This is a genomic window from Mycobacterium sp. ACS4331 (assembly GCF_001667265.1).
Classification (GTDB): domain Bacteria; phylum Actinomycetota; class Actinomycetes; order Mycobacteriales; family Mycobacteriaceae; genus Mycobacterium.
The window spans coordinates 57,672-115,342 of the sequence record NZ_LZHW01000087.1 but is presented as its reverse complement, the minus strand read 5'-3'; the positions used below and the strand labels follow the sequence as shown (position 1 = coordinate 115,342).

Genomic DNA, 57,671 nt, shown 5'->3' with positions numbered 1-57,671 from the left:
CGCAGATGTCGAGCGAGGGCATGGTCATGAAGCCGTGCACTCCGCCTTCGAAGAAGCGCTGTGCGACGGGCACACCGGCTCTCTGCAGCGCCTCGGCGTAGGCGAACCCCTCGTCGCGCAGTGGGTCGTGTCCGGCGACCACCACGACGGCGGGGGGCAACCCGGTCAGGTCCTTCGCCTGCAGCGGCGACGCGTACGGGTCGGTCCGGTCGGCGTGCGCCGGCACGTACTGGTCCCAGTACCACTGCAGCGCGGGACGCGGGTTGTAGTACCCCTGGCCGAACTGCCGGTAGGACTCGGTGTCGAAGTCGGCCGCCAGGACCGGATAGAGCAGCAGCTGGCCGGCGAGTTCGGGTCCGCGCCGATCACGCGCCATTAATGCGGTGACCGCCGCCAGGTTGCCCCCGGCGCTGTCGCCGCCCACCAGCAGTGCGCCGGCGTCGTCCCCGAGTTCGGTGATGTGCGACGCCGCCCAGCTGGTCGCGGCGTACAGATCCTCGGCCGCCGCGGGCCAGCGGCCCTCCTCGGGGGCGCGCCGATAGTGCACCGAAACCACCACGGCGGGAAGACGATTGGCGAAGTCCCGGCACAGCCCGTCATGGCTGTCCAGGTCGCAGAACACCCATCCGCCGCCATGGGCGTAGACCAGAGTCGGCACCGGCCCGGCGTCGGCGGCGGTCGGGCGGTAGATCCTGACATGGAGCGGTCCGTCCGGGCCGCCGATGGTGCGGTCCTGCACGTCCGCCACCGGCTCGGGGGACGGGGACGGCGTGAAACGCGACCTGATCGCGGCCCGAGCCTCTTCGCCGGTCATCGTCTGCACCGGCGGAAACCCGGCGTCGAGCGCCTCGATCATGCCGGCGATCTGGGGGTCGAGGCTCATGCGTACTTCCTGGCGGCGGGCGCCGCGACCGGGTGGCCGCGCAGTGGCCGCATCGGCTGCAGCGTCGGCGCGACGCGGACCGGGCCACCCTCCACGGCGCGCCAGATACCCATCGCGGCCATGCGCAGCGGCGCGACCATCCGCTGGTCGAACATCATCCGGTTCATCGGTCCACAGACCGACACCGCCGCAACCGCCTCGCCTGGGTCCCCGATGGGCGCGGCCACACATCCGAAGCCCGGCAGGGACTCCTCCCGGTCGAAGGCGATGCCATGCGAGCGGACCTTCGCCAGCTCGCTGCGCAGCTGGGCGTGCGTGGAGATCGAGTACTTGGTTCGGCGGGGCAGCACCTCGGCGTCCCACAGCGCGACATCGCTCTCGTCGGCGAAGGCCAGCATGGCCTTGCCGACGGCCGTACAGTGCGCCGCCTGACGTCCGCCCACCCGGGTCGGGATCGCCGCGGCCATCCGGTTGCCGACCTTCTCCATGTAGACCACATCGGAGCCTTCGAGGACGGCGAGGTGGACCACCAGCCCGGTGGCCGCATGCAGTTCGTGCAGCGTGGGGATGGCAGCGCGGTGCAGCCGGTCCTGGTGCACGGCCAGCGAGCCGAGTTCGACCAGGCGCATGCCCAGTTCGTAGTCCCGGCCGTTGCGGCGCAGCCAGCGCAGCTGCACGAGGCGCTCGAGCATCCGGTGTGCGGACGAACGGGGCAGCCCGGTCCGGCGCACGATCTGCGCCAACGTGAGTCGGCCCGGTCCGTCGAACGCGTCGAGGACGAGGGAGACGCGGTCGATGACGGCGCTCGGCGTTTCGGGCGTCGCCGGCTTGGTGCTGGGCGCGGGCGGGGCGATGGACGCGGTCATGGATCCTCCAGGGCTGCATACTCCTAATAGGCATATGCCTAATGCGCATATATCTATCACACATATGTGTCTGCTGTCACATAGATGCCGATGATGCGCGTCCGAGCACGCAGAAAAGCCGGGCAGCACGTATGTGCTGCCCGGCTCTCTCTCACCTACGGCGAGCGCGCTGGCATCCCCCCGCGAGCGCCCGTGTCTGTACGGCGCCACGCCGTGAAATGCGTACAAAAGGGGCCGCTCGCGGGACGGAAACCGGCCGCTCAGCGCCCGAACGTCATGGCCGCATGGCCGCCGGAAGGTCGTCGACCCACTGGTGGCCCCAGTAGCTGTCGGCGGTGATCTCTTCGGCGGTGTACTCGTTCTCTTCGACCAGCATGCCGTCGGTGCCGAACTCGATGTCCCAATCACCCGGTGCGCGGACGTAGAAGGACACCATCTTGTCGTTGGTGTGTCGCCCCAGGGTGGACGACAGCCGGAATCCGTCCCGGTTGACCCGGTCCAGCGCCTGCCCGACGGCGTCGAGGGTGTCGACCTCGACCATGAGGTGGATCAGGCCCGGATCGCGCAGTGTCGAGGCCGGGCACAGCGCCAGGCTGTGGTGACGCTGGTTGACGCCGAGGAACCGCACCCGGACGGGCCCGAACTCCGGCGGCACCGGAACCCGGAACGCGCCACGGGACAGGAAGCCGAGCACCTCGGTGTAGAACTCGAACAACCCGTTGACGTCCAGGGCGGGCATCACGACGTGACCCAGTCCCAGGCCGCCGGTCACGAACTTCGCGCCGAACGGGGTGACGACCGGACTGTGGTCGAGCACCGGACCATGGAACACCTCCAGCGCGTTGCCGGCCGGATCGTCGAAGGCGATGACCTGCTCGACGCGTCGAGCGTCGGCCTCGGCCAGCGAGAGTTCCTTGTAGGGGACGCCGGCCGAATCCAGTGCGCGGCAGACATCGTTCAGCGCTGCGCGGTCGCGTACCTCCCAGCCCACGGTGACAACCTTGTCGGTGTCACCGGGGGACACGATGATGCGGGCGGACCGCTCGTCCATCCGCAGGTACAGCGAGTCCGCGTCAGGGCCACTGCCCTGCGCAAATCCCAGGACGTCGAAGGCGAATTGGCGCCAGCGTTCGATGTCGGTGGCCTGAATACGCACGTAGCCGAGGCTTTTGACCAGGGGCGTGGTCGTCATCGAAGGTCGTCCTCTCAGATCATCGCCCGCAGCGGGCCCTGCGGATCGACGCCGAGGGAGCTGAGCGCCGATGCGTGATAGATCGTGCCGGGGGTGTGGATCGCGTGGACCTGGCCGACGTGGACGTCACGCCAGTACCGCTGCAGCGGCTTGTCCATCCGGGTTCCGTTGCCGCCACAGCGCGCAAAGATCTCGTCGACGGCGGACACCGCGCGCCAGACGGCACGGATCTGGGTGCGCCGCCCCGCCGCCCGGTCCTCGAACGACACCTCCTTGCCCGCGGCCACCATGTCGTAGATGCGGTCGGCGTTGGCGAGCAGTTCTTGGCGGGCGGCGTTGATGTCGGCGGCGGCCTCACCGATGGCGTACATGACGTAGGGGTCGTCCTTGATCGCAACGCCACTGGAATTGACCCGCTGGCGCTGATAGTCCAGCGCGGCGGCCAGGGCGCCCTCCGCGATGCCGATCGTGGCCGAGGAGATGCCCAACGGGAACATCGTGGACCAGGGCATCAGGTAGAGCGGTTCGGTCATGCCGGCCTCCCGCTGCGCGGTGCCGTCCATGACCTTCATGCCGTCCATGGTCCGGTACGCCGGGACGAAGGCGTCGCTGACGATGACGTCCTTGGAGCCGGTGCCTCGCAGGCCCACGACGTCCCAGGAGTCCTCGACGATCTCGTAGTCCTTGCGCGGCAGGATCATGTGGAGCATCTGCGGCGGCATCAGCGGCACGCCGTCGGCGTCGCCGACCATGGCGCCGAGGATGATCCAGTCGCAGTGGTCGGTACCGGAGCTGAACTGCCAGCGGCCGTTGAAGATGTAACCGCCGTCGACGGGCCGGGCGACGCCCTGGGGCGCGTAGGGCGAGGCCACCCACGTGTCGACGTCGTCGGCCCAGATCTCGGCGGCGACGCGCGGATCGGCGTACGCCAGTTGATAGGGATGCACACCGACCACGCCGTTGATCCATCCGGCGGAGGGATCCAGCGCGGCCGTGGCCATCACGGTCTCGGCGAACTCCCGGGGATGAACCTCCAGGCCGCCATGGCTTTTCGGTTGAAGCAGCCGGATGCTGCCGATCTCCTTCATGACCTTGACCGTGTCGTCGGTCAACCTGCCGATCTTCTCGGCTTCAGCGGCCTGCTCGCGGAGCTGATCAGCGAGTTCGGCGACGCTGTCGATCACCCGTTTTGTCATGCTCACAATGGTGGATCGGCGGGGTGCCTGTCCGCCAGGCCTCTCCCGATGAGCGGGCCGGATTCACCCGTGCTCAGAACTCGACCCGGACCGTCTCCGACTGCGGGCGGGCCTGGCAGGCCAGGAAAAGCCCGTCGGCGATGTCCTCCTCTTCGAGGATGGCTGCGTTACCGCGGTCGATCTCACCCTCGACCACTGTGGCCACACACGACCCACAGTTGCCCTCCCGGCAGGAGAAGGGCACCTCGATGCCCGCCGCCAGCATCACGTCCACCAGGTTGTGCCCCTTGGGCCAGCGCAGGGTGTGGAGCTGACCGTCGAGGGAGATCTCGGCCGCTGCGGCCTCGCCGGTGTCCGGGATGTCCTCGATGGGGACCTCGGCGAACGGGTCGCCGGTCAGGGACTGGAAGACCTCCAGGTGGATGTTCTCGCGAGGAGTGCCCGCTTCGGTGAGGGCATCCTTGACCACGGCCATGAACGGTTCTGGTCCGCAGATGAAGGACTGGTGGCCGTTGAACATGCGGGCGAAACCGCCCATCTGCGCACGAGTGGGCAGACCCTGGATGGACTCGAGCCAGTGCAGAACGGTGAGGCGTCCCGCGTAGCGGGCCGCCAACTCGCGCAGCTCGGCGGCGAAGATGACCGAGCGCTCGTCACGGTTGGCGTAGCACAGCACGACCCGACCGGTGCCCCCGGCGAGCACCGACTTGAGGATCGACATCACCGGAGTGACACCGCTGCCGGCCGCCCACAGCAGGAAGTCGGCGTTCAGATCCTGTGGCGTGAACACCCCGGCCGGGGGCAACACGTCGATGGTGTCGCCGACGGCGACGTTGTCGCACAACCAGTTTGATCCGTATCCGCCCACGGTGCGCTTGACGGTGACCTTCGGGGCGTCGTCGGTGTGCGGGGAACTGGCCAGTGAATAGCACCGGGCCACCGAACCGGTCTGATTGCTGGGTATGCGCAGGGTGAGGAACTGGCCGGGCCGGTATTCGAACCGCGACTGGTGCTCGTCCGGGACGGCGAACACCAGGGACTTGGTGTCGTGGCTTTCATCGATGACCGCGGTGACGGTCAGCGAAACGGCGCGCGAGGTGGCTCCTGTGGATTCGGCGTCGGACATGGCACGCATTCTGACCTCGGTGAGGCCGCCACAGGACCGGTGTCACCGGTGGCCGGGAGAAATATCCCAATGCCCGTTGACTGGGAAGCGTCGCCGGGCGCCTGTCCGCGGGCGGCTTACCGTACGCGACGTGAGTACCGCGACCAACAGCCATGTCGATGTCGTTGTGGTGGGCGCCGGATTCGGCGGCCTATACGCCCTGCACAAGTTCCGTGAGCAGGGCCTGTCCGTCCGGGTGTTCGAGGCCGCCCCGGAAGTGGGCGGCACGTGGTACTTCAACAGGTACCCGGGCGCGCGGTGCGACGTCGAGAGCCTCGACTACTGCTACTCGTTCTCCGACGAACTGCAGCAGGAGTGGACCTGGACTGAGAAGTACGCCACCCAGGCCGAGATCCTCGACTACATCAAATGGGTCGCCGACAAGTTGGACCTGCGCTCCGGCATCACCTTCAACACCAGAGTGGTCTCGACCGTTCTGAACGAGGACACCCTTCGGTGGACTGTCAGCACCGACACCGGTGAAGTGGTCACGGCGCGTTTCGTGGTGATGGCGACTGGGCCGCTCTCATCGCCGTTGACACCGAACATCCCGGGCCTGGACACCTTCGGGGGCGAGGTCCACCACACCGCGCACTGGCCGCATGAGGGTGTCGATTTCACGGGCAAGCGTGTCGCGGTCATCGGGACCGGTTCGTCCGGCATTCAGTCGATTCCGCACATCGCCGAGCAGGCGAGTCAGCTCTACGTCTTCCAGCGCACGCCGAATTACAGTGTCCCCGCGGGCAACCGGCCGCTGACGGCGGACGAGATCGCCCACGCCAAGGCGACCTACGCCGAACGGCGCCGGATGTCGTGGCGCAGCGGGGGCGGATCGCCGCATGTGGCTCATCCCAAGCTGACCATGGAGGCCACGCCGGAGGAGCGGCAGGAGGCCTTCGAGAAGCGTTGGGAACTGGGCGGTGTGCTGTTCTCGAAGACGTTCTCGGACCAGATGCTCAACCTCGAGGCCAATGAGGAGGCCCGCAGGTTCTACGAGGCCAAGATCCGGGCGGTCATCGACGACCCCGAGGTCGCCGAACTGCTGATCCCGAATGACCACCCCATCGGCACCAAGCGGATCTGCACCGACACCAACTACTTTCAGACCTTCAACCGCCCCAACGTCAAGCTCGTGAGTGTCCGTAAGACGCCGATCGAGGCGATCGATGAGACCGGCATTCAAACCTCCGACGCCCACTACGACGTCGACGCCGTGGTGCTGGCCACCGGGTTCGATGCGATGACGGGAACCCTGGCCAAGATCGACATCATCGGCCGGGGTGGCGAGCGTCTCGTCGACGACTGGGCCGATGGCCCCCGCACCTATCTGGGGCTCGGTGTCGACGGCTTCCCCAACCTTTTCCTGGTCTCCGGCCCGGGTGCGCCCGCGGTCCTGGCCAACATGGTGTTGCACGCCGAGGCCCACATCAACTGGATCTCGGAGGCGATCGGTCACCTCGACAAGCACGGATACGACGCGATCGAGGCCACGCCGGACGCGGTGGACAACTGGATCGCCGAGTGCAACCAGCGTGCCGATGCGACGCTGTTCCCGAAGGCGAACTCGTGGTACATGGGTGCCAACGTGCCCGGGAAGCCTCGGGTGTTCATGCTCTTCATCGGCGGCTTCGCCACCTATCTCGACATCTGCGCGGACGTGGCCAACGCCGGATACAAGGGATTCGCCCTCCTCAAGGCCCAGTGATGTGGGGCCTGGCAGGCAGGGTCGCGGTGGTGACGGGCGCCGGTCGCGGGACCGGGCGGGCGCACTGCGAACAACTCGCTGAGGCCGGCGCCGACATCATTGCGGTCGACAGCCCTGCCGCTGCCGACGATCTCGAGGCCACCGCGGCATCGGTCCGCGCCCGAGGCCGCCGTTGCGTGGTCGGTGTCGCCGATGTCCGGGACATCGATGCGCTGACGGCGGCGGTCGCGGCAGGTGTGGCGGAGGTGGGGCCACTGCACGTCGTGGTCGCCAACGCCGGCATCCACGCACCGGGCGCCCCGACCTGGGAGCTGACTTCTCAGGCCTGGCAGGACACCCTGGATATCAACCTCACCGGGGTCTGGCACACCGTGAAGGCGGCGGTCCCCCATATCGGTCCCGGTGGGGGATCTGTCGTGATCATCAGTTCCACCAACGGTATTCGCGGCACCGCCAACACCGCGCACTACACCGCAAGCAAGCACGCCGTGGTCGGATTGGCGCGCACGCTCGCCAACGAACTCGGACCGCGCAGCATCAGGGTGAACACGGTCCACCCCGGTGCGGTCGCGACGCCGACGGTGCGCAACCAGGCCACCTACCGCAGGCTGTGTCCCGACATCGAGAACCCGACCGAGGCGGATGCCGCCAAAGTCCTTGCGGCACGCAACCTTCTTCCTGTGCCCTGGGTCGAAACGGTCGACGTCGCCAACGCTGTGGTGTTCCTGGCGTCTGACGCCGCCCGTTACATCACGGGCACGCAGCTAGTGGTCGACGCCGGACTGACCCAGAAGGCGTGAGCCCTGGGTCGGGCCGCTGGGCGGCGACACCCCGAACTCCTCAACTTTCCCGTTCGAATGCCCGCCTATGAGCGATTTTCGGACCCCATGATCACCGGGGACGCGAAAATTCGCTCATAGGTGGGCATTTCACACACCTATCTCGTGGTGACGTGGGACGCTTCGTACGCCGGCGCCCCAGAAGCGGTCACGATTGTGCGGTGGCCGCTCGTCAGGCCTGCGCCAGGAACGACAGCACAGTCCGCTCGAAGGCGGCCTTGGCCTCGATCATCACCCAGTGCCCGCAGTTGGGGAACACATGGAACTCCGCGTTCGGGATGGTCCGCATCGGAATCAACGCCATATCCAGTGGGCTGACCCGGTCATCCCGGCCCCAGGTGAGCAGGGTTGGGGCGGTGAGTTTGTGCATCACGGCCCACGGCATCGGGAAGTCGGCCGTGCGCATCATCTCCATCATGGCGGCGTAGGCGGCCTTGCCGTACATGCGCCGCGCCGCGGCCAGCGTCTCGGGGTCGGTGGCCAGCGCCCATCGTTCCTCGATGAGTTCCTCGGTCACCAGGGCCGGGTCGTAGACCATGGAGTGAAGCCAGTCGATCAGACGTTGCCGGGTGGGGTCCTCGGTGAACTCCTGCAGCAGTCGGATGCCTTCACTGGGACCGGGGCTGAAGATGTTGGTGCCGATCCCGCCGATCGTCACCAGCCTGCCGACCCGCTCGGGATTGTTGATCCCGAAGTTGATTCCGACCCCACCCCCCATGGAGTTGCCGATGATGTCCACGCGGTCCAGGCCGAGGGCGTCGGCGAACTGAACCACGGCGCCCTGTGCGTCGATGACGGGGTGCCCGCCGAAGTCGTCGCTGACCCCGAAGCCCGGGAACTCCAGGACAAGGCAGCGGTGGTGCTCGGCGAAGACCGCGAGGTTGCCGCGGTAGTTGCGCCACCCCGTGACGCCGGGACCCGATCCGTGCAGCAGGAGCAGCGGCGGCCCGTCGCCGGCCTCGTGATAGCGCAGCACACCGCGGGGCGTGGAGACTTCCCGCAAGGTGTCCTCATGAGTGAAAGTCGGCATCTTCACCTTCCTGTAGTTGACGGCCCGAATCTGATCAGACGCCGTCTCGACAGCGAATCACAGTCGTGGGGACGGGTGAGCGGGAGGTTGGTTGACTGAGTGAGCGCAGACTCGGCGGGCGGGTCAGGCCCCCAGTACCAGCATTTCGACGCGATCAGCTGGCTGGGTGCCGGCGTTGGCGGCGATGATCGAGATCGTCCGCGCTAAACGCTGGTGCAGGTCAGGAAATGTTCTCCGGCCCTGGGCGATGGCCTGGACATTGGTGAGCCACACGTCGGCCACCAACGCCGCGACGTGCCGATGGTGCCGGAGCCCAGTGGTCCGGCTCGCGTCCATCGCATCGGCGAACAGGTCGATGAGCGCATCCCGCACGAGCTCGGCTCTGCCCACCGCCAGACCGTCCGCGTGCAGGTACGCCCGCGCCACGGTGTCTGCGAATCGCGGTTGCGACGACATCTGGTCGGTCAGCGATCCAACCACGCTCATCAGCTGACTGTGCGGATCGGCCAACCCCGCCTCGGCGAGCGCGGTGCCGGGCTCAAACGTGCTCAGCCAGTGGCTGAAGCACTCCAGCAGCAGATCGTCCTTGGAGGGGAAATGCTGGTAGACGGTGCTCGCCGACACCCGGGCCGAACCCGCCACGGCCCGCATCTGCACTGCGTCGTAGCCGTCGAGGGCCTGCTCCAGGGCGGCCTTCAGAATTCGGTCGCGACGGCCGCCGCGATCAGTGCGAGTCAATTCCCCTCCACCTCATCTGGTGGTCACGGACTGTAAGGCCGGCATGGGCCGGATGGGTGACCGGCTCTCGTTCACCGGGAACTCGCCGCCCGCACTGCCGCGGGGCGCACCGCCATCCGGTGACGGCGCCGTCGCCTCCCGCTGAGCGAGACACGTTTCGGCGCGGACTGCGGTGTCGCCCCACGATGTGGCCGTGCCGTTGCGATCGATACTCATCGGATGAGTGCGCCCGTCTCGACCGACACCGCCTCGATTCGGCGTGTCGCGCTGTCCAGCCTGCTCGGGACCGCGATCGAGTACTACGACTTCCTCGTCTACGGCACGATGAGCGCGCTGGTTTTCGGCATGGTCTTCTTCCCGGACTCTGATCCCGCCGTCGCGACGATCGCCGCGTTCGGGACGTTGGCCGCCGGATACGTCGCACGCCCGGTGGGTGGAATCCTGTTCGGGCACTTCGGTGATCGGGTCGGCCGCAAGTCGATGCTGGTCCTCACCATGGTGCTGATGGGTTGTGCCAGCTTCCTGATCGGGCTGCTGCCGACCTTCGCCACCGTGGGTGTCCTGGCGCCGATTCTCCTGGTCACGTTGCGCGTGATTCAAGGCGTAGCCATCGGCGGGGAGTGGGGCGGTGCCACCCTGATGGTGGCCGAGCACGCCGCCTCCGACCGGCGCGGGTTCTGGAATGGCGTGATGCAGATGGGCTCGCCCATTGGATCGCTGTTGTCGGTGGGCGTGGTCGCGGTCATCACGCTGTTGCCCGACAGCGACTTCGAGTCATGGGGGTGGCGAGTTCCGTTCCTGCTCAGCGCGTTGCTGCTGGGTCTGGGGATCTACGTCAGGCTCTCGGTCACCGAGAGTCCGGTGTTCGAACACGCCCGCGAGTCACCTCCGCCGGCGCGTCCGCCATTGGTCGAGGTGTTGCGGCGACCCCGGAACCTGCTGCTCGCCTGCGCGGTCGGCATCGGGCCCTTCGCGCTGACCGCCCTGATCAGCACGTACATGATCAGTTACGCCACCGGGATCGGGTACAGCCGCACCGACGTGATGACGGCGCTGGTGGTCACGTCGACGACCGCCCTGGTGACGATCCCCGCATTCTCGGCGGCATCGGACCGGCTCGGCCGCCGCGTCGTGGTGATCACCGGAGCGGTCGGCATCGTCTGTTACGCGTGGCCGTTCTACGCGCTGGTCGACACGGGTTCATACGCGTTGTTCCTGGCCGCGATGATGGTCGCGCAGGTGTTGCAGTCGATGATGTTCGCCCCACTGGGTGCGCTGTTCTCGGAGATGTTCGGCACCGCGACCCGCTACACCGGCGCGTCCATGGGGTATCAGTTCGCCGCGCTGCTGGGTGCCGGATTCACCCCGCTGATCGCCAGCGCGATCCTGGCCGATGAGGTCTCGAGCACGCCTCTGATCATGATTGCGGCAGGGTGCGGCCTGATCACCATCCTGGCCATCGGGCGCGTCGGTGAGACCCGGGGCAGTGATCTCCAGTCTCTGTGACTCAGCGTGACGAGGTCGCGAGAGGCTGCCTGGACCAGTCGGCCATCTTACGAGTCGGTGACCAGTTCCGAGGCGGCTGACCGGGCCCTGGGCATGGTGCGCCCGGGTGCCGAACCTGTCACGGAACAGACTGCATGACAACGTCTTTCGGGCATCGCTGACAAGCTTGAGGGGGACGGGATGCGCCCGTTCAGGGTGATCGCGGGCGCCGTCTGACGGCTGGGTCGCGGTCGGCGCGGTGGTTACATTGGCGGAGTGTCGTATCGAGCGACGCTCAGACCGCCGATGTCCCCGGCCGGCACGCCGAACCGGTGGTGGTGAACCATGCCCGCCGACATCGCCATCCACTTCTTCCTGCAACTGGCCGTGATCCTGGCCGCGTGCCGAGCCGCAGGACTGGCGGCGCGGTGGTTGGGCCAGCCGCAGGTGGTTGGCGAGATGGTCGCCGGGGTCGTCCTCGGGCCGTCACTGCTGGGCCGGGTGTCACCCGACCTGCAGAACGCTCTGTTCCCGCCGGGCACCGCCAACACCATGCTCTACACGGCGGCGCAGATCGGCCTGGTGCTCTACATGTTCATCATCGGCCTCAACTTCGATGTCAACCACGTCCGACACCGCGCCGGCACCGCCGCAGCGGTGTCGGCTGCCGGCACCGCGGTCCCGCTGGCACTGGGTGCGCTGGTGGCCATTCCGCTGCTCAACAGTGGGGGATTCTTCGGTGAGCGGGTCACCCTCGGCATGGCGATGATGTTCCTGGGCGCCGCCATCGCGATCACCGCCTTTCCCATGCTGGCCCGCATCATCTTCGAAAAGGGGCTGTCTGGAACGTCTTTGGGAACGCTGGCGCTGGCGTGCGGTGCGACGTCCGACGCCATCTCCTGGTGCGTGCTGGCCGTCGTACTGGCCGTGCACCGCGCCAGTCCGGGCATGGCGGTGGTGGCGATCGTCGGCGGACTGATCTACACCCTGGTGCTGTTCACCGTCGGACGCCGGGCCCTCAGGGTGCTCGGCACCACGGCCGAGCAGCAGCAGGCCATCACTCCACCGGTGCTCAGCACTGTGCTGATCTTGCTCATGGCGTGTGCCTGGCTCACCGACACCATCGGCATCTACGCCATCTTCGGGGCCTTCATCCTGGGGGCGGCCATGCCGTCGGGGGTCTTCGTTCCGCTGCTCACCGACAGGCTGGAACCGCTGACCACCAGGCTGCTGCTGCCGCTGTTCTTCGTCTATTCGGGGTTGAACACGCAGATCGGCCTGGTCAACACCCCGGCGCTGTGGGCGGTCACCCTGGCGCTGCTCGTCGTGGCGGTCCTCGGCAAGGGCGTGGCGTGCGCGCTGGCCGCGCGAATGAGCCGGGTCCCGATGCGCGAATCCGTCGCGCTCGGTTCGCTGATGAACGCCCGCGGGCTCATCGAACTCATCCTGCTCAACATCGGACTCGAGGCCGGCATCATCACGCCCACCCTGTTCACCATTCTGGTGCTGGTCGCCATCGTCACCACGCTGATGGCCTCGCCGGTGTTCGAGTTCGTGTACGGCCGCCACCGCGGGACGGCCACCGCGCCCGACGGTCACAACACCGGCGTGCGGGCGCCGGCCGAAAAGGGGTACTCGCGTGGACGTGCGTAGCCGGCTGGACGAACTCGACACCGAGACTCGGGCCGCGTTGGCGCGCCGACTCGGGCAGCGGATGGCCGCATCGGCGCCGTCGGCAGCAGATCACGACGTGGCGATCGTCGGAGGCGGGGTCGCCGCGCTCACGCTGGCGCTGGAGATCCGGGCCCAGCGGTCCCAGACCAGGATCCTGCTCGTCGAGCCGATCAGTCATCCGGTGCCCGAGGTCACGCACACCGTGGGTGAGTCCACGGTCGAGGTGTCCGCGCACTACCTGCGGGACCGCATCGGTCTCACCGATCACCTCACCACCGCGCACATCCGCAAGATGGGACTGCGGATGTTCTTCTCCGACAACGGAAACACCGACATCGCAACCCGGATGGAACTGGGCAGCAGTTCCTTCGTCCCCCAGGTGACCCATCAGATCGACCGCGGCAGGCTCGAGAACGAGCTGTATCGGCGGTGCCTGTCGGCCGGCGTGACCGTCGTGCAGGGCCGGGTGCGGACCGTCGGAGTCGGCGACGACAGGCACACCGTCTCGATCCAGACCGACGCCGGCACATCGGACACGACGGCACGCTGGGTGGTCGACGCCTCGGGTCGCAACCGGGTGCTGACCCGCCAGCTCGGTCTGAGGCAGCCCACCGGACACCGCTGCAACGCGGTCTGGTTGCGGATCGCCACCGAGATCGACGTCGGTCGGTGGACGGCCGACCCGCGCTGGCACCAGCGTCTGGTCGAGGGTGACCGCGCACTGTCCACCAACCACCTGATGGGTGACGGGTACTGGGTGTGGCTGATCCGCCTCGCCTCGGGGGCGACCAGCGTGGGCATCGTCGCCGACCCGGCCGTCCACGCGTTCACCGAGTTCAACACGCTGCCCAAAGCCATGGAGTGGCTGCGCCGCCACGAACCGCAGTGTGCCGCGGAACTGGCCGAGCACCACGATCAGATCAGGGACTTCCGCGTCATGAAGCGCTACAGCCACGCCGCGGAGAAGGTCTTCGACGGTCGGCAGCGCTGGTGCGTCACCGGCGACGCCGGGGTGTTCCTGGACCCGCTGTATTCGTCGGGGCTGGACCTGGTGGCCATCGGCAACGGTCTGATCACCGACATGATCGTCCGTGAACTCGACGGTCAGGACGTCGTCCCGCGCTCGGCGATCAGCGACTCACTGTTCCGGTCCCTGGCCGAGATGTGGCTGGCGGTCTACCAGGACCAGTACCGCCTGATGGGGTCGCCGGCGGTGATGTCGGCGAAGGTCGTCTGGGACATCGCGTTCTACTGGGGATTCATCGGTCTGCTCTACAGCAACAACCGTTTCGTCCGGGTGGCCGACGAACCTGAGTTCGTGCCCGAACTGGGCGGGGTGATCGCGCTGAGCAACCGCATGCAGCGGTTCTTCCGGGAATGGGCCGCGGTCGCTGACCCCGCGGTCACGGTGCCCTTCGTCGACATGTACCGGCCGCTGGGCTTCATGGTGACCCTGCACGCCGCCATGATCGGCCCGAGCCCGGATTTCGCCGCGCAGTTCGACGCCAACACCACACTGTTGCGCCACGTCGCGGGGCAACTCGCCGAGTTCGTGCTGGCGGACACCTCGACCCGGTTCGACGACGACGCCGCCATGCGGCAGGTGCAGGCCTGGCAGGCCGACCCGCTGCTGCGTGAACTGCGCTCGGTGCACCGGCGTGAACAGGCGGTGAACCCGCTCAGCCCCGACTGGATCGTCACCGCCTCCACGGCACTGGCGGCCACCTGACTCGGGCGACAGGTTGCGCCATCTCCCAGCGGGTACCCATCCAATCTCACGGCGGTGACGAAGTACTCAAGAGCCGTTTCGTGCGACCAGGGGGTGCTGATGCCTGTGACCGACCGCTCACCGAGCAGCCACGAGTCGCTGGCGATCGTCGGAGTGGGATGCCGGCTTCCTGGGGATGCCCATTGCGCGCAGAGCTTCTGGAAGCTGCTGTGCAGCGCGGTCGACGCCACCGGCGACGTCCCGGAAACCCGGTGGAACGCCGCGCGTTACCACGACCCCAACCCGGCCAAGATCGGCAAGATCGTCACCCGGAGAGGTGGATTCCTGGACCAGATCGACCAGTTCGATCCACAGTTCTTCGGCATCTCCCCGCGTGAGGCGCATTCGCTGGACCCGCAGCAGCGGCTGCTGCTGCAGGTCACCTGGGAGGCGCTGGAGGACGCCGGTCTGCCCGCCGACACCGTGGCCGGCACCGATGTCGGCGTGTTCATCGGCGGATTCACCCTGGACTACCAGCTGCTGCAGAACCAGGGGCGCACGAGCCGGTACCGGTTCAAGCCGCATTCGGCCACCGGGATGATGATGACGATGCTGGCCAACCGCATCTCGCACGCGTTCGACTTCCGCGGCCCCAGCATGACCATCGACACGGCGTGTTCCAGTTCGCTGGTCGCCGTGCATCTGGCGGCACAGAGCATCTGGAACGGCGAATGCTCCGCGGCGATCGCCGGCGGCGTCAACATCATGATCGGACCGAACACCGCGATCGCGGAGTCCAAGAGCGGATTCCTCAGTCCGCAGGGACGCAGTCGGGCCTTCGACGACGCGGCCGACGGCTACGCCCGCGGCGAAGGGGGTGCGGTCGTCGTCGTCAAACCGCTGGCGCAGGCGCTGCGCGACGGTGACGACATCTATGCCCAGATCCTGGGCACCGCGGTGTCGCAGGACGGCCACACCGACGGCATCACGGTGCCCAACGAGGAGGCGCAGGAGGCCGCGATCCGGACCGCGCTGCGGCGGGCGGGCGTCGAGCCGATCGAAGTGGGATATGTGGAGGCGCACGGCACCGGGACACCGGTCGGAGACCCGATCGAGATGCGCGCGCTGGCGAGTGCCCTGACCGGAGATCGACCGTCGTCGACCCCCCTGCTGATCGGCTCGGTCAAGACCAACATCGGCCACCTCGAGGCCGGCGCCGGCGTAGCCGGGCTGATCAAGGCCGCCCTGGTGCTCAAGCACGGCTACATCCCGGCCAACCTGCACCTGCGAACACCCACCAGGCAGGTGTCGTTGTCGGACCTCAAACTCGACGTCCCCGCCTCGGGCCGCCCGTTCCCCGACTGTGCACGGCGCGTCGCCGGGGTCAACTCCTTCGGCTTCGGCGGCACCAATGCCCATGTGGTGCTGGCCGAACCGCCGGCTGCGGCCTCCGCCCCGGTGTCCGCCGCCGCGACCGATTCCTCGGAGTCGCCCACCCTGTTGCCGGTGTCGGCGCGCAGCGCGGAGGCGCTGACCGCGACGGCAGGCCGGCTGGCCGAGCATCTCGGGCGTCAACCCGACATCAGTCTGACCGACCTCGGGTACACCCTGGGGCAGCGTCGCGCCCACCTGCCGCACCGCGTCGCGTTGACCGTCGAGCACGTCGAAGACGCCCGCCGACAGCTCGAGGCCCTCGCGCAGGACGGGCAGGTCGCGACCGAACGGGTCGCAGCACCGAAGGTCGCGTTCGTCTGCACCGGCATGGGACCGCAGTGGTGGGGGATGTGCCGCGATCTGCTGGAACGGTTCCCGGTGTTCGCCGACAGCATTCGGCGCACCGATCGGGAACTGTCCCGCTATGCCGACTGGTCCCTGCTTGAGGAGCTTCAACGCGACGAAAGTCGTTCGCGGATGGGTGAAACCGAGATCGCCCAACCCGCCAACTTCGCGATCCAAGTGGCCCTGGCCGAGCAGTTGGCCCACTTCGGGGTCACCGCGGACGCGGTGATCGGGCACAGCGCCGGGGAGGTGGCTGCCCACCACCTCGCCGGCCTGCTCACCTTCGAACAGGCCGTGCACGTCATCCACCACCGCAGCCGACTGCAGCAGCGCACCACCGGCCGGGGCGAGATGATCGCCGTCGGTCTCGACGCTGCGAGTCTCATGCAGACCATCGACGAGGAACTGCGTCAGCAGTTCGACCGTGGCGTGTCGGTGGCGGCGATCAATAGCCCGTCCTCGGTGACCGTCGCCGGCGACGCCGACGTGCTGGCACAGCTTGAGCAGCAGTTGGTGCGAGCCGAGGTCTTCCATCGCCGGCTGGCGGTCGCGGTGCCCTACCACACCCACCACATGGAGTCGATCAAAGACGAACTGATGGCCGCGCTGGCCGGGCTGTCCTCGAAAACCGCTTCGTCACGGCTGTATTCGACCGTGACCGGTGAAGTCCTGGACCGCTATGACGCCGGTGCGGCGTACTGGTGGCAGAACACTCGCGCGACCGTCCTGTTCGAACCGGCGCTGCGTCGCATGCTCGACGACGGCTACACCCACTTCGTCGAACTGGGACCCCATCCCGTCTTGGCCGCGTCAATCCTGGAAACCGCAGGTGCGCAACGGGTGTCGGTGATCGCCGCGCAGCGTCGCGGTCACGACGACGTCCGAGCGCTGTTGAACTGCCTCGGCGTGCTGCACTGCCAGGGCCGGGATCTCGACTGGACGACGCTCCAGCCGCGCGCCGGTGCGCGACTGCTCAAGCTGCCAGGTTATCCCTGGCAGCTGAAGCGATTCTGGAATGAGAGCCATGAGGCCGAGGAGACGCTGCACTACAAGCCGGTGCATCCCCTGCTGGGACAGCCTGTGCGGGGCGTGCATCCCACCTGGGAGGCCGAGATCAGCACCCGCAGCACGCAGTTCCTGGCCGGGCACCGAGTGCAGGGCTCGGTGGTGCTGCCGGGCGCGGTGTACGTCGAGATGGCGCTGGCCGCCGGGCGGGAGACCTATGGGTCCGATCTCGCGGTCGACAACCTGGTGCTGCACCGCGCCGTCCTGCTCAACGACACCTGCGATCCGGTCCTGCGCACCACGCTCAACCAGGATGACGGCTCGGTCGAGTTCTCCGCGTTCACCGCGACCGCCGACGGGGATCTCAAGTGGATGATCTGCGCGACAGCCGAACTCAACACACTCGCGCGATTCCCACACCGTCGTGTCGAGCACGGCGACGATGCGGGTCCGGTCACGTCGATGAGCGGCGAGGAGTTCTACCGTCGCACCGAGAATCTCGGGTTCGACTACGGCGAGGCGTTCCGTTCGGTGACGAGCGTGACCGCTGGTCACGACTGGGCCGTCGCCGACATCGCCGTCCCGGACGCCATCGCCGACGACCTGAGTCAGCACCGATTCCATCCGGCGCTCATCGACGCGGCTTTCCAAACCCTGTTCGGCGCCCCGTTCTCCGGACAGCAGGGCAGCGACGACCCCTATCTGCCGACCCGGATCCGGCACTGCGCGGTCTACGGTCCACCCGCGCAGAAGATGACCGTGCACGTCAGCGTCGCCGCGGCGGGACCCGATGCCGTCGACTGTGACATCACGGTCAGTGACCGCTCCGGGGTCACCCTTGCGGTCTTCGACGGGTTCACCGTGCAGTCGCTGCGGACGTCGTCGCGGATGTCCACCGAGCACATCGACAAGAGCCTGTACGAGCTCCAGTGGGTGGAGAAGCAAATTATCGAGCAGCGGGCCGCGTTCGAAAAATGCGCTGCACCAACGGAAGACGACGCCGCGTCGACGGCGGGATGGCTGGTTCTGGCCGACGAATCCGGGTTCGGCGATGCCGTCGCCGACGATCTGCGCGGGCGCGGACACCACGTCGAGGTGGTGCGGCACCGCGGCGGCCCCGCGCCCACCCCGCACGAGTGGAACCAGCGGATCACCGACTGTGCGCTGCGGGCCGGGAGCATCGCCGGCATCATCGACTGCTGGCCGGTGGACATGTCGCCCAGCCGCGCCGCGTCCGACGACATCGGCGCCCACACCGTGCTGCGCCTGGTGAAGGCGCTGGCGGCCGACCGCACGGTCGCGCCGCGATTGTTCCTGGTCACCGCCAACGCCCAACCCGCACCCGGAACCGACCTCACAGGGCTCGACCAGGCCGCGATCTGGGGACTCGGCCGGGTCATCGGTCACCAGGAGATGGCCGAGCGGTGGGGCGGCCTGATCGATGTCGACGATGCGGATGACTGCCACGACACCGCATCCCGAATCTGTGCGCACGTGCTCAGCGCGGACGCCGAGGACCAGCTCGCACTGCGCGGCGCCACCACCTTCGTGCCGCGGCTGCGGCCGTGCCAGACCCTGACCAACCCGTTCCCCACCAAGCTCGCCGCCGACGCGACCTACGTGGTCACCGGTGGCACGGGCGCACTGGGGCGCGTCGTGGCAACCCTGCTCGCCGAGCGCGGTGCCCGGCACATCACGCTGTTGGCCCGCACCGCGCTGCCGCCACGAGGGCGCTGGACCGAGCTGGTCAAGGACCACCCCCAGTTCGCAGCCGTCGAGACCATTCGGACCATCGAACGGCGAGGCGCCCAGGTCGACATCGCCTCGGTCGACATCTCCGATGCCGACCAGGTCCGGGCCTGGCTGAGCGAACACCATCGCCGCGGCGGGCGCGAGGTGCGCGGGATCGTGCACGCCGCGGGGTCAGTGCGCGACCAGCTCCTGGTCTCCCTCACCGAACAGGACTACGCGCAGGTGGTGGCGCCCAAGATCACCGGAACTCAGGTGCTGCACGAGGTTCTGCGTGGTCAACCGCTGGACTTCTTCGTGCTGTTCGGGTCGGCCGGCTCCACCATCGCCGCGCCCGGCCAGGGCAACTACGCCGCCGGCAACGCGTATCTCGACGCCTTCGCGCACCATCTCCGTGCGCAGGGCCTGCCGGCGCTGACCATCGGGTGGGGCCCGTGGTCGGTGGGCATGGTTGAGGAGCTCAAACTCGAGAAGTTGTACGCGCAGCGGGGGATTGAACTGATCACGCCCGCGGTGGGCGCACGAATCCTGGACCGGATGCTCAACCAGAACGTCGCCGCGGTGGTGGCGGTCTCGGCGGATTGGAGCCGGGCGCGGCACGCCGGGATGGGCGGCCGGCTGCCGCTGATGTTCGCCGACCTCGATGCCGGTGACAGTTCCGACTCCGACACCGCCGCCGAGACCTCCATCCTCGATGTCCTGGCGGTGACGCCCGAGGGGGAGCGGGTGACCGTCGTCGCCGACCAGGTGCAGCGGATGGTTGCGGCCGTATTCGACTGCGCCGTCGGTGACATCGAGCCCGACGACATCCTCGACGACATCGGCCTGGACTCCATGATGGCGATGGACTTCCGGGTGCGGATCAACACGGTGTTCTCGATCGACCTTCCGGTGCTGGAGATCCTGCGTGGGGTCAGTGTGAACTCGTTGTCGGCGCGGATCCTGGCCGAGCTGCACGCCATTCACGGTCAGGCGGCGCCTGTGGCCGAGGACCACGCGCCGACGCGCGGCCCCGACGAACTGGACCTGCTGCTGGAGGATCTGACCGAGGCCGAACTCGGGGAACTGCTCGCCGGCATCGAGGACGATGCGGTCGGGCCGGAGCGGAGAGAGCCGCGGTCGTGACCCGCGCGCAGGTTCGGCGACCACCGGCGGCCGACGGTGCGCCCGGGTGGGCGGTGCAGGTGCGGGGTCTGTCCAAGGCCTACGGCAGCACCGTCGCGGTGCGGGACCTGGATCTGGAGGTCGGATACGGCGAAGTGTTCGCGATCCTCGGTCCCAACGGCGCGGGCAAGACCACCACCGTCGAGATTCTGGAGGGCAACAGAAGACGGGACGCCGGAGTGGTACACGTCCTGGGCGAAGATCCCGGGCAGGCCGGTCGCAGGTGGCGCGCACGCATCGGCATCGTGTTGCAGGAGGTCAGCGATGCCGGAATGCTCACAGTCGCCGAAACCGTGCAGATGTTCACCCGCTGTTATCCGACTCCGCGGAACCTCGACGATGTGCTCGACCTCGTCGGTCTCAGCGCTGCGTCAGGGTCACGGGTGAGGGCCCTCTCGGGTGGGCAACGTCGCCGCCTCGACGTCGCTCTCGGCATCATCGGCCGTCCGGAGCTGCTGTTCCTCGATGAGCCGACCACTGGATTCGACCCCGAGGCGCGGCGCCAATTCTGGGACCTCATCCGGATTCTGGCGGCCGACGGCACCACAATCCTGCTGACCACCCACTACCTTGAAGAGGCGGCCACACTCGCCGATCGCGTCGCCGTCATCGCCGAAGGCACTGTCGTCGCGGTGGATTCGCCGGCGAGCCTGACCCGGCACGTCAACATGACCGCGACGGTTCGGTGGGTGGAGGGCGACCGGGTCCACATTGAACACACCGACTCACCCACTGAACTGATCCGGCAGCGCAGCCGCGACGGGGCCGAGTTGGCCGAACTGACCGTCACCCGACCAACTCTCGAAGACGCGTATCTGCAGTTGATCGGGCACACGTGATGCCGTCGGGCGTCGTGCAAAGAGGCGGGGGGATGCTCCCTTCGCCGGTACGTATCGGGTTCTCCCGAGTCGTCCCCGAACTGAAGATGTTCTATCGCAGGCCCGAACAGGTGGTGCTGACGTTCTCGATGCCGGCGGTGATCTGCCTGCTGCTGGGGTCGATCTTCTCGGCACCGCTGCCCGGCACTGGAATCAGCACCGGCGCCGTGATCGCGGCCAGCATGCTCGCCTACGGGATCCTGTCGACCTCGTTCATCAACCTCGGTATCAGCATCGCCGCCGACCGCGACACTGGGGCGCTGCGGAGACTCCGCGGAACTCCGACCACCGCAACGTCGTATTTCATCGGCAAGATCATGCTGGTCGCCATCGTCAGCCTCGCCGAAGCGGTGATCCTGCTGGCGGTCGGTGTGCTGGTGTTCGGACTTCGGCTGCCCGCCAGTGCCTTCGGGTGGTTCACGCTGTCATGGGTCTTTGTGCTGGGTGTCGTCAGCTGCTCACTGTTGGGCGTGCTGATGAGTAACCTCGCGAGCAACGCGGTCTCGGCCGCGGCGCTGACCAACGGACCGGCGGTGGGTCTGCAGTTCCTGTCGGGAACCTACGTGCCGCTCATGGTGTTGCCGACGTGGATGCTGGCGATCGGCTCGGCTTTCCCGGTCAAGTGGATGGCCCAGGGCTTCCGGTCTGTGCTGCTGCCGCCGGAGATGGTGGCCATCGAACCCGCAGGCGCTTGGGAACATTGGCGCATCTTCCTCATGTTGATGGCGTGGAGCATCGGGGGGTTGATCGGATGCCGGGCGGTCTTCCGTTGGTCGGACCGGGACTGACGCCCGCAGCCCGCGTCACCCGCCCGCGCCGGCCAGCTTTCCCGCGACCGTCACGACGCGAGTGGCCATGTGGTCCAGCGCGGCCAACGTCGCGTCGTCGAGTTCGTTCTGGTTGTGCGGGCCGGTGACGTGACTGACGCCGTAGGGGTTGCCGTCGGCGAACTTCAGGCCATCGGTGTATCCCGGCGGCACCAGCACGCCGCCGAAGTGCATGAGCGAGGTGTACATCCCGATGAGCGTGGTCTCCTGGCCGCCGTGCTGCGTCTGGCTGGAGGTGAAGCAGGCGTACACCTTGTCGGCGAGGCGGCCCTGGGCCCACAGACCGCCGAGACCGTCCACAAAGGCCTGGAACGGCGCGGCGGTGCTGGAGAAGCGGGTGGGCGATCCGAAGATGACCGCATCAGCCCAGACGATGTCGTCGCCGGACGCTGCGGGGAGGTCCTTGGTCGCCTCGTAGTTCGCCGACCAGGCCGGGTTCTGGGCGAAGGTCGCCGGATCCCTCGTCTCGGCGATGTGCCGAACCCGGACCTCGGCACCCGCGCGTTCGCCGGCCGCGGCCAGGCGTTCGGCCATCTTCGTGCCGTGCCCGGTCGCCGAGTAGTAGATCACTGCCAGTTTCGTCATGCCCAGCCCTCCAGCCGTCGGTGGTGTGCCTGCGGTGACCTCATACTGCCCGGCGTCGGTGAACGGCCGGGGACGAACTCGTGAGAACAGGCGGCTCTCAGACTTCCCGACCAACCGGTGGGCTAGCCTGAAATGCATGCAGCTCGCACTGACTCCGGAGGAAGCCGCCTTCCGCGACGAACTCCGCACCATCTACACCACCAAGTTCCCCGCTGACCTGCGCGAGAAGGTTCGCCTGGGGCAGCACCTGAGCCGTGAGGAGATCGTCCTCAGCCACAAGATCCTGCATGAGCAGGGCCTTGCGGTGCCGAACTGGCCGATCGAGTGGGGCGGCAAGGACTGGACGCTGACGCAGCACCAGATCTGGCTCGACGAGATGCAGCTGGCCTGCGTCCCCGAGCCCCTGGTGTTCAACGCCAAGATGGTCGGGCCCGTGATCGCCGAGTTCGGTTCCCAGGAGATCAAGGAACGTTTCCTCCCGCCGACAGCCGCCCTCGACATCTTCTGGTGCCAGGGTTTCTCCGAACCCGAAGCCGGCTCCGACCTGGCTTCGCTGCGCACCACCGCGGTGCGTGACGGCGACAGCTACGTGGTCAACGGGCAGAAGACCTGGACCACCCTGGGCCAGTACGCCGACTGGATCTTCTGCCTGGTGCGCACCGACCCGAACGCACCCAAGCGGCAGGCCGGCATCTCGTTCCTGCTGATCGACCTCAAGACTCCCGGCATCACGATGCGCCCGATCAAACTGATCGACGGCAGCTACGAGGTCAACGAGGTGTTCTTCGAAGACGTCCGCGTGCCGGCCGACCAGCTGGTGGGACAGGAGAACCACGGCTGGACCTACGCCAAGTTCCTGCTGGGCAACGAGCGCACCGGCATCGCGCACGTCGGCACCACGAAGGTTCGCCTCGCCGAGGTCAAGAAGCGTGCCGCCGAGACCGGCCTGCTGGAGGATCCGCTGTTCGCGGCGCGGCTGGCCGAAACCGAGAACGACCTGCTGGCACTGGAACTCACCCAGATGCGCGTCACCGCCGGTTCGGCCGATGGGCAGCCCAACCCCGCATCATCGGTGCTCAAACTGCGTGGCAGCCAACTGCAGCAGATCACCACCGAACTCATGATGGAGGTGGCCGGCCCGGACGCCCTGCCGTATGAGGCCGGGGCCGAGCTCGCCTCGCCGACGTGGGCGCAGGAGAGCGCGCCGCACTACCTGAACTACCGCAAGACGTCGATCTACGGCGGCAGCAACGAGGTTCAGCGCACCATCATCGCTTCGACCATCCTCGGACTGTGAGGTAGGACCATGGACTTTCAACTCACCGACGAGCAGGAACTGCTGCGCGACACCACCCGCGATCTGCTCTCCCGCAGCTACGACGTGGAACGTCGCAACAAGGTCATCGCCACCGACCTCGGTTGGAGCCGCGAGGTGTGGAGCCAGCTCGCCGACATCGGCATCCTCGGTTTGGGATTCGACCCCGAGGAAGCCGGCCAGCTCGAGATCACCTCGGTGCTCACCGAATTCGGTCGCCGTCTGGCACCCGAGCCGCTGCTGCACGCCGCGCTGGCGCCCGGCTCGGTGATCGCGGAGCAGGGCACCGACGAGCAGAAGAAGCTTCTCGACGAGGTCGCCGAGGGCAGGCTGCTGCTGGCGTTCGCGCACACCGAGCCCGGCATGCGCGGTGCAGGTGCCGCGGTCGCCACGACCGCCGAGCGGGATGGCGACGCATGGGTGCTGACCGGCCGGAAGAACCCGGTGCTCGCCGGTGACACCGCCGACACCCTGGTGGTCACGGCGACGCTGCCTGACGGTGGCACCGGTCTGTTCCTGGTCCAGGGGGATGCCGTGGCCAGGAAGGGTTTCCAGACCTTCGACGGTCAGCGTGGCGCGCAGGTCGACCTGGACCGCGCACCCGCGATCCCGCTCGGCGAGGCGGTCGACGCCGGGTCCGCCATCGAACGCGTGCTGATCCGGATTCAATCGGCGCTGTGTGCGGAGGCACTTGGCGCGATGGAGGAGTCGCTGCGCCTGACGAGTGACTATCTGAAGAGCCGCAAGCAGTTCGGCGTCACACTCAACACGTTCCAGACGCTCACCCAGCGCGCCGCCGACATGTACGTCTCGCTTGAGTTGGCCCGCAGCATGAACCTCTATGCCGCGATGTCGATCGCCGACGGTGTCTTCGACCCGACGATCGCGGCGCGTGCCAAGCTGCAGATCGCCCGTTCGGGCCGGCACATCAGCCAGGAGGCGATCCAGCTGCACGGCGGCATCGGCATCACCGCGGAATACCCGGTCGCGCACTACGCGGCCCGGCTCACGGCGATCGACCACACGCTGGGGTCGGCGCAGGATCAGCTGCGCGTGCTCAGCGCCGGGCTCGGTGACTACGAGATCGCGATGCTGTAGCCCCCTGAGTGGGAGTGTTCGAAGACCTCCGAGTGGAGTGCGAGCCGGTGAGGCCGCCTCCGTCCGGAGGTCTTCGTCGTCTCACGGGTTCAGGGTTCGATCACCAGCCGGCGGATGAGGCCGCCGACGAGGGTGAACCGGTGGTGCAGCTCGGCCACCCCGCCGGGGAAGTCACCGTCGAGGCGCTGGAGCACGTCGACGTTCGATGCGTCGGGCATGGTGGCGGTGATGAACGTTGTGGTGTAGGTGAATTCGCTGCCCGCCGAGCTGAGCCAGTCGGCGATGGCTGAGCGTCCGCGCACCGTCCTGCCCTCATCGGTCACCTCGGCGTCGGCGGCGAAGGTGGTGAGGGCGGTGGCCGCATCCCGATCCCGGAGTGCCCGCAGACAGGTGGTGACCGCGGCGGGCAGCTCATCTGAGGTGACGGTGGAGTTCTCGTGTCGCAGTGCCATGCCGTCAGCGTGCGGTGTCCCGCAGGGGGAGAGTCAACCACTGCTCATCATGACGACTGTCCATCACGGCATCGTCGAGAGGCCACATCGGTACGTCCGCGCGCGGTGTGTCGCGTACAAACTCGCCCGCTCGCGGGGATCTGCTGTACGACTGTACAGTGAATGCGGTATGGTCCCGGCCAGAGACCGTGGAGGGCATTCATGAGCGAGTTGTACTACGACCCCTGGGACTTCGAGATCGATCTCGATCCCTATCCGACGTACCGCCGGATTCGTGACGAGTCCCCGGTGTTCTACAACGAGAAGCACAACTTCTGGGGCGTCAGCCGTTACGCCGACGTCGACGCGGGCCTCAAGGACACCGCGCGCCTGAGTTCGGCCAAGGGCGACATCCTCGAAGTGGTCCTCACCGATCCGGTCATCCCGCCGGGTGTGTTCATCAACGAGGATCCCCCGCTGCACACGATCCACCGCGCCGTCGTTGCGCGTGCGTTCACGCCGAAGAAGATGCGCGCCATCGAGGACAAGGTGCGCGCGTTCTGCACCGCGTGCCTCGATCCGCTGGTCGGTGGCGATCGCTTCGACTTCGTGCAGGATCTCGGGGCCGAACTGCCGATGCGGACCATCGGGATGCTCGCGGGCATTCCGGACTCCGAGCAGCCCGCCGTGCGCGCACACGCCCATGCGTCCCTGCGCAACGAGGCCGGCAAGCCCATGAACATCGACAAGGAGCACTACTTCACCGGCGAGATGTTCGGCGAGTACATCGAGTGGCGCGAGAAGAACCCCTCCGATGACCTGATCACCGAACTGCTGAGCGTCGAATTCGAGGATGAGACCGGGACCGTCCGCAAGCTGACCAAGCAGGAACTGATCATCTTCCTGGCCGTCGTCGCCGGCGCCGGTGTCGAGACCACCGGTCGACTGTTCGGGTGGATGGGCAAGGTGCTGTCCGAAAACCCCGACCAGCGTAGGGAACTCGTCGAGGATCACTCCTTGGTTCCCGGTGCGATCGAGGAACTGCTGCGCTTCGAACCCCCGGGCCCGCACGTCGCGCGCTACGTGACCGCTGCCGACGTCGCATTCCAGGACCAGGTCATTCCGGCCGGCAGCGCGGTGCTCCTCATGCTGGCCTCGGCCAACCGTGACGAGCGGCATTTCGAGGATCCTGATCGATTCGACATCCGCCGCAGGCCGGGCGGCCATCTCACGTTCGGCCGCGGCGCGCACTTCTGCGTCGGCGCTCCGCTGGCGCGCCTCGAGGGACGCGTGGCACTCGAAGAGGTGCTCAAACGATTCCCTGAGTGGACGGTCGACATGGCGAACGCGGCACGCTCGCGCACGTCCACGGTGCGGGGCTGGGATTCCATGCCAGCCGTCGTCGGCTGAGGCAAGCGACCGTCCGGCGTGTCAACCCGGTGACACCTCATCCCATCCTCGCAACAGCATCAGGGTGGCGAGTCGCTGCGACCGTGACTGCAGGCAGCTGCCCACCAGCTGCTCGATCCTCTTCATGCGGTGGCGAACCGTGTTGGGATGCAGATGCAGGATCGCTGCGGTCTCTCTGATGTCGCCGGCGCATTCGAGCCAGGCGCGCAGGGTGCCGGCGAGGGGTTGAGTCCCGGACTGGGCATCGTAGAGCTGCCGAAGCTCGTCGTGGTCGATGGATGCCACGGCCGCAGCCGCGCGTCGCAGTGCGACGGTGTCCCACACCTCTTCGTAGGCGCCGACGGGGTGGCCGAGGGCACACACTGCAGCCAACGCCTCGGCAGCCTCCTGGCGAGCTGACGGCAACCCGTGACTGCCTGATATCGGCCTGCTGGCCGCCATCGGGGCGGGAGCAGCGGTGCGAGCCAGCTCGGCGAGCCAGACCCAGCCACCGGGGCCGGGCCTGTCGGGGACCACCGCGAAGGTGACCCCGTCGACGTCGGCGAGGATCGGGTCTGGCCAGGACTTCTTGCGGAAGTAGGAACGCCAGAGCGACACGTCGTCAGTACCGGTCGAGGAGGAAAGGCCCTGCAGCGCAACGACTCTGCAACTGTGAAAGGGCATCCCCCAGCCGCCGGCCGCGGCCTCGCCGTCGCCGCGCAGTGCGGCGCGAGTGCTTTCGATCGAATAGCGGCCAGCCAGGTCGATGCTGGCGTTCAGCTGCACCAGGCTCATGGCGGCGGCCGATCCTGTGGCCGTCAACTGCGCCTCCAGTTGAGGATCCAGACTGCCGTCCCAGATTGCCCAAATGGATCCGACTGCCTGGCCACCCACGCGGAGCGGAATCACGAGGCGTTGGAGAAATCCGGGCTCCATGGCGGGGACGATGAAGGGGCGGACGTCGTGCACCAACCGTTTGAGGACCCCGGTCGCGCGCAATCGCCGAAGGACCTCGGCGGGCACGGCACGGCTCATGATGGTCGACGTGCGCGTACTGTCCGCACCATCGGTGGTGGCCGAGTAGGCGACCACCCGATTGTGTGCATCCTCAATGGTCACAGGTGCGCCGAGCATCGCGGCGAACGCGTCGGCCATGGCGAAAAGCCCTTGGTGTGCCGCTGATTCGGGCCGTGCGACCACTTCTGCGCGATCCATCAGGCTGCGGACCAGCCACACCAGATGTGACCACCCCACCTGCGGGCCGAGTTCGGCCAGGGTCACGCCGAGTTCGCCGCACCGTTCCGCGGTGGCAGTCGCTGCCAGTTGCCGTACCACCACGACGCTGGCCCCCGAGGTGGCTGCGAGCGCAACCGCGTTGTCCTGCTGTTCGGGATCGGTTGCGCCGGCTGCGGCGATCAGACACCCCTGTTGGGGGCGCTCCACTTCGCCATAGAAATGGACCGAGGAAACCGAGGTGCCGGTGCCCTCCACCACCACCGACAGCATCCCAGCCGCCACCAGTTCGGTGAGTTCGATCGTCGCGGCCACGTGCGCCATTGTAGGGACCGCACTTCCGTGACTTGATCTGTTGTCCAACTCGGACAACCAGCTCAGGGGGCCGGGCCTCGAATATGTACCTATGAACGGATTGAACAACGGCCGCCCGGAACGCGTGGCGATCATCGGAGCGGGCATGGTCGGGCTGTGCACGGCGTGGTACCTCCAGGAGCGCAGCGTCGACGTGACAGTGTTCGATTCGGATGGCGTGGCCGCCGGGTCGAGTTGGGGAAATGCCGGCTGGCTGACCCCCAGCATCGCGACACCACTGCCGGAGCCGGCCGTCCTGAAATACGGCGTGCGCGCGCTCCTGAGTCATGCGTCGCCGGTCTATGTTCCGCCCACCGTCGATCCCCGACTGATCCGCTTCCTGCTGCAGTTCGTTCGCAACAGCACGGCATCCCGCTGGCACAGAGCCATGCAGGCGCTCATCCCGCTGAACCGGGATGCACTGGCTGCTTTCGACGAGATGGAAGTGGCCATGCCGGAGAAGTCCGCGCCAGCACAACCATTCATCGCCGCCTATCGCAGCGAGGCCGATCGCAGAACGCTCCTCGAGGAGTTCGATCAGATTCGGGCGGCCGGGCAGGCCGTGAACTTTGAGGTGCTCGACGGCGAGACGGCGCGGGCGCAGGAACCTGCCCTCTCCCCGCAGGTCAATGCGGCCATTCGCATCCTCGACGAGCGCTTCCTCAATCCGGCCGCGTATGTGCATGCCCTCGCCGACCAGGTGCTTGCCCGAGGCGGCGACATCGTGGTCGGCGCCGACATCGCCGAAGTGCGGGACACCGGTTCCACCGTCGTCGTGGGCGACCGGCAGTTCGACGCCGTCGTGGTTGCGACAGGAGCACGACTGAACCGTCTGTTGAAGCCCTTCGGAGTCCGACGACTGGTGCAGGCCGGCCGGGGCTACAGCTTCACCGTCAAGGTGGATCATCTGCCTCACGGGCCGGTGTACTTCCCCACTCAGCGCGTGGCCTGTACGCCGGTGGGTGACCGCCTGCGCATCGCCGGGATGATGGAGTTCCGCGATGTCGATGCGCCGATGGATTATCGGCGTATCGAGGTGTTGCGCAACGCTGCTGGCGAGTTGCTGTCCGGCGCGCACCTCGACGCCCGTGAAGACGAATGGGTGGGCGCTCGGCCCTGCACCGCCGACGGACTGCCCCTCATCGGTCGGACCGCAAGCCCGCGCGTGTTCGCCGCCGGCGGCCATGGTATGTGGGGCATCACCCTCGGACCGGTCACCGGCAAGCTGATGAGCGAGTTGATCACCACCGAGCGCATGCCGGACGCCCTTCGCGCCGTCAGCCCACTTCGATGACGAAAGCGACCTCCATGACCACATTGACCCGCATCGCCTCGGCGGCCGCGCCCGCCGCGATCGGACCGTACGCGCAAGCCGTCGCCCATGCAGGGATGCTCTACTGCTCGGGGTCACTGCCGGTGGATCCGGCGACCGGATCGATCGACGGAGAAGATCCGGCCGCCGAGGTCAGGCAGTGTCTGACCAACCTGAAGGCTGTCTGCGCGGAGGCGGGCACCGATCTCAGTCGTGCGGTGCGCACCACCATCTACACGACAAAGCTGAGTGAGTTCGCTGCCATCAACGCCGCGTACGCGGAGTTCTTCAGCGACGGTGAGGTGCCGGCCCGGACCACGATCGAAGTGGCAGGACTGCCGATGGGCGCTTCTGTCGAGATCGACGCGATCGTCGCCTTGACCTAAACGCCTCATGACAGGCATTGCGACACAGACAGATCCGGCGTACGGCGCGGCGGGATCGGGTGTACACGTGAGCACCTTCGGCGCCGAATCAGCCACGGTGACGCCGACTGCGGAAGCCGTGGTGGACCTTGGGGCGATCGCGCATAACGTGCGACTGCTCAAGGAGCACGCGGGATCGGCTGCGGTGATGGCCGTGGTCAAGGCCGACGGCTATGGCCACGGTGCCGCGCCGGTGGCCCGTGCCGCACTGGAGGCGGGCGCCGCCGAGCTTGGGGTGGCCACGGTGTCGGAGGCGTTGTCGCTGCGAAACAGTGGTGTCGACGCTCCGGTGCTGGCGTGGTTGCACGCCCCCGGAACCGACTTCGCACCCGCGCTTGCCGCCGATGTGCAGCTTGCGGTGTCGTCGCTCGCACAACTCGACGAGGTGTTGGATGCGGTCCGCCGGACCGGGATCACGGCCGAAGTCACCGTCAAGGTGGATACGGGCCTGAACCGCAACGGTGTTCCAGAGGACGAGTTCGACCAACTCGCGATTGCGTTGCGCCGGGCGGTTTCTGCCGATGCGGTGCGGATCCGCGGGATGATGTCCCATCTGGCGTGTGGTGACGAACCCGAGCACCCTGCCAATGATGGGCAGTACGAGGCCTTCACCCGGCTCTGTGATCGAGCACGCCGGATGGGTCTGGAGTTCGAGCTCGCCCACCTGTCCAATTCAGCTGCGACCATCGCGCGCCACGACCTGGCGTTCGACATGGTTCGAACCGGTCTCGCCGTGTACGGACTCAGCCCGATTGCGGGCCGGGCCGCTTCGGGATTCATTCCCGCGATGACGTTGAAGACCCCGGTGGCATTGGTGAAGCCGGTTCGGGCCGGTGAGGCGGTGTCCTACGGGCGCACCTGGGTTGCCGACCGGGATACGACGGTGGCGTTGCTGCCGGTTGGGTACGCGGACGGGGTCTTTCGGGGACTCGGGGGACGCCTCGAAGTGGGGATCAACGGTGTGCGGCGCCGCAGCGTCGGGCGGGTGTGCATGGACCAGTTCGTCGTTGACCTGGGGCCGGGTACCACGGATGTCTGTGTGGGAGACGAGGCGATACTGTTCGGCCCGGGGGATTCGGGTGAGCAGACCGCTCAGGACTGGGCTGATCTGATGGACACGATCAACTACGAGGTGGTGACCAGTCCGCGCGGCCGCGTCGTCCGCACCTACCTGCAGGCCGGCGGACGTTGCGCTCGCGGCGAGTTCGATGTCTGCAGGTGTGCACCTGGAAGTGGCTGCGAGAAGTGAAGGAGTGGGATCTGAGGATGGCTGCTGCGGTTCTCCAACACCGCTGTCGGATTCACCCGCGCAGCGACGCACTCGACGGTTTCGAGCACGAACTCCTCGAATTCGTGAGCGTGTGGGCCGGGTATGGCGGTCCGCCGGACGAGGAACTGCTGCCGCGTTTCGGTGTCAGCCGTGCGGATCTTTCGGCCAGAATTCATGAAATCGTCTTGGCCACGGGGTATCTCGACTGCAAGCACTTCAAGAGCACGCCCTGAGGCGACCGGCGGGGAACTGGTTTGCTGAGTGGTCTGAAATCCTGTGCTGGCCGTGATCGCCTGAAAGGACTTCCTAGCCAGTCGCTTTCGCGCTCATCGCCATAGGTGGCCTGCGGGGACGAGTTCCGCGCCCCCAGCGGTCAACCCGGCGACGGCGGCGCGCAGAGCGTCGGCCTCGGTGCTCGCGACCGTGAACACCGCCTGCGGGCCGTACTCCGCATCGACCACCTCGAACCCGCGGCCGCGCAGTTCCGCCTCGACCCGGCCGGCTTTCGCGTGATCGATGGACAGTTCGAACAGTTCGGCGCGGATGCGTGGGCGCAGGGGCTGGCCCTCGAGCGCCGCCAGCACCACTCCGGAGTAGGCCCGTGCCAGTCCGCCGGTGCCGAGATTGACACCACCGTAGTGGCGTGACACCACGGCCGCGACATTCGTCAGGTCCCGTGATTTCAGCGCGGCCAGGATCGGCGCTCCGGCGGTGCCGCCGGGTTCCCCGTCGTCGTTGGACCGTTCGACACGCGCGTCGTCGCCGATGATGAAGGCCCGGCAGTGATGACCGGCGGCACGGTCCACCTCGCGAACCTCGGCGAGGAAGTCACCGAAGCTCTGCTCGGACTCGACATGCCGGACGTGGGCGGTGAAGCGCGACCGTTTGATGATCTCCTCCGCGACCGGGCTGGCTCCGCGTGGAAGTGTGAACGGCATACCGGAAGTCTAGGAAATGCGGGTCACCACATGACGCCGCGGATGAGTTCGGTCGGCGGGATGTCCTCCAGCGCGACGAGTCCCGCCGGGGCCCGGCAGACCCAGTCGATGGCATTGACGGCGCGCGCGGCTGTCGACAGGCAACCGGCCTCGGTCACGTCGAGTGCGGGGTGCGACAGGCTGGTGTTCATCTCGATCCGGGGCTCGCCCTCCACGACCACTTTGTGGACGCCGGACTGACCGTCGGGCGGGAACTCCCAGCCCGGTGCCGCAGCGGAGGTCAGTCGGTTGACGTGCTCGACGGTGATCACGACTTCACCGTCGCGCACACCGTCGACGGCGAACTTCACCGCGGCCAACTGGCCGGGTTCGATGGTCGTCATACGACATTCGATGTGCTGATCGGAGTACCACGGCTCGTAGCGCTCACGGATGTCGTCCAGCTTCACGTCCAGATGGCTGGCGAGATTGCGGACAAGGCCGCCGAAGATCGTCGCGATCACACCGGGCTGGAAGGCCAACGGCCGTTCGGCGTCGGCAGTGTTGCCGAAACCCATTGCCGTCCCGGTGTATTCGTAGTCATCGTAGTTTCCGTAGTCGAAGATCTCCTGCACCGTGATCGACGCCGCCCGTGTCACCAGGCTCAGTGCGGCGTGTACGGCGGTGTCACCGGAGAAGCCGGGATCGATCCCGTTGACATAGAGCGACGAGTTGCCCGCCGTGCACGCCTCTTCCAGTGGAACCCGCAGCCAGTCATCGGCTTGGCGGGGCGTCACCAGCCAGACCATCGACGTCCCGACGACGTTGATTCCGGCGGCCAGCAGTTTTGACATGTCACTGAGCGCCTCCATGGGTCGGGTCTCGCCGAGGGCCGTGTACACCACGCAGTCCGGTTTCAGGGCGATCAGAGCATCGACGTCATTGGTGGCGAGGACCCCCGTCGGTTCCGTCAGGCCGCACAACTCCGCCGCATCGCGGCCGACCTTGGCCGGGTCGGCGGCGTGCACCCCGACCAGCTCGAGATCGGGACGGCCGATGATGGCGCGCAGTGAATGCTGGCCGACATTTCCGGTGGAGTACTGCACAACTCTGCGCATCAGGCGGATCCGTCCTGTCGGCGGTCGTTTTCCACATCTTGAACGGACACCCACATCCCGCGTCATGAGTTCCGCTGAATCTGTTGACTCCGCTCAAGGTAGTCGCCACTATCTTATTACTTAAGAGAGTGGCCGCTATCCAAAATGAGGCGAGGAGACGGGTACGTGGGCGCAGTCATCATGCTCGGCACCCTGTTCGGGTTGATCGTGCTGATCGTCGGGTTGGTGCTCTACTTCGACCCCGAGGCACGTGGGCCGCGGCCCGGGCCGGAGGACCAGCGGTGAACACCGATCTGCCCCTGTCCCTGCAGGGCGGCATCGTCTTCGCCTACGTCGGTGGCCTGTCCTTCCTGTTCGCCGGCATCTACCTGAGTTGGAAGCAGCACCGACCCCATGCGCTGCTGCTGCTGTCGTTGTCGGCGCTGTCCTTCTCGTGGATAGAGGCGCCCTATGACTGGGCGGTGTACGCGCAGTTCCCGCCGGGCCTGCCGCGCATGCCGGAGTGGTGGCCGATGAACATGACCTGGGGTGGCCTGCCGGCGCAGGTGCCCATCGGCTACATCTCCTACTTCGTGTTTCCGGCCCTGGTCGGGGCGGCGCTGGGACGACGGATTGTCCGGAAGACCGGGTGGCGACAACCCCAGACCCTGCTGGCCGTCGGGTTCGCCGTGGGGTTCACTTGGGCGTTCTGCTTCAACGCCCTGTTCGGCGCCCGGTTGGGCAACTTCTACTACGGCTACGTCATCCCGGGCCTGGCGATCTTCGAGGGAACCCAGTACCAGTACCCGATCTACGACTCCATTGCGATGGGCATCCAGATGATGACGTTCACCTACCTGCTGGCCCGCCGCGACGCGCAGGGCCGCAACGTCATCGAGATCTGGGCCGACAAGATTTCGAAGACGCGCCTACAGTCCTGGATTGTCGCGATCGTCTCGGCCATCGTCATCGGTCACGCCCTGTACCTGTCGGTGTTCGCGCCGCACCTGGTGACCAAACTCGGCGGATGGGTGAACGTCGGGCCCACCGAACAGTTCTATCCCGGAGTGGAGAACCAGCCGTTGCACGGCGGTTACGACTCCGCGCATCGGCATCCGTAGACCCGCGGGTGGCATCCGCCGTTCCACCGGCGGTGCCGGCAATCCGGAGTAGCGTCGAGGCCGGGGTTGGGATCAGGGGCGGAAGCGGGGGCGACGGTGCGCACCATCGCGTTGGAAGAGCATTTCCTGACCAGTGAACTCGCGCACTACAGCGATGCGACCAGGGACCTGGCCCAACCCGAGATCTGGCGGGAAGCCTCCCGCCGGCTGACCGATCTGGCCGAAGGGCGACTGGCGGACATGGACACCGCCGGCGTCGACATGGCGGTCCTTTCGTTGACCGCACCGGGCATCCAGGCCGAGCCGGACCCGCAGGTCGCGGTGACCCGGGCGGCTGAGGTGAACGACTTCCTGGCGGGACTGATCGCCGCGAATCCGACCCGGTATGGCGGATTCGCCGCGCTGCCGCTGCAGAACCCCGAGGCGGCGGCCAAGGAACTCGAGCGCGCGGTCGAGCAGTTGGGGCTGTGTGGAGCCCTGGTCAACGCCCACACTCAGGGTGTCTACCTGGATGCGCCCCCGCTGCGGGCGGTGTGGGCGCGCGCCGAAGCCCTGAACGTGCCGCTGTACCTGCACCCGGCGAACGGCTACGACACTCCGCACGTCATCGGCGGCCATCCCGAGCTGATCGGGCCGATGTGGAGTTGGGGCACCGACACCGCCACGCATGCGCTGCGGCTGATCTTCGGCGGTGTGTTCGACGACTTCCCCGGTGCCAAACTGCTGCTCGGGCACATGGGTGAGAGTCTGCCCTACTCCCTGTGGCGACTGGACTCGCGCTGGGACTGGCACCGTCACCACGGCATCGAACTCGCGCTCGAACATCCGTCGGAGTACCTGCGCCGCAATCTCTATGTGACCACCAGTGGGGTCTGCGACGACGCGCCCCTGCTGTGCGCGCTGTCGGCGCTGGGGTCAGAGCACGTCCTGTTTGCCACCGACTATCCGTATGAGGACATCCTCACTGCGACAGCCTTTTTGACGGCAGCCCCGATCACCAACGCCGATCGGGCCAGGATCAGCCACCTCAACGCCGAGCAAGTGCTGCACATCGCGCCGTGACGTTGCGTTGGCGACGGCCGGTTGAATCGAAGCGGCACCGCCTCCCACTACTCAGCGCGGCACCAGATTCCGGATCACGCCACCGGTCATGTGCGCGATGGCGTTCTCGGTGATCAGCGCGCTGGCGCCGCGGGGCCGACCGCCGGCGATGTGCGGGGTGATGATCACGTTGGGCAGATCCCAGAGGTCCGAATCGACTGGCAGGGGCTCGACTTCGGCGACGTCCAGGGCTGCGCCGGCCAGGCGCCCGTCGCGCAGCGCGTGCACGAGGGCGGCCTCGTCGACGGTGATGCCCCGCCCGACGTTGACCAGCCACGCGTGATTCGACAGCAGCCGCAACTCCGACTCCCCAAGAGCGTGAGCGGTTTCCGGCGTCGACGGCAGGATCATCACCAGCACGTCGGCCGTCGGCAGCACCTCAGCCAGCCGATCGGTGGACACCACGTCGACGCCGTCCTCGGTGCGTGCCGAACGGGCGATGCCCGTCACCCGGGCGCCGAGCATTCGCAGGAGCGGGGCGAGGCTGCGGGCGATGCCGCCGAATCCCCAGATGGCGACGTGAGCGTCCTGCAGGGTCGTGAACGCCCGCTGATTCTCGAACGCCTGCAGCCCCACCAGTTCACCTGCCCAACGGTGCCCGATCTGGGCTCGGACGGTGCGCGAAAGTTGGCGCGCGGCAGCCAATATCAACGCCAGCGCGTGCTCGCTGACCGTCGCATCGTGAAGACCCTGACCGCCGGCGATCAGCACGTTCTCGGCGAAACCCGCTGCCAGCGCAGAATCCGGCCCGGCGAACAGTGACTGCACGAACTCCAGCCGGTGCAGCCGCTTGGCCTCCCGCGCGAGGGCAGCGGGCGGATTGCCCCAGACGACCAGCATCTGAGCGTCGGTGTGCTCATCGGGGATCGGCTCCGCCACCGCGTACTGGACGACAACGACATCTTCGATCGGTTCAAGCTCGAGCTCGATGGTGTCGGGCACCAGAATCTTCATGCGACCCCCTGGCCTGAGCGATTCACCCGCTCATCATGAAGCCCGGCGCCGACGCTGTCAGCGGAAGCGCACGTTGAGCGTCGCCAGGCCGAAGATCTTGCGGCCGCTCGACTTGGCGCCGACGAGCAGGACGCCGGAACGGGTCTCGGGATCCAGCGACTTGATCTTGCCGCTGTACTCGATCTCGGCTCCGGTGGCCGGCACGATCGCGGGCTGCGAGAGCCGGACGGCGTAACGAGTCACCGCGCCGGGATCGCCAGTCCACGAGGAGGCGAAGCTGGCGCCCAGCCCCATCGTGAGCATGCCGTGCGCGAGGACGTCCTCCTGCCCGGCCAGTTTCGCGATGTTCTCGTCCCAATGCAGCGGGTTGGCGTCGCCGGCCACACCCGCGTAGTTGACCAGGTCGCCGCGGGACAGTCGGGTCTGATGCACCGGCAGCTCGTCGCCCGCCTTCAGGTCGTCGAACGACGGCGATGCGGGCGTGCGCGTCATCCCGGCCGTCGCGATCCGAAGCTCACCCTCGGGGCGGACGGTCTTGACGTACGGAGCCTCGGACTCCTCGGCGCCGAGCATGTTGATGCCGTGCATCATCACGCCCTGCACGGCCGGCCGAATCGCGGCGTCGACCTCCTCGGCGCCCACGCCGACGACGGTGGTGTGCAGCGTGTGCACGACCTCACCCGCGGTGTCGGTGAAGGTGTTCGTGACCGTGATCAGGTCGCGGCCGGCGATCCGGCGCACCGATGCCAGTTCGATGTCGATCGTGAGCTCGTCACCCTCCACGATCGGGCGGTGCTGCTCGAAGACCTCCTCGGTCTGCAGGTACATGTCGTAGCCGACGACGACCGACTCGAACATGTGCTGGTTGCAGGCCATGGCCGGCCCTGAGGTGAAGGTCAGCGGGGCGACCAGACCGGTGTATCCCAGCGCCTTGGCGGCGTCGACATCCCAGTGCGCAGGGTGGTAGTCCTGCACGGCTCGGGCGAACTCGCGGATCTTCTCGCGGCCCACCAGGTAGGTGCCGTCCATCTGGTAGTAGTGGCCGACGCGGGATTCAAGGGTCGACGTGTCTGCTGCTGCGGTCATGAATCTGCTCAACTCTTCTATCGGCGTATTCGCTGAGGGCGACCCCAGCACCCTAACGCGCATGCACCGAGCCCAGAAAAGCCGATGCACGTCAGCGGGGTCGCGATGAGTCCGCCGATGCCCGGAGGTCTACCCGATACCACCAAGTCATCGGGAGTTACGCATGGGTTTGATCCATATCGAGATGTTCGCCACGCTGGACCTCGTCGGGCAGGCGCCCGGCGGCCCGGACGAGGATCCGGACGGGTTCACCTTCGGCGGTTGGCAGGCGCCGCTGATCGACGAGGTCAGCGGCGCGCAGGTCGGTGCCGCGTACGAGGGCACGGACGCGCTCCTGCTGGGAAGGCGAACGTATGACATCTTCGCCGCCCACTGGCCGCACCAGGAGGGCGGCACCGACAACGAGATCGCCACGCTGTTCAACAGCATCCCCAAGTACGTGGCCTCCCGCGGCAATCCCGATCTCTCCTGGGCCGGATCGACGCAGTTGGGCGCTGATCTGGCCGGGGCCGTGAGCGAGGTCCGCGACCGACACGAGAATGTGAAGGTCGTCGGCAGCCTGAACCTCGTGCAGACACTGCTCCGCAAGAAACTCTTCGACCGACTGGACCTGTGGGTGCACCCGATCGTGTTGGGCACCGGAAAGAAGGTGTTCGACGGCGGCGCCGTTCCGACCAACCTCACGCTGCTGGAACCGCCGGCGGCCAGCCCCAACGGTGTGGTCCTGCTGCGGTACGCCGTCGCTGAGGGCGTTCCCGAGACCGGCGATATGGGCAGTCGGTAGGGTTCGGCTGCGACCCAGGTCACTGCTACTCACTGAGGAGTCACCGCGATGAGCGACACCGTCATGCTGGACGCTGCCACCGAGACCGGCGCGGCGATGGAGGAGGCCGTCGCGGTCTTCATGCTGCACCCGGAGACCTTCGGTGCGAGCGTCGCCGCCGGATACGAGAACCCACTGGCGGGCTATGTGGCGGGTCGCGGCGGAGTGCTGGGCGACGCCAGCGGTGACACCGTCGGCGCGGTGTTCGCGGTCTTCGAACCGGTCGGACTGGCGGCGCTGTGGGATGAGGGCGTGGCGGTCCGCGGAGCCGACGGTGCTGCGCAGCAGTACTGGACGCAGGCGGCGGACTTCGGACGCAAGTACCTGGCCGGTGCTGAAGGCCTGGACCGGATCGCAGCGTTGGGCGAGAAGCTCATCGCCGCGACGCCCATCGCGGGCCTGCCGCTGTATGCCGGATGGCGCGCGATGCCGCTGGCCGACGATGCGCCCGCCCGGGCGTTGCAGGTGATGTTCGTGCTGCGCGAACTGCGGGCCGCGGTGCATTTCAACGCGCTGACCATTTCGGGTATCTCGCCCATCGAGGCACACATGCTCAACAAGGGACCGCAGTACGCCGCGATGTTCGGCTGGGCCGAACCGTACGCGGACGGCGCCGACAAGAAGGACCGCTACGACGAGGTCGAGCAGGCCACCAACCGGCGCATGGCCGAGATTTTCGCGGCTGCGCTCGAACCCGCCGAGGCCGAGGAGCTCACCCGGCTCAGCACCGCGGCGCTGGCCTCACTGAAGGCAGCCGTCCCCAGCTGATCTGGGAGCATTGCGGTCATGACCGCAACGCTCGTGGCCAAGAACGTGGCCGGCGGATTCGCCCATCGCACCCTGTTCTCCGGCGTCGACCTGACCGTGGCGCCGGGCGATGTGGTCGGGGTCGTGGGCGCCAACGGCGCGGGTAAGAGCACTCTGCTGCGGATCCTCGCCGGGGACCTCGAACCGCTCGACGGCACCGTGAGCGTCGCACCGGTCGACGCGTTCGTCGGGTGGCTTCCGCAGGAGCACGAGCGCGTGCCGGGGGAGACGGTCGCGGCGTACATCGCCCGCCGCACCGGATGTGCCGAGGCGACCCTGGCCATGGAGACCGCAGCAGCTGCCCTGGCCGATCCGGACCAGAGCCCCGCGGGCACCGATCCGGCGACGGTGTATGCCGCCGCGCTCGACCACTGGCTGGCCACCGGTGCGGCCGATCTCGACGAGAGGCTGCCCGCCGTGCTGGCGGATCTGGGACTCGACTCCGAGGCTGTGCGGCCCGAGACGACACCCATGACGGCGCTGTCCGGCGGGCAGGCCGCACGGGTGGGGCTGGCCGCGCTGATGCTGTCGCGGTTCGACATCGTGCTGCTTGATGAGCCGACCAACGACCTGGACCTCGACGGTCTCGAACGCCTGGAGCAGTTCGTCCGCGACCTGCGGGGCGGCGTGGTTCTCGTGAGCCACGATCGCGAGTTCCTGGCTCGCAGCGTCAACGCGGTGCTCGAACTCGATCTGGCGCAGAACACCACGACCGTCTACGGCGGCGGGTACGAGAGCTATCTGGAGGAGCGCGAGATCGCGCGTCGGCACCGGCGTGAGCAGTACGACGAGTTCGCCGAGAAGAAGGCCGATCTGGTGGCCCGCGCCCGAATCCAGCGGGAGTGGTCGAGCCAGGGGGTCCGCAACGCGATCCGCAAGGCTCCCGACAACGACAAGATCCGCCGGCGGGCCGCCACCGAGTCCAGCGAGAAGCAGGCACAGAAGGTCCGCCAGATGGAGAGCCGGATCGCGCGCCTCGAAGAGGTCGCCGAACCGCGCAAGGAGTGGACCCTGCAGTTCACCATCGGGTCCGCTCCGCGATCCAGTTCGGTGGTGGCCACCCTCGCCAATGCCGTTGTGCGACAGGACGATTTCGTTCTTGGTCCGGTTTCACTCCAAGTCGATGCGGGTGAGCGGATCGGGATCACCGGGCCCAACGGCGCGGGCAAGTCGACGCTGCTGCGGCTGCTGCTGGGCCGACTGGAGCCCGAGGAGGGCCGGGCGAGCCTGGGCGCCAACGTCGCCATCGGCGAGATCGACCAGGCGCGCGCCGAGTTCTCCGGTCCCGGACGTCTGGTCGACCGTTTCGAGCAGCAGGTGCCGACCTGGTCGACGGCCGAGGTGCGGACACTGCTGGCGAAGTTCGGCCTCGGTGCAGACCACGTGGAGCGCTCGGTGGACGAGCTCTCCCCGGGTGAGCGCACCCGAGCCGGGCTGGCGCTGCTGCAGGCCCGCGGCACCAACGTCCTGGTGCTCGACGAGCCGACGAACCACCTCGACCTGCCCGCGATCGAACAGCTTGAGCAGGCGCTCGACGCCTACGACGGCGCACTGCTGCTGGTGACCCATGATCGGCGGATGCTGCAGAACGTCCGCTTGGATCGGTCGTGGCGGGTCGACGGGGGTCAGGTGTCCGACCTGTAGTCAGAATGTCCGCAGCGGCGGCTCTGTCGGGTGCACCCAGGTCTGCTCGACGGGGCCGATGCCGGTGACCGCGATGACAGCCGGTTCTGCGGCGTCGTGGTGGGCGCCGTCGAAATGAGGTGTCCCCGCGACCCGGTGCACGAAAGACCCAGCCGGTGCCGCCACCGCCTGGGCGGGGTCGAAGTCCGCGCCGCTGTTGCACCACCAGACACCGGACAGCACCACGCAGAGTCGGTCGGTGCGGTAGAAGTGCGGCGCACTCCAATATCCCGGGTGCCATTTCATCAGGACCAGGTACTGCCCGGTGGCCGTCTCACTCCCGTTCAGCACGGCCTCCTCGACGGAGCCGGGCGGCGCGCCGGGCGGCGTCTGCCAGGCGAAGTCGGCAGGCACGCGGATGATCGTCTGAGCGGGATTCAACTGGCTCATCGCACGCGATTCCTGTCGTCGACGCCGAATGACCTCACCATCGCACATCCGCGGTGACACCCAGCGGGATTCCTCGCCGAAAGTTGCCGTGAAACCGCCTCAGGTGGGCCTGCGAATAAGGCAGTTCTCGGCGCGAGGTGGGCCTCGACTGCGGGGGTCAGGCCGCGGGTCGGATGGCCAGAGAGCCGCCACCGATGGCGAGGATTGCTCCGTTGACATAGCTCGCGGCGGGGGAGGCGAGGAACGTCACGACGTTGGCGATCTCGTCGGCGGTCGCGGTGCGGCCCAAAGCCGTTGTGCGGCCCAGTCCTTCGATGAGCTGATCGCCGAGCGCCGCGGTGCCCTCGGTCTGCGTGGGTCCGGGTGCGACGGCGTTGACGCGCACCCCCTGAGCGCCGAACTCGTCGGCCCACAGCTTGGTGAGCAGTTCGAGCCCGGCCTTGCCCGCGCCGTAGATGCCGGCCTCGGCCGCCGGCGTGCTGGCCGCCACGGTGCTGACGTTGATCACGATGCCGTCCCCGCGCTCGAGCATGCCGGGCACCAGCTCCTGCACCAGTAGGTATGGTGCGCGCAGGTTGATGCCGATCTGCTCATCGAAGTCGGCGTCGGTGGTCTCGAGGGTGCCGGCGAACCGATAGACACCCGCGTTGTTCACCAGGATGTCGACGTCGCCGACCTCCTCTGCGAGCCGGCGGACATCGTCGATCTTCGCCAGGTCGGCGGCGACGAACAGCGCCCGGCCGCCGTCATTCTCGATGTCCTGCACGGCTTTTGCCCCGCGCTCCGCGTTGCGGCCATGCACTGTGACCTCGGCGCCTGCGGCGGCCAGCTGTCTGGCGATGGCGTAGCCGATTCCCGCGGTGGCGCCGGTGACGAGGGCGGTCCTGCCGCTGAGTGGATTGTTCATGGAGCATTCAAGGCGGCGAGCGCATCGGATATTCCGGCGGGGGCGGATTGGCATTCGGCCATAAGCCCGGTTATTTTGCGGTGGTGTTCTCAGATGGTGCAGTCGCGCGCTGGATAACTCCCCTCGTCGCCGTTGCGGCCCTGGTCGGTGTGGGTGTGACGGCGCCGGCTCAACCCGGGCCTTCGCCGACGATCCGGCTGGCCAGCGAGGCCAACCCGCTGGACGGTACGACGTTCTACGTCGACCCCATCTCCAAGGCGGCGCGCGCGGCGAAGGCGGCCAACCCGCCGAGCCCCCAACTCGACTACATCGCCAACACCCCGCAGGCCTACTGGCTGGACCAGGCATTCCCCGCGTCCACAGTCACCGGAACGGTGAGCGGGCTGGTCGGCGCGGCGAATGCGGTCGGTGCGACACCGGTGCTGGCGATCTACGCCCTGCCCCATCGTGACTGCTACAGCTACGCCGCGGGCGGGTTCGGTTCGGCCGACGGCTACCGCCAGTGGATCGACGCCGTGTCGGCCGGCCTGGGTGGTTCGCGCGCGGTGATCATCCTCGAACCCGACGCTCTGGCGATGGCCGACTGTCTTTCGGCCGATCAGCGGCAGGAACGCTTCGATCTGATCCGCTATGCCGTCGACGCCCTGACTCGGGATCCCGCGGCGGCGGTGTACATCGACGGCGGGCACTCACGGTGGCTGAGCGCTGAGGACATGGCCGCCAGGCTGAATGAAGTCGGCGTGGACCGGGCGCGCGGGTTCAGCCTCAACGTCACGAACTACTACACGACCGAAGAGCAGATCGGCTACGGAGAGACGATCTCAGGGCTCACCAATGGCGCGCACTACGTGATCGACACCTCGCGCAACGGCGCCGGACCGGAGCATGACGGTGCGCTCAACTGGTGCAATCCCAAGGGGCGAGCGTTGGGCACCCCGCCGACCACGGCCACCGCCGGTCCGCATGCCGACGCCTATCTGTGGATCAAGCGGGTCGGCGAATCCGACGGGTCATGCGACCGCGGCGAACCCGGTGCGGGCACGTTCGTCAATCAGTACGCGATTGATCTGGCGCGCAACGCGGGTCGGTGACGCTGCGAGCGCGGACTGCGTCACCGAAGCACATCCGCTTTCGTGCCGCGCCTGGCCGTCAGGGGTGACAACACCCACAACACGATCCATGTGACCAGCGTGCAGACTCCGGCGGCGACACCGGCGGGCCGGCCGGCGATGACGTCGAAGATCATCGCGGCCACTCCGGCCAGCGTCGCACCCAGCAGCAGTAGACCGACAAGGGTCAGGCGATGGGACAACGTGACCAGGTGACGCAGCAGGTGCCGGCGAAACATCAGACGGTGCATGGCCACTGGGGCGGTGAGGAACACCGTCGCCGCGATCGAGGATGCCACCGTCGCGAGATAGAGCTGCCGGAACTCGGTGTCGAGAGTCGTGAAGCGCTGCTGGAAGGGCAGTGTCAGCAGAAACCCCGTGATCAGTTGAACCCCGGTCAGCACCACGCGGAGTTCCTGGAGGAGGCTGGCCCAGTTGCGGTCGAGTCTCTCGGTCTGCGTCTCTGACCGCTCGTCATGCTTCCACGCACCGTGTGTGCCCGCCGTGGCGGTGTTCATCAACTACGCATAGCCGTCCCGCGCCGGTTCAAACCCGCTCGGCTGGGTTGGCCCGGATCGTTTGCACATGTGAGTGGTGTCGCTGTCAGGTAATGTCATATTCGTCGGGGCCTGAGTGGATGCACTGTGCCCCCAGTAACGAGTAAGGGGCTGCAGATGTCAGTCGTTTCAAAGGTCACCGCCAGGACGCTCGTGTCGGCCGCGGTCGGCGCAGGTCTGATGTTCGCGGTTGTCGGGTGCCAGGGCGAGTCGAAGGAAGAGCCGACCACCACCACGACGACCACGACCACCACCACGACCACTCCCGCCGAGGAGACCCTGGTGCCCACCACGAAGGGTTCGCTGGAGCCGAAGCCGATTCAGCCCGGCGAGATCAACCCGGACAACGTCGGCCCGGGCGACTGAGCGACGCAGCCGAAAACTGTGACACCGAGGCAGCCTCCCCAGGAGGCTGCCTCGGTCATCGCGGTGGGTCGTCGCGCCAGCGGAAGCTGTTGACGTACCTGCCCATGTCCACGGCGACCTGAAGGTTGGCCGCAGACGGCAGGCCGGGCCCGAAGTCGGGGCCGAATCGGTGGTACGGGCCGACGGCGCCCGCCACCAGTGCCAGGTCGTTCTTGACCGCGACCATGACGAGAATCCGCATGCGGGAGTAGTTGGCTGTCATGGCCTGGGGCCAGCAGTCGGCCACCACACCGTATCCGGGGTGGTAACCGACCATGGCGTTGGGGATCTCGTACGCCGTTCTGGTGTCGGGAAAGGTCCTGCGCACCAACTCGGTCGCGATCTGCTTCGGTGTCCGACCGGCGGCGGGCACACTGAACAGGCGCAGTGTTCCGCCGTCGCCGTCGAGCAGATCGGCTGTCACACCGTCGTTTTGGGTGGTCACCCGATAAGCCTTCTCGGGCGGCGGGTAGGACACCGAGAAGGCGCCGTCCGGCGCGGTGAAGCGTGGATTGAACGCCACCGGCTTGCCCATCGGCGGTGCGCCGCAGTCCGGCGGGCACACGAAGCGAGCCGGGGGTTTCTCGAGTGCACCCGAAAGGCTGACCAGCCCCGCCGTCACGACCGCGATCGCGGCGACCCAGACCACCACGAGTCTGCGGTACGACGTCTTGGGCATCTCCGGCGCCACGTAGGTACCCGGGAAGTAGCGGTGCCCCGGTGCTTCGGTGGTCATGCCGGGTTCTCCGAATCCTGTTGTACGGGGCGGTGTTCGCGGCGATACCGCCTCGATGTGCGTGAGGACGCCTGCGTGGACGCGCCACAGGCGGCGCAGAACGGCATGTCGGGCACGACGTGGCCGCACTGCCAGCAGATCAGCGGTTCGTCCTGGTCGGGCTCATCATGCTGTTCGTGCAGGAGGGCAAGGTGGATTCCGATCCGCAGTGCCAGAAGTGCGATGGCGGCGATCGCCAGATGCGCGGCCAACTGCAGGAACTGGGGCACGCGGGCGATGTCGATGAGTCCGATCGCGGCGTACAGCGCGATGACCGTGAGGCCCAAGAGGGCCAGCACGACGCGTACATAACTGCGGTGCTGGTGCCTCTTGTTGGGTGGACGGCGAAACCACAGTGCGGTGCCGATGAGCCCACCCACGCATGCGGCGGTGAGCGGCACCGCGATCCCGCGGATCCCGGCCTCCACCATCAGGCCCTCGATCGGCCGGGAGCGGGCCACCATGCCGACGGCGAACTGTGGTGCGAGTCGGGTCAGCGTCGCTGCGGCAGTGAACATCAGCGCCCCGAGCGCGCCGAGGGCGAACCCGTCGAGCGCCTCCAGGCGGCGGCGCGGTCCCAGCACGCGCATCAGCGCCGCGGGTACCAGCATGAGCAGCAGCGCCCCCAGGGGCACACCGAATCCGTCGCGCAGAATCCGGAACCCGGAGATGCCCGCCCCCAGCGGCACGCCGTACGCCCGCGCTGCGGCGGCACCGGTCAGCAGCACCCATCCCACCCCGAGTCCGATCCCCAAGGCCGAGGTGATCACCAGCGTCGCCGACGAGATGTCGCGGTAGACGTCGGCCTCCTGCAGGTAGATCAGAAAAAGCAGCGGAAGTCCCAGTGCCGCAACGGTGATCAGCGCTGCGGGGAGCTTGAACAGCGTTGCCGCGGCCAGTGCGATGATCAGCAGTGCCAGTCCCACCAGGAAGGGGAACCGGGAGCGGGGCGGCAGATGCGGGAACAGCGTGCTGAGAACGTTGGGTGTCAGCAGATGTTCGCCAGGGGATGCGCTGAAAGCCCCCCAACGCAGCCATTCCGGGCTGTTGCGGGGCGCATCGTCCAGGTGTCCGCCACAGAGTCCACAGAACTCGCCCGCGGGCACATCGATCTGGCACACGCCGCATTCGATCGTGGGCCGCTCGACGGCCGCGTCTTCGCTCACAGTCCCGTCCTCTGCAGAATCAGCAGGTTGCGTGCGAGGTTGTCGACATCCGGTGTGCCGAGGCCGCTGACGAGGTCATAACCCGGGCCTGCGGTGTCGACGGCATTTCCGCCGAGTGTGACATCGCGGAACGCTGGGAATGGAGCGCCCTGTGCGATGCGATACAGAAGCGGGTTGATCTCTCCGATCAGGCCGCCGCCGTTGGCGATCAGATACTGGGTGATGATCGCGGTGAAGGCCGCCCAGATCGGGGCGGACTGCGACGTGCCGCCGCCGACGTAGACCTGTTGTCCCAGAACGATGGTCATTCCCGTGAAGGAGTCGGCGACCGCCGCGACATCGGGGGTGAGCCGCCGTCCTGCCGCGCGCTCCGTGGGCAGGGTGTCCGCGACACTCTGCTGCCACGACGGTGTGTCGAACAGTGTGGAGACTCCGCCGCCGGTGCCCTGTGACAGGGGAGGGTCGAACCAAGCCTGTTCGCCGATCCACTTCGCGTCGGCGTCGGTCGACAGGGTCGTCCCGCCCACGCTGGTCATCTCGGGGAGCGAGGCCACCGAGTCCAGACCGATGTCAGTCTCGCCGGGCGGGGAGTCCCAGTCCGCACCGCCCTTGCACTCCAGGCCCGCGAGGTCGCCGCTGGCGTTGAAGGCGACCGTACCGTGTGACTGGGCGCGCCGCAGTGCGGACTGGACGGGGGCCAGGTCGGCGGCGGTGATCAATCTGTCGCAGCCCCAGCCGATCGAAAAGCTCCACACCGCACCGGGATACCGTCGGTCGGTGTCCTCGAGCATCTGGCCGATCCGCTCATAGCCGCCTGGCCCCTCGACCGTCGGACGCGCGTTCACCACGACTTTGCGCGCGTCAGGGGCGATGGCGTGCGTGACTTGAAGATCCATGGTCAGTTCCGCCGCGGGAGGTCCCGGCTGACCACCGACCACCTCGGGCGTGAAGGTCGGCAGGTCGAACATTGTGGAGAAGGTGTCGAGATCGGCCTGATCGAATCCGTCGAAGGCGAAGATGACGATCGTGGTCCCCTTGCCCGTGAAGCCGTCGCGGGCGAGGCGGTCCGCGTTGTACGCGGTGAGCATGGTCGCGGGCGTCAGGGCCCGGTCGGGTACGTCTCGGGGAACGATGCCCGGCCGTCCCGGCACGGACGTGTGGTGCGGTGTGTAGCTGAGAATTCGGCCCAGCCCTTGGACCTCATGCCGCAGCGCCTCGGGGATCTGGGGTTGTTGCGGCGAGGCGTAGAACTGCTGGCCGCGGCGACCCCGATAGTCGTGCACATCCAGGTCGAGCGCGCGCGACACAGCCAACGGGGGGCCCTCCAGGATCGCCCAGTTGTCGTCCGGTCGCCAACGCACGGACAGGCCGCGCTCGCGGGCCCAGGCGCGCAGCGCGACCGGTTGATCGGGGGCGTGCAGCGAAGCGGTGAGCTGGACCCGGTCCGCGCGGGCCGGACCGAGGTCGGTGGAGGCGGCGAGCAGCAGTTGCATCGGGCCGGTGATCGCCGGCCGCTGTGGGGCTGGAAGGACATCCCGGTCGGATGCCGGGGTCAGCGCGGCGAAGACGATCATCACCACGACGCAGGCGGTCGGAAGTCCCCATCGGGCCCGCGCCGCCCGCCCCCGAGCTTGGTTGGTCACAACATCACTTTTCCAGAACCGTGCCCCGGGCACCGTCCAACCTCGGGTTCTTCGAGGTGACCACGCCTCACGCGGTCACCCGGACGGCAGATCTGTTACGGCTGGCCCGCGGTTCTGCGGGTGGCTGCGCGTGCGACGACGTACAGGACGACGCCGACTGCGAGCAGGATCGCGGCGAACAGCCAGACCTTGGCCGACTGCTGCGTGAGCAGCAGGACGCAGGAGGCCACCCCCAGCACCGGGACGGCCGTCCACACCCTGAAATGGCCGTGCTCGACAGCGTCTCGGCGCAGCACCAGCACCGCCACATTCGTGGACAGAAACACGAACAGCAGCAGCAGGACCACCGTCTCGGCAAGTGTGGACAGACCGCCGACCAACGTCAGCAGCATCGCCACCACGGTGGTGGACACGATCGCGACCCACGGTGTTCGTCGCTGCGGCAGCACCCGCGCGAGAACGCCAGGGAGAAGCCCGTGCTCGGCCATGCCGAACGCCAGTCGGCTCGACATGATCATGGTCAGCAGCGCGCCGTTGGCGACGGCGACGAGTGCGATGGCGCTGAACACCCAGTCCGGCACGCCCAGTCCCGAGGCGGACACGACGTCGAGAAGTGGACCGGACGACGAGGCCAGATCCGCGGGGGCGAGAACCGCGGCACTGGCCAATCCGACCAGCACGTAGACGACACCCGCCGTGATGAGGGCCCCGAAGAGCGCGGTCGGATAGACCCGGCTCGGATGTCTGATCTCCTCGGCGACGTTCGCCGACGTCTCGAATCCGACGAAGGAGTAGTAGGCGATGATCGCCCCGGCCAGGATCGCCATCGCAGGGCTGGCGCCTTCCGGGAACTGACTGGCGCGACCGATGTCGCCGCGTCCGCCCCCGAGCATGACCGCACCCGCGATGACGACGATGAGCAGGCCAGTCAGTTCGATCGCCGTCATCACCACATTGCTCTTCACCGACTCGCTGATGCCCCTGGCGTTGAGTGCTGCCACGAGGGCCAAGAAGCCGATGGCGGCGGGGACGGCCGGGACATCAGTGAATGTGTTGAGGTAATCACCAGCGAAGGCGATCGCCAGACCCGCCGCGCTCGTGACCCCGGCGGCGAGCATGCAGAAGCCGACCAGGAAGGACACGACGGGACGCTTGAACGCCCGCTCGGCGAACACCGCGGCGCCCCCGGCCCGGGGGTATTTCGTGACGAGTTCGGCATAGGAGCCGGCGGTGAGGAGCGCGAGCACCAGCGCCACCACCAGCGGCGCCCACAGTGCTCCGCCGACCTTTTCCGACAGGACGCCCATCAGTGCGTAGATTCCGGCCCCGAGCACATCCCCCAGGATGAACAGGAACAGCAGGGGACCGGTGATCCCGCGCTTCAGTCTGCCGTCGGGGGCAGCGTTCTCCGGCGCTGCTGCGGTTGCCTCCGCTGATGTCATCCAGGTCTCCTGTGCTCCGAGCATCACTGCGTCGCCGAGGGCGCGGTGTCGGATGGGCATACCCGGATCGGGCGTGGGATATCCGCAGTCTCGGTGCGAACCGGTTTCGATGTCCGGCTGACGGGCATCTCCTGCGAATGCCTGGGGAAGGGGATGTCGTGGTGCCGTGTGCGCCGACGTGAGTTTTGGGGGTGTCAAACGGGGTAAGCGCGACGAGAGACCCCGATCGAGGAGGGCGTATGCGTGCAATGGTCTATCGAGGCCCATACAAAGTGCGGGTCGAAGAGAAGGACATGCCGGCGATCGAACACCCCAACGACGCGATTGTGCGGGTGACCATGGCGGCAATCTGCGGGTCTGACCTGCACCTCTATCACGGAATGATGCCCGACACCCGGGTCGGCATGACCTTCGGCCACGAGTTCATCGGCGTGGTTGAGGCGGTGGGCCCCTCAGTGCAGAACCTCAAGGCCGGTGACCGGGTGATGGTCCCGTTCAATGTGTACTGCGGCTCGTGTTACTTCTGCGCCCGCGGGTTGTACTCGAACTGTCACAACGTCAACCCGAACGCCACGGCGGTCGGCGGCATCTACGGTTACTCGCACACCTGCGGCGGATACGACGGCGGTCAGGCCGAATTCGTCCGGGTGCCGTTCGCAGACGTCGGACCCGCGCTCATTCCGGACTGGATGGACGACGAGGACGCACTGCTGTGTACCGACGCGCTGGCGACCGGATATTTCGGCGCACAACTCGCCGACATTGCTGAAGGCGACACCGTCGCGGTCTTCGGTGCTGGTCCGGTGGGGCTGTACGCCGCGAAATCGGCGTGGCTGATGGGTGCGGGCCGTGTCATCGTGATCGACCACCTGGAGAACCGTCTGGACAAGGCGCGCACCTTCGCACATGCCGAGACGCGGAACTTCGCTGAGTACGACGACATTGTCGTTGAGATGAAAAGGGCCACTGGACATCTCGGTGCCGACTCGGTGATCGACTGCGTCGGGGCCGAGGCCGACGGCAACTTCCTCCAACACGTCACGGCGGCGAAGTTCAAGTTGCAGGGCGGTTCTCCGGTCGCGCTGAACTGGGCCATCGACTCCGTCCGCAAGGGTGGCACGGTGTCGGTGATGGGGGCGTACGGCCCGATGTTCAGCGCCGTCAAGTTCGGCGATGCGATGAACAAGGGCCTGACGCTGCGCATGAACCAGTGTCCTGTGAAACGTCAGTGGCCACGCCTGTTCTCTCACATCCAGAACGGCTATCTGAAGCCGAATGACATTGTCACCCACCGAATTCCGCTTGAGCACATCGCCGACGGCTATCACATCTTCTCGGCCAAGCTTGACGACTGCATCAAGCCCATCGTCCTTCCGCAGGCAAGCTGACAGGAGCATGCCATGGTGTACACGGCAGACCATCCCCCGGTTCCAGACAGTGCGGAGCTGCGAGCCCGCATTCCGGGCTGGGGGGTCGATCTCGATCCCGCCGACCGCCCGGCGGTGCCCCGCCTGCGGCCCGATCCCGAGGGAACCGGCGCGCACTGGGAGGTGCCCGAACGTCAGCCGGAGAAGTGGCCGCGGGAGCGGTCCATCGAACATGCGATGTTGACGCCGGTGTTCGGGACATCGACACCCCCGCGTGGACTGTCGGGAGTGGTTCGCAGGTATGCCTACGGCTTCAGCGAGGGACGTGCGGCGCACTGGCTGCTGCTGCTCGGCGCAGATCGCATCAACGCCGTCGAGGGGCACATCGAGTCGTTCCTCACCACGCGTCCCGACAATCCCTTCACCCAGACCGGTATCCGAAGTGAGTTCACCCATCACGGATGGAAGTCCCGGGTCGGGACCACTCGGGTGGACAAGTCGCACACCTGGATGGATCCGTTGATTGTTGGCGGGCCATGGGTTTTGGCCGCAGTGGTGCTGGCCAAGGTGACGCGGTCCTTAGTGAATCGTTTGCCGAAGACCCACGGCCGGGCCGGCCACCGGATCTCGCGGCGCTGATCAGTTTGTGAACGCCGACCCCGGGTACCCGATGGAGAGTCGCGGCCTGCAGCCCTTTGGACCGCATTCTCTTTCTCACCATTCAGCCGGGAGGCGTCGTGTTCACTCATAACAAAGATCTTCAGTTCGAGGTACGGGTCAATGAGCCCGATCCGAGGTTCGCTTCACTGCTCATGGAGCAGTTCGGCGGGGCGAACGGCGAATTGACAGCTGCCCTGCAGTACTTCACCCAGGCGTTCGTCCTCCGGGAGAAGAACCCCAAGATGTACGACCTGTTCATGGACATCGCGACCGAGGAATTGAGCCATCTCGAGATGGTCGGCTCGACCATCACGATGCTTCTCGACGGACTCAACGACGACCTCAAGCTTGCCCACCAACGCTGCGACTGGATGCCCGCGGTCGCCAGCCGCGACGGCCGGGACCAGGCGATTCACCAGGTCGCAGTCAATCCGATGTTCCTGGTGCTCAGCGGCGGCGGACCCGACGTCAAGGATTCGGCGGGAAACAACTGGACCGGAGCGTTCATCGACGCCAACGGTGACCCCACCGTCGACCTGCGTAACAATCTGGCGGCTGAGTCCCGGGCCAAGGTGGTCTACGAATATCTCAAGCAGTTCACCGACGACCCCGGCGTCCAGGACACTCTGACCTTCCTGATGACTCGCGAGATCGCGCACTACCAACAGTTCACCGCCGCGCTCAACGAACTGCCGGTGAACTTCCCGCCCGGTCAGCTGGCAGGCGATCCGCGGTTCCAGAATGTCGCGTTCAACATGAGCAACGGCGACGGGTCGGTGCGCGGCCCGTGGAACGAGGGCCAGGGTCCGTGGCCCGAGGGCATCGAATGGGACTACGTCGAGAAGCCCGAAGAACAGTGGCTCGGAACGTCCCTGCGCAACAACAAAGGCGCCGAGGCCAACCCCGACGGGGAGCCCGACGTGGCCGCCGAGAAACCCTTCACGCACGAGCAGCACGTCGCCACCTCCTGAGAGGAGCCACACTGATGGATGCCTTGACCTTTCTGCGTCAGGACCACAAGAGCGTGCTGGGCATGCTCGAGGTCCTCGACGGAGCACCGAGCGGAACGGGTGCGGCCAGCAGCGGTCTGCAGACAATGGTGACCAACCTGATAATCGCCGAATCTCAGCACGAGGCGATCGAGGAGCAGCACTTCTGGCCGATGGTGCGCGACCACCTCGACGGAGGGGATGAGTTGGCGGACAAGGCCGTTGAGCAGGAGCAGGAAGGAAAGCGCCTACTGCAGCGGCTCGAGGACGGTGCGCCGGGAGACCCGGACTATCAGGAGGCTCTGAAGCAGTTCGTCCAGTTGGGCCGCGACCACATCGCGTTCGAGCAGGACGTCGTCTGGCCACTCGTCCAGGAGGCGGTGCCGCAGGAGGAGTTGGCTGCGCTCGGTGAGAAGTTGGAGGCCGCCAAGAAGCTCGCGCCGACGCGGCCGCATCCGGACACCCCGCCCAACTCGGCCGTCCTCAAGACCATGGGAATGGCCACGGCTGCGATGGACCACGTTCGCGACGCCGTGACCGGCAGGGCCAAGGACAACCCGCCCGATCCGCAGGTTCACTGAAAGGCCCGCGGCTGTGCGGAGTCGCGGGCCAATCCCTGCGATTCCGCACAGCGCACGCTAAAGGTCTTCGGGTGTACGCCGCTCGGCCAGCGAGGCCAGGCGCCACGTGCACTCCCGGTTGCGCGGAAATGCCGCGGCCAGGGCGACGCGCTTGGGCATCCACCCCATCGGGGCCCCGACGGGAACCTCAGCCATCTCGATGCGGCATCCGCCGTCGGGGTTGTCGAAGAGGTTGAGCGTGATCCGCGCCTTGCCGAACGGGCGGCCCTTCGCCAGCAGCACCAGCTGCTCCTTGGGCCGACAGGCCTCCACCACCGTGACGTCGTCGAGCAGCGCGGGCCACACCCCGATCGAGTGCTGGATCGTGCTGCCGACCGCCGGCCAGTTGGGGTCGACGGCACGCATGCGACTGTTGCCCACGACCCACTGTGAGTACGTCCATCCGTCGGCGATCACGGCCCACACCCGGTCGCGGGACGCCGTGGTGTCCCGCTTCACGGTCAGCGAACTGTCGGCTTCTGCTGGCTGATCACTCATGCGGGCGGCATACCCCGGTCGAACCGGGAGTAAGCACCGCTGCGCCGCGCAGAATTGTGCCCCGTCGCCGATCGCCCACTTTGCGAAGGCCTCGAAAAGCCGATCCGTTGCGCAGCGTCCCAGCTCACCTGGGTCAATGTGGGTCAGTGCCCGCCTTGAGGACTCACGCCAGCGACGCCAACGCGGTCTCGGGGTCGTATCCTTCGAACCGCGCAAGCTCGCCGTCACGCAGTCGATTCACCCATGCCGGGTCCGCGAGCAGGGCTCGCCCGATCGCGATGATGTCGAATTCGTCGGCCGCGAACTGCGCGATCAGCTGATCGACCGGTGCGGGTTGGATGATCTGCCCACGTTTCTCACTGCGGAACTGCGTCTGCAATCCGACGGAGCCCACCGCGATCACGGGTACACCCGTGACCTTCTTGGTCCATCCCGCCAGGCTCGCCCCGTCGTAATCGGGGAAGGCGGGCGCGTAGTGCCTGCGGGTCGACGGATGGAACATGTCCACCCCGGCTGCCGCCAACGGAGCGAGCAGTTCCTGCAGTTCGGTGGGATCGGCCGCGACGGACGCCGCGTAGTCGGTGGCCTTCCACTGCGAAAAGCGGAAGATGATCGGATAGTTCGGCCCCACCGCGCTTCGGACGGCGGCGACCACCTCGGCCGGGAACCGGATGCGTCCCGCCAGTGAGCCGCCGTACTCGTCGGTGCGCAGGTTCGTTCGCGTCCAGAGGAACTGATCCAACAGGTAACCGTGCGCACCGTGGATCTCGACCGCGTCGAAGCCGACTTCCTTTGCCGTGCGGGCACTCTGGGCGAACAGTCCGGCCACGCCTGGCAGTTCATCGGTCCGCAGTGCCCGGCCCCTGGGGTTGCCCAGCCCGTCGACACCGGATGGGCTGACCGGCAGCACACCGTCCGCGTCGTCGCGCAGTGCACCCTGATGCCACAACTGCGCGGCGATCGTTGACCCGTCTCGGTGGACGGCGTCGACGACGCGGCGCCAGCCTTCGAGCACGTCGTCGCCGGCCAGGGTGGGAATGGAGTACGGAAACCCGGCCGCCGGATCGGGCAGCCGGACACCCTCGGTGATGATCAGCCCGACTCCGCCCGCGGCACGGCGCCGGTAGTACTCCGCGACGTCCGGGCCGGGCACACCGTCCGGCGACGCCTGCCGAGTCATCGGCGCCATGGCGAAACGGTTCGGCACGGTCAGTGAGCCGACGGTGAACGGACGGAACAGATCCTGTACTCCCATGACCGCCTCCAACGCGCGCGCAGCCGCAGCGATTCCCTGTCCTCTCCGGCCAGCGCCGGACGGGACCCGTCCGCACCACTGCGGCCACAGCGCTGTTCGCCTGGCCGAGGGGTGAAGGGCTCCTAACGCTTCACGCCGATCTTGAAGATCAGCCTGCTCAGCGCACCGAACGTGCCGTGGGCCCCGATGTAGAGCCGCTTGGTGTCGTAGCCGGCGACGTCCTTCATGGTCTCGGCCCCGAAGCGCGCGGGCACCTGTCCGTCGACGACGGTGACCTCGGCGCCGAGCAGCGCGTGGCGGATCTGCGTGCGTTCGGCGCCGGTCGCGGTGGCCACCAGGTCACCGATGCGCCGATCGCCGCCCGACTCCGGAACGGCCAGGCAGGTGACGCCATGGTCGTCGAGGTGGCCGCGGATCTGGTCGAGGGTTGCGTCCGCGCCGACGACCAGGCTGAGATTGCCCAGGTTCACGGTGACGTCGGTGTTCCCGCCCACGGTCAGCGCCGCGCCGGGGTCGGGGCCCCAATCTCCGTAGACCGCGGCGCGGACGGTGTCCGCGAACTCGGTGGTCGGGGGTTCCGCGGGCGACTGCTCGGGCAGCATCACCCCTGGATTGAGTAGACCCTCCGGGTCGAACGCCGTCTTGATCGAGCGCTGGGCCGAGATCTCCACCGGGGTGAAGCGTTGGGTCATGAATGGGATCTTCTCGGTGCCCACACCGTGTTCGCCGGTGATGGTTCCACCCAAACGCAGTGCCGCTGCGATGATCTCGTTGTTCGCGGCCTCCAGTGCGGCGGCCGCCCTGGGGTTGTCCTTGTCGTAGAAGGTCGTGGGGTGCAGATCGCCGTCGCCGGCATGCCCGCACACGGCGATGAACAGCAGGCCGTCGGAGTGACGGGCGGCCGTCGCCTGGATGGCCTCCTGCATCTCCGGAATCCGGTCGCGGGGCACGGTGACGTCCCCGATGAAGAATCCCTTGCCGCTCTGCACGACGGAGTCGGGAGCGTGGAGCCGGCCGTACCAGAGTGCCGCCCGGCCCTTCTCGGTCTCGGCGACCCGGACCTCGGTGGCCCGCTCACGCAGCACCCGTTCGACAATCGCCTGGTCACGGCGCACCTCGGCGTCGGTGCCGTCGACGTCCATCAGCACGATCGAGTCGGCGTCCGAGGGATAGCCGGTGTCGTAGAACTGCTGCAGGCCCGCGATGCCGTCTCGGTCGAGCCACTCCACGGCCGCGGGCACGACGCCGGTCGCGACGATCGCCGCGATGGTGTCGGCGGCCTCACGCGCTGTCGCGAAGGCGCCCATCAGGCTGTGCGTCACCGCGGCGATCGGGCGCAGTGCCACGGTCACCTCGGTGACGATGCCCAGCGTGCCCTCGGATCCGATGATCACGCCGAGGAGATCAGGACCGTCGTCGTCGGCGCGAAGCGTCACCGTGGTGCCGTCCGGTAGGACGACGTCGGCGGCCAGGATGTGGTTGTACGTCACGCCGTACTTCAAAGCGTGGGGGCCGCCGGCATTCTCGATCAGGTTTCCGCCCACGGTCGCCAGGTGCGCCGAGACAGGGTCGGGGGAGAAGCACAGGCCGTGAGGCGCGAGGCGCTCCTGGAGGTCGGAATTGACCACGCCGGGTTCGACACGGGCCTTCCGACCGGTGATGTCGATGTCGATGATCTGGTTGAGGTTCGACAGATCCAGCAGGACGCGGCCACTCGCCGGCATCATCCCGCCCGAGCAGTTCGAGGCGCCCCCACGGGGGACGACCGGGATCCGATACTCGGCGGCGATCCGCATGATCGCGGCGACCTCATCGCGGGTGTGCGGGTGGAGCAGCAGCTCGGCGGTTCCGCCGACGCCCCAGAAGTCGTGGCCGCGCGCGGTGAGCACGTAGTTGTCGGTGATGACGTCTGCGTGGCCCTCGACGGCGCCGGTGAACCTGTCGATGATGGAACGGTCCAGTCCGGCCTGCGTGGGGACGGTTTCTGCGGTCATGGTGTCGCCTCCTTCGGGTTGTGACCAGTACGTTCCTGGATCGCCGGGGTGGTGTCTGCCTCGTTGTCCCCCAACCGGCGGCCATGCTGGCGGGAGAGATTCGATGGGTGCCAGCCCCCACTCACGACCGTCGCCGTGGACCGTCCGGATGACCGTCGCTTCATGGTTGGGGAGAGGAGATCACTGTGACCCGTGGTGCGTGAGCTCGTTTGCCAGGGCGATGACCGCAGCGTCTGAACACGATTTCGGCGCCGATATCTGACACTTTCGACAATTTCGCCTTTCCGGCGGAGGCTGCGTAATTATCTGCTGGTGATAGCCGTCACAGTGGCGGAATTAGAATTTGCTGGCGAAGTCTTCTGCCGGATTTCTGCTAAACAGGCTCACCTCTTTGCGAGGGTTGCGAAGAAAAACCGTACGCGGGTCCGGAAATCAAGGGCCAGTTCCGATCACATATCGCGTCTGGCACAAGATCATATGCGGGTCACGGGCATGGGTTACCCTTCATCGATCGGATGCAGAGGGGCCGACGGGGAGGCATTTCTGCACTGAGTCGCGTGAGCGACGACTGGGGTCGGGGTGCGGAAGTAGGGGAGGACGACGATTTTTGGGCTTTTGAGGCGGCTGTGGATACCGCTGCTCGTCCTGGTTGTGGTGGCCGCTGGCGGTTTCACCGTTTCACGCCTGCACGGGGTCTTCGGTTCCGAGAAGCGCCCGTCGTACGCGGACACCAAGGTGGCCGATTCAAAGCCCTATGACCCCAAGAAGATGGTGTACGAGGTTTTCGGGCCGCCGGGCACCACGGCGAACATCAGCTATTTCGATGAGGAAACAGAACCTCGCTACATAACGGACGTCAGCCTGCCCTGGACGCTGCAGTTCGACATCGGTGACGCGACGGCGATCGGCAGCCTGATGGCTCAGGGTGACAGTGACAGCATCGGATGCCGCATCACCGTTGACGGCGAAGTGAAGGCCGAGAAGACCTCCAACAACGTCAACGCGTTCAC

Annotated in this window: 52 protein-coding genes (2 of these 52 cut by a window edge); 28 read left to right on the top strand and 24 right to left on the bottom strand. The window is 67.3% G+C overall.

The features are described from left to right. The 5 genes from lipP1 to A5727_RS20220 all read right to left on the bottom strand — a co-directional run. Positions 1-883, bottom strand: the 5' portion of a protein-coding gene (gene lipP1, locus A5727_RS20240; RefSeq protein WP_068253923.1) for a LipP1 family hormone-sensitive lipase. Its footprint begins 68 nt before the window's first position; 883 of the gene's 951 nt are visible here — the first part of the coding sequence; the start codon lies at positions 881-883; its stop codon lies off the left edge, out of view. After that, positions 880-1,749, bottom strand: a complete 870-nt coding sequence (locus tag A5727_RS20235) for an IclR family transcriptional regulator (protein ID WP_068253920.1) — start codon at positions 1,747-1,749, stop codon at positions 880-882. The genes lipP1 and A5727_RS20235 overlap by 4 nt, the downstream gene beginning before the upstream one ends. 274 nt (positions 1,750-2,023) lie before the next feature. Continuing rightward, complete coding sequence (gene bphC, locus A5727_RS20230; RefSeq protein WP_068253917.1) at positions 2,024-2,941, bottom strand: biphenyl-2,3-diol 1,2-dioxygenase; 918 nt, start codon at positions 2,939-2,941, stop codon at positions 2,024-2,026. A gap of 14 nt (positions 2,942-2,955) precedes the next feature. Further along, a complete protein-coding gene (locus A5727_RS20225; RefSeq protein WP_068253914.1) occupies positions 2,956-4,137 on the bottom strand; it encodes an acyl-CoA dehydrogenase family protein in 1,182 nt (393 codons plus the stop codon). A 73-nt stretch (positions 4,138-4,210) separates the two neighbouring features. Next, positions 4,211-5,263 (bottom strand): ferredoxin--NADP reductase, encoded by a 1,053-nt coding sequence (locus A5727_RS20220; protein ID WP_068253911.1) that lies wholly within the window; start codon positions 5,261-5,263, stop codon positions 4,211-4,213. 169 nt (positions 5,264-5,432) lie between these two features. Here A5727_RS20220 and A5727_RS20215 point away from each other — a divergent pair, with 169 nt between their 5' ends. Both A5727_RS20215 and A5727_RS20210 read left to right on the top strand, forming a co-directional pair. Then, on the top strand, positions 5,433-7,007 hold the full coding sequence (locus A5727_RS20215) for a flavin-containing monooxygenase (RefSeq protein ID WP_231992177.1): 1,575 nt from the start codon (positions 5,433-5,435) through the stop codon (positions 7,005-7,007). After that, positions 7,007-7,807, top strand: a complete 801-nt coding sequence (locus A5727_RS20210) for a mycofactocin-coupled SDR family oxidoreductase (RefSeq protein ID WP_068253906.1) — start codon at positions 7,007-7,009, stop codon at positions 7,805-7,807. The genes A5727_RS20215 and A5727_RS20210 overlap by 1 nt, the downstream gene beginning before the upstream one ends. A 211-nt stretch (positions 7,808-8,018) precedes the next feature. Here the strand turns inward: A5727_RS20210 and A5727_RS20205 are convergent, their stop codons facing one another. Together A5727_RS20205 and A5727_RS20200 are read right to left on the bottom strand one after the other, a co-directional pair. Continuing rightward, positions 8,019-8,876 carry an alpha/beta fold hydrolase gene (locus A5727_RS20205; protein ID WP_068254364.1) on the bottom strand — a complete coding sequence of 286 codons (858 nt, stop codon included), beginning with the start codon at positions 8,874-8,876 and terminating at the stop codon, positions 8,019-8,021. A gap of 123 nt (positions 8,877-8,999) precedes the next feature. Continuing rightward, positions 9,000-9,614 carry a TetR/AcrR family transcriptional regulator gene (locus A5727_RS20200; protein ID WP_068253903.1) on the bottom strand — a complete coding sequence of 205 codons (615 nt, stop codon included), beginning with the start codon at positions 9,612-9,614 and terminating at the stop codon, positions 9,000-9,002. A gap of 19 nt (positions 9,615-9,633) precedes the next feature. On the opposite strand from A5727_RS20200, the gene A5727_RS28410 reads away from it, so the two are divergent. The 7 genes from A5727_RS28410 (at position 9,634) to A5727_RS20170 (ending at position 21,844) form a co-directional block, all read left to right on the top strand. Next, the gene (locus A5727_RS28410; protein WP_286150208.1) at positions 9,634-9,759 is read left to right on the top strand and encodes a hypothetical protein; all 126 of its coding nucleotides are present in this window, start codon (positions 9,634-9,636) and stop codon (positions 9,757-9,759) included. A 74-nt stretch (positions 9,760-9,833) separates the two neighbouring features. Then, positions 9,834-11,120, top strand: coding sequence for an MFS transporter (locus A5727_RS20195; RefSeq protein ID WP_068253900.1), 1,287 nt, complete (start codon positions 9,834-9,836; stop codon positions 11,118-11,120). 324 nt (positions 11,121-11,444) lie between these two features. After that, positions 11,445-12,752, top strand: coding sequence for a cation:proton antiporter domain-containing protein (locus A5727_RS20190; RefSeq protein ID WP_082949919.1), 1,308 nt, complete (start codon positions 11,445-11,447; stop codon positions 12,750-12,752). Beyond that, positions 12,745-14,502: an NAD(P)/FAD-dependent oxidoreductase gene (locus A5727_RS20185; RefSeq protein ID WP_068254359.1), complete on the top strand. Its 1,758-nt coding sequence runs from the start codon at positions 12,745-12,747 to the stop codon at positions 14,500-14,502. The genes A5727_RS20190 and A5727_RS20185 overlap by 8 nt, the downstream gene beginning before the upstream one ends. Before the next feature lie 99 nt (positions 14,503-14,601). Beyond that, positions 14,602-20,139: a type I polyketide synthase gene (locus A5727_RS20180; RefSeq protein ID WP_068254361.1), complete on the top strand. Its 5,538-nt coding sequence runs from the start codon at positions 14,602-14,604 to the stop codon at positions 20,137-20,139. Then, complete coding sequence (locus A5727_RS20175) at positions 20,136-21,017, top strand: ABC transporter ATP-binding protein (protein ID WP_157521473.1); 882 nt, start codon at positions 20,136-20,138, stop codon at positions 21,015-21,017. Before A5727_RS20180 ends, A5727_RS20175 begins: the two co-directional genes overlap by 4 nt. A gap of 32 nt (positions 21,018-21,049) precedes the next feature. After that, positions 21,050-21,844: an ABC transporter permease gene (locus A5727_RS20170; protein ID WP_231992173.1), complete on the top strand. Its 795-nt coding sequence runs from the start codon at positions 21,050-21,052 to the stop codon at positions 21,842-21,844. Positions 21,845-21,859: 15 nt separating this feature from the next. On the opposite strand, the gene wrbA is transcribed toward A5727_RS20170, so the two are convergent. After that, on the bottom strand, positions 21,860-22,468 hold the full coding sequence (gene wrbA, locus A5727_RS20165) for an NAD(P)H:quinone oxidoreductase (protein ID WP_068253894.1): 609 nt from the start codon (positions 22,466-22,468) through the stop codon (positions 21,860-21,862). A 136-nt stretch (positions 22,469-22,604) separates the two neighbouring features. On the opposite strand from wrbA, the gene A5727_RS20160 reads away from it, so the two are divergent. Further along, positions 22,605-23,765 carry an acyl-CoA dehydrogenase family protein gene (locus tag A5727_RS20160; RefSeq protein ID WP_068253891.1) on the top strand — a complete coding sequence of 387 codons (1,161 nt, stop codon included), beginning with the start codon at positions 22,605-22,607 and terminating at the stop codon, positions 23,763-23,765. A gap of 9 nt (positions 23,766-23,774) precedes the next feature. After that, positions 23,775-24,881 (top strand): acyl-CoA dehydrogenase family protein, encoded by a 1,107-nt coding sequence (locus A5727_RS20155; protein ID WP_068253888.1) that lies wholly within the window; start codon positions 23,775-23,777, stop codon positions 24,879-24,881. 89 nt (positions 24,882-24,970) lie between these two features. Here A5727_RS20155 and A5727_RS20150 read toward each other — a convergent pair whose 3' ends face one another. Further along, positions 24,971-25,333: a nuclear transport factor 2 family protein gene (locus tag A5727_RS20150; protein ID WP_068253885.1), complete on the bottom strand. Its 363-nt coding sequence runs from the start codon at positions 25,331-25,333 to the stop codon at positions 24,971-24,973. Between the two features lie 201 nt (positions 25,334-25,534). Here A5727_RS20150 and A5727_RS20145 point away from each other — a divergent pair, with 201 nt between their 5' ends. Then, positions 25,535-26,722 carry a cytochrome P450 gene (locus tag A5727_RS20145; protein WP_068253882.1) on the top strand — a complete coding sequence of 396 codons (1,188 nt, stop codon included), beginning with the start codon at positions 25,535-25,537 and terminating at the stop codon, positions 26,720-26,722. Positions 26,723-26,743: 21 nt separating this feature from the next. Here A5727_RS20145 and A5727_RS20140 read toward each other — a convergent pair whose 3' ends face one another. Continuing rightward, positions 26,744-28,249, bottom strand: coding sequence for a PucR family transcriptional regulator (locus tag A5727_RS20140; protein WP_197507710.1), 1,506 nt, complete (start codon positions 28,247-28,249; stop codon positions 26,744-26,746). Positions 28,250-28,340: 91 nt separating this feature from the next. Here A5727_RS20140 and A5727_RS20135 point away from each other — a divergent pair, with 91 nt between their 5' ends. The 4 genes from A5727_RS20135 (at position 28,341) to A5727_RS20120 (ending at position 31,528) form a co-directional block, all read left to right on the top strand. Continuing rightward, positions 28,341-29,582, top strand: coding sequence for an NAD(P)/FAD-dependent oxidoreductase (locus A5727_RS20135; protein WP_068253876.1), 1,242 nt, complete (start codon positions 28,341-28,343; stop codon positions 29,580-29,582). A 14-nt stretch (positions 29,583-29,596) separates the two neighbouring features. Then, on the top strand, positions 29,597-29,986 hold the full coding sequence (locus tag A5727_RS20130; RefSeq protein ID WP_068253873.1) for a RidA family protein: 390 nt from the start codon (positions 29,597-29,599) through the stop codon (positions 29,984-29,986). Positions 29,987-30,053: 67 nt separating this feature from the next. Then, complete coding sequence (alr, locus tag A5727_RS20125; RefSeq protein WP_068253870.1) at positions 30,054-31,274, top strand: alanine racemase; 1,221 nt, start codon at positions 30,054-30,056, stop codon at positions 31,272-31,274. A 17-nt stretch (positions 31,275-31,291) separates the two neighbouring features. Next, a complete protein-coding gene (locus A5727_RS20120) occupies positions 31,292-31,528 on the top strand; it encodes a hypothetical protein (protein WP_068253867.1) in 237 nt (78 codons plus the stop codon). A gap of 93 nt (positions 31,529-31,621) precedes the next feature. On the opposite strand, the gene A5727_RS20115 is transcribed toward A5727_RS20120, so the two are convergent. Both A5727_RS20115 and A5727_RS20110 read right to left on the bottom strand, forming a co-directional pair. Next, positions 31,622-32,233, bottom strand: a complete 612-nt coding sequence (locus tag A5727_RS20115; protein ID WP_068253864.1) for an IMPACT family protein — start codon at positions 32,231-32,233, stop codon at positions 31,622-31,624. Positions 32,234-32,256: 23 nt separating this feature from the next. Beyond that, positions 32,257-33,330, bottom strand: a complete 1,074-nt coding sequence (locus A5727_RS20110; protein WP_068253861.1) for an NAD(P)H-dependent amine dehydrogenase family protein — start codon at positions 33,328-33,330, stop codon at positions 32,257-32,259. A 281-nt stretch (positions 33,331-33,611) separates the two neighbouring features. On the opposite strand from A5727_RS20110, the gene A5727_RS20105 reads away from it, so the two are divergent. Together A5727_RS20105 and A5727_RS20100 are read left to right on the top strand one after the other, a co-directional pair. After that, positions 33,612-34,430 (top strand): spirocyclase AveC family protein, encoded by an 819-nt coding sequence (locus tag A5727_RS20105; protein WP_068253858.1) that lies wholly within the window; start codon positions 33,612-33,614, stop codon positions 34,428-34,430. 96 nt (positions 34,431-34,526) lie between these two features. Further along, the gene (locus A5727_RS20100) at positions 34,527-35,492 is read left to right on the top strand and encodes an amidohydrolase family protein (RefSeq protein ID WP_068253855.1); all 966 of its coding nucleotides are present in this window, start codon (positions 34,527-34,529) and stop codon (positions 35,490-35,492) included. 51 nt (positions 35,493-35,543) lie between these two features. On the opposite strand, the gene A5727_RS20095 is transcribed toward A5727_RS20100, so the two are convergent. Further along, a complete protein-coding gene (locus A5727_RS20095; RefSeq protein ID WP_068253852.1) occupies positions 35,544-36,485 on the bottom strand; it encodes an NAD(P)-dependent oxidoreductase in 942 nt (313 codons plus the stop codon). Between the two features lie 57 nt (positions 36,486-36,542). After that, positions 36,543-37,571, bottom strand: coding sequence for a fused (3R)-hydroxyacyl-ACP dehydratase subunits HadA/HadB (locus A5727_RS20090; RefSeq protein ID WP_068253849.1), 1,029 nt, complete (start codon positions 37,569-37,571; stop codon positions 36,543-36,545). Between the two features lie 163 nt (positions 37,572-37,734). Here A5727_RS20090 and A5727_RS20085 point away from each other — a divergent pair, with 163 nt between their 5' ends. The 3 genes from A5727_RS20085 to A5727_RS20075 are packed head-to-tail and all read left to right on the top strand — an operon-like array spanning position 37,735 to position 40,845. After that, complete coding sequence (locus A5727_RS20085) at positions 37,735-38,355, top strand: dihydrofolate reductase family protein (RefSeq protein WP_068253846.1); 621 nt, start codon at positions 37,735-37,737, stop codon at positions 38,353-38,355. Positions 38,356-38,403: 48 nt separating this feature from the next. After that, a complete protein-coding gene (locus tag A5727_RS20080; protein ID WP_068253843.1) occupies positions 38,404-39,162 on the top strand; it encodes an SCO6745 family protein in 759 nt (252 codons plus the stop codon). An 18-nt stretch (positions 39,163-39,180) separates the two neighbouring features. After that, positions 39,181-40,845 (top strand): ABC-F family ATP-binding cassette domain-containing protein, encoded by a 1,665-nt coding sequence (locus A5727_RS20075; protein ID WP_068253840.1) that lies wholly within the window; start codon positions 39,181-39,183, stop codon positions 40,843-40,845. Here A5727_RS20075 and A5727_RS20070 read toward each other — a convergent pair whose 3' ends face one another. Further along, the gene (locus tag A5727_RS20070; RefSeq protein ID WP_068253836.1) at positions 40,846-41,274 is read right to left on the bottom strand and encodes a cupin domain-containing protein; all 429 of its coding nucleotides are present in this window, start codon (positions 41,272-41,274) and stop codon (positions 40,846-40,848) included. A gap of 157 nt (positions 41,275-41,431) precedes the next feature. Further along, a complete protein-coding gene (locus A5727_RS20065) occupies positions 41,432-42,181 on the bottom strand; it encodes an SDR family NAD(P)-dependent oxidoreductase (protein ID WP_068253834.1) in 750 nt (249 codons plus the stop codon). 47 nt (positions 42,182-42,228) lie between these two features. Here A5727_RS20065 and A5727_RS20060 point away from each other — a divergent pair, with 47 nt between their 5' ends. Further along, entirely contained in the window at positions 42,229-43,272 is a 1,044-nt protein-coding gene (locus A5727_RS20060; RefSeq protein WP_068253831.1) for a glycoside hydrolase family 6 protein, read from the top strand. A 20-nt stretch (positions 43,273-43,292) separates the two neighbouring features. Here A5727_RS20060 and A5727_RS20055 read toward each other — a convergent pair whose 3' ends face one another. After that, a complete protein-coding gene (locus tag A5727_RS20055; RefSeq protein WP_068253828.1) occupies positions 43,293-43,808 on the bottom strand; it encodes a DUF6328 family protein in 516 nt (171 codons plus the stop codon). Positions 43,809-43,964: 156 nt separating this feature from the next. Here A5727_RS20055 and A5727_RS20050 point away from each other — a divergent pair, with 156 nt between their 5' ends. After that, the gene (locus A5727_RS20050) at positions 43,965-44,213 is read left to right on the top strand and encodes a hypothetical protein (protein WP_157521471.1); all 249 of its coding nucleotides are present in this window, start codon (positions 43,965-43,967) and stop codon (positions 44,211-44,213) included. Between the two features lie 55 nt (positions 44,214-44,268). Here A5727_RS20050 and A5727_RS28240 read toward each other — a convergent pair whose 3' ends face one another. The 4 genes from A5727_RS28240 to A5727_RS20030 form a co-directional block, all read right to left on the bottom strand. After that, positions 44,269-44,988: a hypothetical protein gene (locus tag A5727_RS28240; RefSeq protein ID WP_068253820.1), complete on the bottom strand. Its 720-nt coding sequence runs from the start codon at positions 44,986-44,988 to the stop codon at positions 44,269-44,271. Beyond that, positions 44,985-46,193, bottom strand: coding sequence for a zinc ribbon domain-containing protein (locus tag A5727_RS28235; protein WP_068253817.1), 1,209 nt, complete (start codon positions 46,191-46,193; stop codon positions 44,985-44,987). The genes A5727_RS28240 and A5727_RS28235 overlap by 4 nt, the downstream gene beginning before the upstream one ends. Beyond that, positions 46,190-47,767 (bottom strand): S53 family peptidase, encoded by a 1,578-nt coding sequence (locus tag A5727_RS20035; RefSeq protein ID WP_082949936.1) that lies wholly within the window; start codon positions 47,765-47,767, stop codon positions 46,190-46,192. Before A5727_RS20035 ends, A5727_RS28235 begins: the two co-directional genes overlap by 4 nt. Before the next feature lie 164 nt (positions 47,768-47,931). Beyond that, positions 47,932-49,278 carry an APC family permease gene (locus tag A5727_RS20030; RefSeq protein WP_068254349.1) on the bottom strand — a complete coding sequence of 449 codons (1,347 nt, stop codon included), beginning with the start codon at positions 49,276-49,278 and terminating at the stop codon, positions 47,932-47,934. Between the two features lie 239 nt (positions 49,279-49,517). On the opposite strand from A5727_RS20030, the gene A5727_RS20025 reads away from it, so the two are divergent. From A5727_RS20025 to A5727_RS20010, 4 genes are all read left to right on the top strand, one after another. Beyond that, on the top strand, positions 49,518-50,666 hold the full coding sequence (locus A5727_RS20025) for a zinc-dependent alcohol dehydrogenase (protein WP_068253814.1): 1,149 nt from the start codon (positions 49,518-49,520) through the stop codon (positions 50,664-50,666). 12 nt (positions 50,667-50,678) lie between these two features. Beyond that, complete coding sequence (locus tag A5727_RS20020; protein ID WP_068253812.1) at positions 50,679-51,284, top strand: hypothetical protein; 606 nt, start codon at positions 50,679-50,681, stop codon at positions 51,282-51,284. A 98-nt stretch (positions 51,285-51,382) separates the two neighbouring features. Next, positions 51,383-52,276, top strand: coding sequence for a manganese catalase family protein (locus A5727_RS20015; RefSeq protein WP_068254345.1), 894 nt, complete (start codon positions 51,383-51,385; stop codon positions 52,274-52,276). 14 nt (positions 52,277-52,290) lie between these two features. Next, positions 52,291-52,875 (top strand): hemerythrin domain-containing protein, encoded by a 585-nt coding sequence (locus A5727_RS20010; protein ID WP_068253809.1) that lies wholly within the window; start codon positions 52,291-52,293, stop codon positions 52,873-52,875. A gap of 57 nt (positions 52,876-52,932) precedes the next feature. On the opposite strand, the gene A5727_RS20005 is transcribed toward A5727_RS20010, so the two are convergent. The 3 genes from A5727_RS20005 to A5727_RS19995 form a co-directional block, all read right to left on the bottom strand. After that, a complete protein-coding gene (locus tag A5727_RS20005; protein WP_068253806.1) occupies positions 52,933-53,412 on the bottom strand; it encodes an SRPBCC family protein in 480 nt (159 codons plus the stop codon). A 163-nt stretch (positions 53,413-53,575) separates the two neighbouring features. Beyond that, positions 53,576-54,667, bottom strand: a complete 1,092-nt coding sequence (locus tag A5727_RS20000) for an NADH:flavin oxidoreductase (protein WP_068254339.1) — start codon at positions 54,665-54,667, stop codon at positions 53,576-53,578. Between the two features lie 122 nt (positions 54,668-54,789). Continuing rightward, a complete protein-coding gene (locus A5727_RS19995) occupies positions 54,790-56,661 on the bottom strand; it encodes an FAD-linked oxidase C-terminal domain-containing protein (protein ID WP_068253803.1) in 1,872 nt (623 codons plus the stop codon). A gap of 615 nt (positions 56,662-57,276) precedes the next feature. On the opposite strand from A5727_RS19995, the gene A5727_RS19990 reads away from it, so the two are divergent. Further along, on the top strand, positions 57,277-57,671 hold the 5' portion of the coding sequence (locus A5727_RS19990; RefSeq protein ID WP_068253800.1) for an MmpS family transport accessory protein. The gene runs 25 nt beyond the window's last position; only the first 395 of its 420 coding nucleotides appear in the window; its start codon is at positions 57,277-57,279; its stop codon lies beyond the right edge, outside the window.

Coding starts and splice junctions, on each gene's coding strand:
- A5727_RS20235 (WP_068253920.1), bottom strand. CDS start 1,749: ATGACCGCGTCCATCGCCCCGCCCGCGCCCAGCACCAAGCCGGCGACG.
- bphC (WP_068253917.1), bottom strand. CDS start 2,941: ATGACGACCACGCCCCTGGTCAAAAGCCTCGGCTACGTGCGTATTCAG.
- A5727_RS20225 (WP_068253914.1), bottom strand. CDS start 4,137: ATGACAAAACGGGTGATCGACAGCGTCGCCGAACTCGCTGATCAGCTC.
- A5727_RS20220 (WP_068253911.1), bottom strand. CDS start 5,263: ATGTCCGACGCCGAATCCACAGGAGCCACCTCGCGCGCCGTTTCGCTG.
- A5727_RS20210 (WP_068253906.1), top strand. CDS start 7,007: ATGTGGGGCCTGGCAGGCAGGGTCGCGGTGGTGACGGGCGCCGGTCGC.
- A5727_RS20205 (WP_068254364.1), bottom strand. CDS start 8,876: ATGCCGACTTTCACTCATGAGGACACCTTGCGGGAAGTCTCCACGCCC.
- A5727_RS20195 (WP_068253900.1), top strand. CDS start 9,834: ATGAGTGCGCCCGTCTCGACCGACACCGCCTCGATTCGGCGTGTCGCG.
- A5727_RS20190 (WP_082949919.1), top strand. CDS start 11,445: ATGCCCGCCGACATCGCCATCCACTTCTTCCTGCAACTGGCCGTGATC.
- A5727_RS20180 (WP_068254361.1), top strand. CDS start 14,602: ATGCCTGTGACCGACCGCTCACCGAGCAGCCACGAGTCGCTGGCGATC.
- A5727_RS20170 (WP_231992173.1), top strand. CDS start 21,050: ATGCTCCCTTCGCCGGTACGTATCGGGTTCTCCCGAGTCGTCCCCGAA.
- wrbA (WP_068253894.1), bottom strand. CDS start 22,468: ATGACGAAACTGGCAGTGATCTACTACTCGGCGACCGGGCACGGCACG.
- A5727_RS20160 (WP_068253891.1), top strand. CDS start 22,605: ATGCAGCTCGCACTGACTCCGGAGGAAGCCGCCTTCCGCGACGAACTC.
- A5727_RS20155 (WP_068253888.1), top strand. CDS start 23,775: ATGGACTTTCAACTCACCGACGAGCAGGAACTGCTGCGCGACACCACC.
- A5727_RS20150 (WP_068253885.1), bottom strand. CDS start 25,333: ATGGCACTGCGACACGAGAACTCCACCGTCACCTCAGATGAGCTGCCC.
- A5727_RS20145 (WP_068253882.1), top strand. CDS start 25,535: ATGAGCGAGTTGTACTACGACCCCTGGGACTTCGAGATCGATCTCGAT.
- A5727_RS20135 (WP_068253876.1), top strand. CDS start 28,341: ATGAACGGATTGAACAACGGCCGCCCGGAACGCGTGGCGATCATCGGA.
- A5727_RS20130 (WP_068253873.1), top strand. CDS start 29,597: ATGACCACATTGACCCGCATCGCCTCGGCGGCCGCGCCCGCCGCGATC.
- A5727_RS20120 (WP_068253867.1), top strand. CDS start 31,292: ATGGCTGCTGCGGTTCTCCAACACCGCTGTCGGATTCACCCGCGCAGC.
- A5727_RS20115 (WP_068253864.1), bottom strand. CDS start 32,233: ATGCCGTTCACACTTCCACGCGGAGCCAGCCCGGTCGCGGAGGAGATC.
- A5727_RS20110 (WP_068253861.1), bottom strand. CDS start 33,330: ATGCGCAGAGTTGTGCAGTACTCCACCGGAAATGTCGGCCAGCATTCA.
- A5727_RS20095 (WP_068253852.1), bottom strand. CDS start 36,485: ATGAAGATTCTGGTGCCCGACACCATCGAGCTCGAGCTTGAACCGATC.
- A5727_RS20090 (WP_068253849.1), bottom strand. CDS start 37,571: ATGACCGCAGCAGCAGACACGTCGACCCTTGAATCCCGCGTCGGCCAC.
- A5727_RS20085 (WP_068253846.1), top strand. CDS start 37,735: ATGGGTTTGATCCATATCGAGATGTTCGCCACGCTGGACCTCGTCGGG.
- A5727_RS20080 (WP_068253843.1), top strand. CDS start 38,404: ATGAGCGACACCGTCATGCTGGACGCTGCCACCGAGACCGGCGCGGCG.
- A5727_RS20075 (WP_068253840.1), top strand. CDS start 39,181: ATGACCGCAACGCTCGTGGCCAAGAACGTGGCCGGCGGATTCGCCCAT.
- A5727_RS20070 (WP_068253836.1), bottom strand. CDS start 41,274: ATGAGCCAGTTGAATCCCGCTCAGACGATCATCCGCGTGCCTGCCGAC.
- A5727_RS20065 (WP_068253834.1), bottom strand. CDS start 42,181: ATGAACAATCCACTCAGCGGCAGGACCGCCCTCGTCACCGGCGCCACC.
- A5727_RS20055 (WP_068253828.1), bottom strand. CDS start 43,808: ATGAACACCGCCACGGCGGGCACACACGGTGCGTGGAAGCATGACGAG.
- A5727_RS20050 (WP_157521471.1), top strand. CDS start 43,965: ATGTCAGTCGTTTCAAAGGTCACCGCCAGGACGCTCGTGTCGGCCGCG.
- A5727_RS28240 (WP_068253820.1), bottom strand. CDS start 44,988: ATGACCACCGAAGCACCGGGGCACCGCTACTTCCCGGGTACCTACGTG.
- A5727_RS20035 (WP_082949936.1), bottom strand. CDS start 47,767: ATGATCGTCTTCGCCGCGCTGACCCCGGCATCCGACCGGGATGTCCTT.
- A5727_RS20030 (WP_068254349.1), bottom strand. CDS start 49,278: ATGACATCAGCGGAGGCAACCGCAGCAGCGCCGGAGAACGCTGCCCCC.
- A5727_RS20025 (WP_068253814.1), top strand. CDS start 49,518: ATGCGTGCAATGGTCTATCGAGGCCCATACAAAGTGCGGGTCGAAGAG.
- A5727_RS20020 (WP_068253812.1), top strand. CDS start 50,679: ATGGTGTACACGGCAGACCATCCCCCGGTTCCAGACAGTGCGGAGCTG.
- A5727_RS20010 (WP_068253809.1), top strand. CDS start 52,291: ATGGATGCCTTGACCTTTCTGCGTCAGGACCACAAGAGCGTGCTGGGC.
- A5727_RS20005 (WP_068253806.1), bottom strand. CDS start 53,412: ATGAGTGATCAGCCAGCAGAAGCCGACAGTTCGCTGACCGTGAAGCGG.
- A5727_RS20000 (WP_068254339.1), bottom strand. CDS start 54,667: ATGGGAGTACAGGATCTGTTCCGTCCGTTCACCGTCGGCTCACTGACC.
- A5727_RS19995 (WP_068253803.1), bottom strand. CDS start 56,661: ATGACCGCAGAAACCGTCCCCACGCAGGCCGGACTGGACCGTTCCATC.